The sequence below is a fragment of the Streptomyces sp. NPDC107528 genome (genome assembly GCF_055639295.1).
In genome coordinates this window covers 1-57,671 of sequence record NZ_JBVKAV010000022.1, presented here as the reverse complement: position 1 = coordinate 57,671, position 57,671 = coordinate 1, and the positions used below count along the sequence as shown (strand labels likewise).

At 67.9% G+C, this 57,671-nt stretch carries 20 protein-coding genes and 3 pseudogenes (1 of these 23 running past the window's edge); 20 read left to right on the top strand and 3 right to left on the bottom strand.

From position 1 onward, the window contains the following. Together ACZ7L5_RS43625 and icmF are read left to right on the top strand one after the other, a co-directional pair. Positions 1-181, top strand: partial view of a LysE family translocator gene (locus ACZ7L5_RS43625; protein ID WP_471524508.1) — the final stretch only. Its footprint begins 443 nt before the window's first position; 181 of the gene's 624 nt are visible here — the last part of the coding sequence; its start codon lies off the left edge, out of view; the stop codon is at positions 179-181. 119 nt (positions 182-300) lie between these two features. Continuing rightward, a complete protein-coding gene (gene icmF / locus ACZ7L5_RS43620; protein WP_471524505.1) occupies positions 301-3,531 on the top strand; it encodes a fused isobutyryl-CoA mutase/GTPase IcmF in 3,231 nt (1,076 codons plus the stop codon). 534 nt (positions 3,532-4,065) lie between these two features. Here icmF and ACZ7L5_RS43615 read toward each other — a convergent pair. Then, a pseudogene (locus tag ACZ7L5_RS43615) lies at positions 4,066-4,545 on the bottom strand (NF041680 family putative transposase); the annotation flags it as partial. Positions 4,546-4,665: 120 nt separating this feature from the next. Here ACZ7L5_RS43615 and ACZ7L5_RS43610 point away from each other — a divergent pair. Beyond that, positions 4,666-4,857 (top strand): annotated as a pseudogene (locus tag ACZ7L5_RS43610) (transposase); the annotation flags it as partial. Between the two features lie 26 nt (positions 4,858-4,883). On the opposite strand, the pseudogene ACZ7L5_RS43605 reads toward ACZ7L5_RS43610, so the two are convergent. Next, positions 4,884-4,985, bottom strand: a pseudogene (locus ACZ7L5_RS43605) (IS5 family transposase); the annotation flags it as partial. A gap of 690 nt (positions 4,986-5,675) precedes the next feature. Between ACZ7L5_RS43605 and ACZ7L5_RS43600 the strand changes: the two are divergent. The 13 genes from ACZ7L5_RS43600 (at position 5,676) to sbnA (ending at position 49,724) form a co-directional block, all read left to right on the top strand. Then, positions 5,676-7,565 carry an AfsR/SARP family transcriptional regulator gene (locus ACZ7L5_RS43600; RefSeq protein WP_471524504.1) on the top strand — a complete coding sequence of 630 codons (1,890 nt, stop codon included), beginning with the start codon at positions 5,676-5,678 and terminating at the stop codon, positions 7,563-7,565. Positions 7,566-7,779: 214 nt separating this feature from the next. Continuing rightward, a complete protein-coding gene (locus ACZ7L5_RS43595) occupies positions 7,780-8,550 on the top strand; it encodes a thioesterase II family protein (protein WP_471524502.1) in 771 nt (256 codons plus the stop codon). Then, entirely contained in the window at positions 8,547-10,259 is a 1,713-nt protein-coding gene (locus ACZ7L5_RS43590; RefSeq protein WP_471524500.1) for an amino acid adenylation domain-containing protein, read from the top strand. Before ACZ7L5_RS43595 ends, ACZ7L5_RS43590 begins: the two co-directional genes overlap by 4 nt. Further along, positions 10,256-11,500: a cytochrome P450 gene (locus tag ACZ7L5_RS43585; protein ID WP_471524498.1), complete on the top strand. Its 1,245-nt coding sequence runs from the start codon at positions 10,256-10,258 to the stop codon at positions 11,498-11,500. The genes ACZ7L5_RS43590 and ACZ7L5_RS43585 overlap by 4 nt, the downstream gene beginning before the upstream one ends. A gap of 77 nt (positions 11,501-11,577) precedes the next feature. Further along, positions 11,578-25,656, top strand: coding sequence for an amino acid adenylation domain-containing protein (locus tag ACZ7L5_RS43580; RefSeq protein WP_471524496.1), 14,079 nt, complete (start codon positions 11,578-11,580; stop codon positions 25,654-25,656). Next, positions 25,656-43,505 carry an amino acid adenylation domain-containing protein gene (locus ACZ7L5_RS43575; RefSeq protein ID WP_471524494.1) on the top strand — a complete coding sequence of 5,950 codons (17,850 nt, stop codon included), beginning with the start codon at positions 25,656-25,658 and terminating at the stop codon, positions 43,503-43,505. Before ACZ7L5_RS43580 ends, ACZ7L5_RS43575 begins: the two co-directional genes overlap by 1 nt. Continuing rightward, positions 43,502-44,260, top strand: a complete 759-nt coding sequence (locus ACZ7L5_RS43570) for a thioesterase II family protein (RefSeq protein WP_471524492.1) — start codon at positions 43,502-43,504, stop codon at positions 44,258-44,260. The genes ACZ7L5_RS43575 and ACZ7L5_RS43570 overlap by 4 nt, the downstream gene beginning before the upstream one ends. Continuing rightward, positions 44,257-45,522, top strand: coding sequence for a crotonyl-CoA carboxylase/reductase (ccrA, locus tag ACZ7L5_RS43565; RefSeq protein WP_471524490.1), 1,266 nt, complete (start codon positions 44,257-44,259; stop codon positions 45,520-45,522). The genes ACZ7L5_RS43570 and ccrA overlap by 4 nt, the downstream gene beginning before the upstream one ends. Before the next feature lie 38 nt (positions 45,523-45,560). Beyond that, positions 45,561-46,664 carry a CaiB/BaiF CoA transferase family protein gene (locus tag ACZ7L5_RS43560; RefSeq protein WP_471524488.1) on the top strand — a complete coding sequence of 368 codons (1,104 nt, stop codon included), beginning with the start codon at positions 45,561-45,563 and terminating at the stop codon, positions 46,662-46,664. Continuing rightward, positions 46,661-47,884, top strand: coding sequence for a cytochrome P450 (locus tag ACZ7L5_RS43555; RefSeq protein ID WP_471524486.1), 1,224 nt, complete (start codon positions 46,661-46,663; stop codon positions 47,882-47,884). Before ACZ7L5_RS43560 ends, ACZ7L5_RS43555 begins: the two co-directional genes overlap by 4 nt. A 79-nt stretch (positions 47,885-47,963) precedes the next feature. Further along, a complete protein-coding gene (locus ACZ7L5_RS43550; protein WP_471524484.1) occupies positions 47,964-48,173 on the top strand; it encodes an MbtH family protein in 210 nt (69 codons plus the stop codon). 137 nt (positions 48,174-48,310) lie between these two features. Further along, positions 48,311-48,718: an aspartate 1-decarboxylase gene (gene panD, locus ACZ7L5_RS43545; RefSeq protein ID WP_471524520.1), complete on the top strand. Its 408-nt coding sequence runs from the start codon at positions 48,311-48,313 to the stop codon at positions 48,716-48,718. Positions 48,719-48,758: 40 nt separating this feature from the next. Beyond that, positions 48,759-49,724, top strand: coding sequence for a 2,3-diaminopropionate biosynthesis protein SbnA (sbnA, locus tag ACZ7L5_RS43540; protein WP_471524482.1), 966 nt, complete (start codon positions 48,759-48,761; stop codon positions 49,722-49,724). Between the two features lie 1,395 nt (positions 49,725-51,119). Here the strand turns inward: sbnA and ACZ7L5_RS43535 are convergent. After that, positions 51,120-51,479 carry a MerR family transcriptional regulator gene (locus ACZ7L5_RS43535; RefSeq protein ID WP_471524480.1) on the bottom strand — a complete coding sequence of 120 codons (360 nt, stop codon included), beginning with the start codon at positions 51,477-51,479 and terminating at the stop codon, positions 51,120-51,122. 65 nt (positions 51,480-51,544) lie between these two features. Between ACZ7L5_RS43535 and ACZ7L5_RS43530 the strand changes: the two genes are divergently transcribed. From ACZ7L5_RS43530 to ACZ7L5_RS43515, 4 genes are all read left to right on the top strand, one after another. Then, the gene (locus ACZ7L5_RS43530) at positions 51,545-52,675 is read left to right on the top strand and encodes an alkene reductase (protein WP_471524478.1); all 1,131 of its coding nucleotides are present in this window, start codon (positions 51,545-51,547) and stop codon (positions 52,673-52,675) included. 326 nt (positions 52,676-53,001) lie between these two features. Further along, positions 53,002-54,477, top strand: a complete 1,476-nt coding sequence (locus ACZ7L5_RS43525; protein WP_471524476.1) for an amidase family protein — start codon at positions 53,002-53,004, stop codon at positions 54,475-54,477. A 1,094-nt stretch (positions 54,478-55,571) separates the two neighbouring features. Then, positions 55,572-56,129, top strand: coding sequence for a SigE family RNA polymerase sigma factor (locus ACZ7L5_RS43520; protein ID WP_471524474.1), 558 nt, complete (start codon positions 55,572-55,574; stop codon positions 56,127-56,129). Further along, the gene (locus ACZ7L5_RS43515; protein WP_471524472.1) at positions 56,126-57,388 is read left to right on the top strand and encodes a WD40 repeat domain-containing protein; all 1,263 of its coding nucleotides are present in this window, start codon (positions 56,126-56,128) and stop codon (positions 57,386-57,388) included. The genes ACZ7L5_RS43520 and ACZ7L5_RS43515 overlap by 4 nt, the downstream gene beginning before the upstream one ends. The last annotated feature ends 283 nt before the right edge of the window (positions 57,389-57,671 follow it).

The window sequence follows — 57,671 nt, the reverse complement described above, 5'->3', positions numbered from 1 at the left end:
CCAGTTGCTGATCTTGGGCATGACGTTTGCCGGGATTGGGTTTCTTGTCGATGCCGTCATTGGTGTGACGGCAGGGCAGTGTGGACGGCGGTTGCAGCAGTGGCCGGCAGTCGGCCGATGGCTCAACCGCTTCGGCGGTGCGGTTCTCCTGGGACTTGCTGCACGCGTGGCCCTCGCCTGAGGAACGCGCACGCCGCGTGTGCCGCTCCTCACATCATGGCTGCCCACCTCCAGCAAATTACTAGGACGTCCTAGTATTTCTGGAGTCAGCGTTACCCCTGCCTGGCCGGGAAGGCCCTCATGAGCGATCTGCACCGTCCTGTCCACCCAGTCCGCCTGGTCACCGCCTCTGCCTTGTTCGACGGACACGACGCGTCGATCAACATCATGCGGCGAATCTTCCAGTCGCAGGGTGCTGAGGTGATTCACCTCGGTCACAACCGGTCGGTGCGCGAGGTCGTGGATGCGGTGCTGGAAGAAGATGCTCACGGTGTGGCGGTGTCGTCGTACCAGGGCGGGCACGTGGAGTACTTCGAGTACTTGGTGGACTCACTTCATCGGCACGGGGCTGAACACGTCCGTGTGGTGGGCGGCGGGGGCGGCGTCATCGTGCCTCAAGAGATCACCCGGCTCCGGGACAGCGGGGTAACAATCTTCTCCCCGGAAGACGGCCAGCGGATGGGCCTGGCGGGGATGGTCAACTCAGTGGTGAAGAGCTGTGACTTTGACCTGTGGGGTACCAGGCCGGCCGATGCCGACGCTGTGCTCACCGGTGACCGGTTCGCGATCTCCCGCGCCATCACCGGTGCCGAACTGGGCAAGGTGTCGCCGGCATTCATGGAACGGATACGGGCCGCAGCCACGAGGCGTGCCGCCCCGGTCCTCGGCATCACTGGTACCGGTGGTTCGGGCAAGTCGTCACTGACGGATGAGCTGGTGCGTCGATTCCGCGTCGATCAGCAAGACAAACTACGGATCGCCGTGATCGCAGTGGATCCGACCCGTCGCCGCGGCGGTGGTGCACTCCTCGGTGACCGGATCCGGATGAACTCGCTTGATGGACACCGTGTCTTCTTTCGCAGCCTGGCCACCCGCGGCAGCCGAGAGTTGCCCGAGCATCTGTCCGATGTGATCGATGTAGTGAAGGCGGCCGGCTTCGACCTGGTGATCGTGGAGACCCCGGGTATAGGTCAGGGCGACGCTGCGATTGTGCCGTTCGTCGACACCTCGATGTATGTGATGACATCGGAGTTCGGCGCAGCCTCGCAGCTCGAGAAGATCGACATGCTCGACTTTGCCGATGTCGTTGCAATCAACAAGTTCGAACGGCGCGGTTCCAAGGACGCCTTGCGAGACGTGCGCCGCCAACTGATCCGCAGTCGTGAGGCGTTCGGGAAGCAGCCCGAGGACATGCCGGTGTGGGGCACGTCGGCGGCCACCTTCAACGACGACGGCGTCACAGCGCTCTACCAGCACCTGAAGAACACTCTGGTCACGCACGGGCTGCCGCTGGCCGAGAGCATGCTGCAGCCGGTCGACGTTCGCCACTCCTCGGGCATACGGCAGGTGGTTCCCACGGACCGGGTGGCCTATCTCGCCGAGATTGCCCACGCCATCCGCACCTACCACGTCGAGACAGGGCACATTGCCGAGGCCGCCCGGCGCGTGCAACACCTGGAGACCGTCCAAGGCGAGCTCATCAAGGCCGGCTCCGACGCCGGCAACGTGGAGTCGCTGCTCGTGTCTGCCCGCAAGCAACTCCCGCAGCAGGTCACGGAACAGATCGAGAACTGGCCTGCCATCGTCGCCTCTTACTCCGGCGACGAGCAGGTCGTAAAGATCCGGGACAGAGAGATCCGCACCAAGCTCACCCGCGAGTCCCTGTCGGGGAACAGAATCCCCCGCGTCGCCCTGCCCCAGTACACCGATCACGGGGAAATGGTGCGATTCTGGCGCCGGGAGAACCTGCCCGGCTACTTCCCCTTCACTGCCGGAGTGTTCCCCTTCAAGCGCGACAACGAGGACCCCGCGCGGATGTTCGCCGGCGAAGGCGACCCGTTCCGCACCAACCGGCGCTTCAAGCTGCTCTCCGAAGGACAGCCAGCCACCCGGCTGTCCACCGCCTTCGACTCGGTGACCCTCTACGGCCGTGACCCGGACGAACGCCCTGACATTTACGGCAAGGTCGGCACCTCTGGGGTCTCGGTGGCGACCTTGGACGACATGAAAGCGCTCTACGACGGCTTCGACCTCGTCGCGCCCACGACCTCGGTTTCGATGACGATCAACGGGCCCGCGCCGACCATCCTGGCGTTCTTCCTCAACACCGCAATCGACCAGCGAATCGAGAGGTTCCGCGCTGCTGAGGGGCGCGAACCCTCACCTGAGGAGGCCGCCGAGCTGCGAACGCAGGCGCTGGCCAACGTCCGAGGGACGGTGCAGGCCGACATCCTCAAGGAGGACCAGGGCCAGAACACCTGTCTGTTCTCCACGGAATTCTCCCTGCGGATGATGGCTGACATCCAGGAATGGTTCATCGCCCACAAGGTGCGCAACTTCTACTCGGTGTCGATCTCCGGCTACCACATCGCCGAAGCCGGGGCCAACCCCATCAGCCAACTCGCTTTCACCTTGGCCAACGGCTTCACCTACGTTGAGGCGTATCTGGCACGAGGCATGTCCATCGACGACTTCGCCCCCAACCTGTCGTACTTCTTCTCCAACGGCATGGACCCCGAGTACTCCGTCCTCGGCCGGGTCGCCCGCCGGATCTGGGCCGTCGCGATGAAGGAGAAATACGGCGCCAACGACCGCTCCCAGAAGCTGAAGTACCACGTCCAGACCTCCGGACGCTCCCTGCACGCCCAGGAAATGGACTTCAACGACATCCGCACCACCCTGCAGGCCCTCATAGCCATCTACGACAACTGCAACAGCCTGCACACCAACGCTTTCGACGAGGCAGTCACCACTCCCACCGAAGACTCCGTTCGCAGGGCCCTGGCCATTCAACTGATCATCAACCGGGAGTGGGGCCTGTCGATGAATGAGAACCCACTACAGGGCGCGTTCATCATCGATGAACTCACCGACATGGTCGAGGAAGCGGTCCTCCAGGAGTTTGAACGGATCAGCGAGCGTGGCGGTGTACTCGGCGCCATGGAGACCGGCTACCAGCGTGGTCGCATCCAGGACGAGTCCATGCTCTACGAGCAGCGCAAGCACGACGGCACCCTGCCCCTCATCGGAGTCAACACCTTCCGCAGCCCCCACACCGACACCGCCGAACAGGCCGTTATCGAGCTGGCGCGCGCCACCGAACAGGAGAAGCAGTCCCAGCTGGAACGCGTCCGTACCTACCAGGCAACCCACGAAGAATCGGCTCATGCTGCCCTGGCTGCTCTCAAGTACGCGGCCATGGAGGGCGGCAACGTCTTCGCCGTCCTCATGGACGCAGCCCGGGTCTGCACGCTCCAGCAGATCACGGATGCCTTCTTCGAGGTCGGTGGCCAGTACCGCCGCAATGTCTGAGGGTCACCGCTGGCCGGCGAGGGCTGCCTGCACGCAGCCAGCTCCTGGGTGTAGTTGACCGTGCCGCTATCGGCTGCGCAGTCTGTTGTAGGCGACCACGCCCGATCTCTGTTGGCTTCTGCGGCACACTTCTGGTTGCCGTAAGGACAAGCTTGATGAACGACACGGACTGGGCGGTGGAGGCAAAGCCGGTCACGCGCGCGTCCAACTGATCTGCCGCCGACGGCTGGTGGACCCAGCGACGATCTCCGCCCTGCTCAGGGCACTGACGTATCGCCGCTGCTATCGGATCGGCTCAGGCGTGTGCGATTCACTCATGCATGGTGAGCGCTACAAGCGTCTCGGGCAGTGTGAGAAGGCTCAGCAGCAGGCCGGTGGTGAGACAATAGGCAATCCGGACGGCCTCCATGAACTCCGGCACTTAGCTTGGCGTTTATACAGGTCTGGTGCCCGTGATGGTTGCTGGGAGGCTTGGTTTGTCCCGTTTCCCGACGGGGTGCTCGCGTGCACGGTGCCGGTTCACGGCGCCGATGCTCGGGCTGGGCCTGCAATGCTGGGTTTCGGTGCACTGGCCAGCTGAGGAGTTGTCCCGTGGAGGCGGCGAAATCCTCGACGGACACGCGCGGGTGTGAGGCGCCCTTGGCGTGCGGGCCGCTCCCAGGGCTTGCGAAGATCTTCTGCGAGGGGCCGGGCAAGCCGGAGTTGAGTGTGGGCGGCGATGAGGAGCCAGGTCCAGCGATCGGCGGCGGCACGCTCGCGGAGCTTGGCAGCGGTCCACCCCAACGTCTGCTTGACATCCTGAAGGGGTGCTCAAGATTGAATCTGCGCAGGAACGCCTGCCAGAGCCGATCCACATCCCCGGCAGTCGCGGGGTTGCTGACCATCACAGCCAGATGGGCTTGGGGTTGCGGTCTCCACGGAGGTGGTCGCCCTGAAGGCGGATGACGGTGCCGGCGAGCGCCGGACCAGCAGCGGGTGCAGGCGGTCCCAGGCAGGGGCGACGGCCTTCCCGTAGTGAAACGGTCTACGACTACTACGTGAAGTGGGAAACCGACGGGACCATCCGGCAGGTCCACAACCTGTTACGCGAAAGGGCCCGGCGGGCCCTACGGCCGCAATGCGGAGCCCACCGCGGTTGTGGTGGACGCGCAGTGCGTCAAGACCTCGACAAACGTCGCCGAGAGCAGCCAAGGAATCGATGCCGGTAAGAAGATCAAAGGAGGAAAGCGACACTTGATGACCGACAGGTTCGGTCTGATCCTGGCATTCCTTGTCACCGCCGCGAATGTGCACGACCCCACCGGCGGCAAGCTTCTGCTCGACGAGTTGGCTGCGGCACATCCGGGCGTCGCCAGCCAACCGAGGGTTCGCTCGATCACCCACCGCTTCGGAAGTGGCTGGAACCCCTTCGCACCTGGCCGCTGCACGACCTCGACATCGATGCCCAGCGGGGCGCCATGGTTGAAGGTGCTGTTCTGGTAACCGACGTCGACCCAGACTTTAGACTGGTGGTGCGTTCACCGCAGGGTATAGAGCCAGCGCTACTCGCGGCGACGTGACGTCATCGCACGATACAATAGCTGCGGGTTGAATAATCGGAGGCACAAGAAATACCCCTGATCCGGAGGAGTGCATGCTGGTCGGCGCTCACCTGTCAGCCTGGGGCGTGAGACCGTCCGGGCGTCAGCGCGAGAAGACTATGTAATAGACGCCAATAGGGTGCAATCAACCGCATTTACTCCCGGCATCAATTTTGCCGCAGTGTGCCAACTACAACACAACTGTGGTTCAAACTCCAGGTATCCAGCGGCTATTGGCGCATTTGCGCCTCCTGGCATCATGCCAACCTAAGCCGACCGCTGGCGGGGGTGCCTGCTCGCAATGGAACCTCCGCTTCGACCATCGCCTGCTGGATAGACCTCGCCTGCGAAGTAGCCAACGGGTGCTTACCAGAACGGACTTTCGTCCGTCGTTTTTGCTGTCGGCACCCGTGCCGTGCTTCAGTTGTTCAGAGGATTGCGGGCTGTGTGATCTGACTGTCGTGCAACGATCAAGTTATGAGGTTCTACGTACTCGGATCGTTGAGAGTGTCGAATGGGCAGGGAACAGAGACAATGCCCACCGGACGCAGAGACAGAGCGTTCTTGGCGGAACTGCTTGCCCACGCGGGACGCGTGGTGTCGATCGACCACCTCGCCGAGTCGGCATGGCCCGCCCGCATGCCGGTTAATCGGGTCAACGCGGTTCACGTGCGGGTCTCGCGTCTCAGGTCGCTCTTCCGGTCCATGTCTGACCCGGGCACCGTCGAGGCGGTGATTTCGACCGAACCTGGTGCATACCGTCTGGTGCCTGATGACATAGACGCCGATCGTTTCGAAGCTCTACTGGAGGCAGGCATACGGGAGCGCGCCAGAGGGCACCTCGACAAGGCGGCCGACCTGCTCGATGGCGCCCTGTCGCTTTGGGAAGGGGAGGCGTTCACAGACATCACAGGGGGCGACTGCGTGGCCGCCGAAGCCGACAGGCTGACCGAGCTGCGGTTGGTCGGTCTGGAACAGCAGACCGATGTAATGCTGGCTATGGGAGCGCACACGCAGGTGGTGAGCAGACTCAAGCCCCTCGTTGAGAGGTACCCGCTCCGTGAGACGTTCCACGGCTACCTGATGACCGCCCTCCACCGGTCCAACCGCTCGGCCGAGGCTCTTGCGGTCTACGCCAAGCTGCGTTCGAAACTTGCCGACGAGCTCGGTGCTGAGCCAACCCCCGACCTGCGGAACCTGCATCGGTCCCTATTGGACGACGCGCAGGGCAGCGGCCCGGCGAACGCGTGGTCGTCGATCACCGTGACGCGGTCTGGATGGGCGTCCCCGTCCCAGCTTCCCGCCGACACTCCTGATTTTGTACCGGGTGAGGCTTCCAAGGTCGTTGCTCACGCCTTCACAGCCAGTGATCAGGCCACCATGACCCTCGCGGTGATCACGGGCCAGGGTGGGGCAGGAAAGACGACAGTCGCTGTCCACCTCGCACATCAGCTGCGTTCCTCATTCCCGGACGGACAGCTCTACGTTGATCTGGGCGGCAGCGCCGAGTACCCCACGGAGCCCGAGGCGGCACTCGCCCAGATGCTGAGCGCGACGAACCCTTCTCCGTCGCAGTTGCCCACGGGCCTCGCGGCGAAGGCTGCCTGCTTCCGTGATGGCCTAAAGGGCCGGCGCGTTCTATTGGTGCTCGACGATGCCGCCGACGAGGCACAGTTGCAGCACCTCCTCCCGGGCAACCCGGAGAGCGGCGTAATCGTTACCAGCAGGGCACGGCTCACCGGTCTGTCTTGCACCTCCCGCATCGAGCTCGACGACATGAGCCAGCACCAGTCCTTGGTGCTGCTCCAGCGCGTCGTGGGTGCCGCGCGGGTGGACCAAGAAGTGGTTGCGGCTCGCGAAGTGGCTCGCCTCTGCTGTTACCTGCCGTTCGCGCTGCGCATCGCTGGGGCAAGGCTTGCCGCCAAGCCGCACTGGACCCTCGGTGATCTCGCCTCCCGCCTGTCCCACCGGCGCTGGCTTCTGGACGAACTCACCCGCGACTCACTCAGCGTCCGTTCTTGCTTCGCTCCTGCCTATCGTCGCCTGCCCGAGGATGAGAGACGCCTCTTCCGGATGATCGGACTGTCCGATGTCGAGGTCTTCTCCGCTGCGTCGATGACTGCGGTGCTTGACCGCCCGGTGCCTGACAGGGCTGACCCGCTGGAACGGCTGGTGGACAGCCGCTTGCTCAGGGTGGTCGACAGGGATCCGTTGACGTTTCGGATGCCCGGTCTGGTGGCTGCCTATTCCAGGGAAGTGGCGGAGGCGGAGGCATCGGACACCGAACGGGAAGCGGCGCAGCGCCTACGGCGCATTCAGGAGCATCGAGCGGCGCTCGTGGACGTCGGCATTGTGGGACCACGGGGAGCGGGGGGACATGAATTTACCGGTGCGCAGCCGTCTCCGAGGGAGCATGTGATCTGCATGGGAGGCGCTTTGCCCGGTCAGGGCTGACCGGACCCGGATCGCCACACGGCATGCCCTCATGGCACCGGCTTCGCGGTGACGAGCGCTGAGATCCCGGCCTTCCGGTCCGGCAGAGCGGAGGCAAGCCAACTGAAAGGGAAATGAAAGCGGAACGGAAGAGGTGGTTGGCATGATCCACACCGAGCCGGATGAGAGTGCCGCGGTGCAGGGTTGCCGACCCTGGCCGACGTCTTGAGGAGGAGTGACGGGGGCCGTGTCATCGTTGTATGCCAACCGTGTACGTGGGCAGTGGCTACTTCGCCGTCCCAGCGACGCCGCGACGTGCCGCATCTTCTGCTTTCCATACTCCGGGGTCGGAGCCTCCATGTACGCGCGCTGGCCGGAGTGGGCCGGGAGTGCGGAAGTGTGCCCGATTCAGTTGCCGGGCCGGGAAAACCGACTGGCGGAACCGCACTACGGCACCTTTGACGCCCTCGCCGAACAAGTGATTCCCGAGCTCGAGCCCTATTTGGACCGACCGTTCGCGTTCTTCGGGCACTGCAGTTCCGCACTCGCTGGTTTCGCGGTGGCCACCCGGCTCTTCGGTGCCGGCCTGCCCGTGCCGCGACGGCTCTTCGTGTCCTCGCAGGTGGCGCCGCACGAGCCGCCGTACGGCCGGTTCCTTGCCATGGGCGAAGATGAACTGACCGCCGAGCTCGCCAGGTTGACCCGGTCCATGGGCGGGGAACCGGTTCCGGACCTACTCGATCTAGGGCTTTCGGTCATGCGGGCTGACATCGCCGCGCACAAGGCGTACCGGATCCCTGAACCGCTGCGGCTGCCGGGCGGTGTCACCGTGATCGGATGGGACCGGGACGAGGAAGTGCGGCCGCAGCTAATGGGCGGCTGGCGCCAGTATTCTTCCGACACCCGGTTCATCACCCTGCGCGGCTCTCACCACACGTTCCTCGAGGCGCCCCTGGCGCTGATGACGGAGCTGGCCCAGGACATGCAGCGGGACGTGGCCCGATGAACACAGTGCACGAGGTGCTGGCCGAGCGGGTCGCTGCGACTCCCGACAAGGTGGCCGTGCGCGGGGACGGCTGTGTCCTCACGTACGCGGAGCTGGACGCGCGGGCGAACCGTGTCGTGGACCGGTTGCGGGCACTCGGCACGGGCCGGGAGTCCAAGGTGGGCGTTGTGGCCCGGCGCTCGGTCGAGCTTGTGGTGACACTGCTGGGTGTCCTGAAGTCCGGTGCCGCCTACGTCCCCGTAGACCCGCGGCAGCCGGACGGCTGGCGCACCACGGCGCTGCGGTCCGTCGGTGTGCATCGTCTCGTGGACGAGAGCGGCACCGTGCTGCACGGGTATGAGGCCGCCGAACTGGATCCGCATGCCGGACAGGACGCGGGGATGGCGGGCGGCAATCTCGCTTATGTCGCGTTCACTTCGGGGTCCACCGGTACCCCCCGCGGGGTATCGGTGCCCCACGAGGCGGTGCTGCGGCTGGCACTCGACCCGGCCTGCGCCCCGCTCGACCCTCACGACCGCTATCTTCAGTTCGCTCCCGTGGCATTCGATGCGTCCACATTCGAGATCTGGCCCGCCTTGCTCGGTGGCGCCGAACTCGTGGTGCATCCTCCGGGTGAGCCGTCACCGGCTGAACTCGGACGATTTATCGGAGAACAGAAGATCACGACACTGTGGATGCCCTCCGGGCTCTTTCAGTTGATGGTCGATGCGCACGTCGATCAGTTGGTGGGGGTGCGGCGGCTGGTCGTCGGTGGCGACGTGGTCTCCCCCCAGCACGCCGCGGAGGTCCTGGCGCGGGTCCAGGACCTACGGCTAGTCAACGGGTATGGCCCGACGGAGAACACCACCTTCACCTGCTGCCACGAGGTGGTCCCGGGGGAGCCGGGGCCGCTGCCCATCGGACGGCCGATCACAGGCACCGACATACGGGTGCTGGACGAACAGCTCAGGCCGGCCGCGGAGGGCGAGCTCTACGCGGTGGGGTCGGGTCTGGCCCGCGGTTATGCAGGCGCGCCGGGGCTGACTGCGGCCCGGTTCGTCTGCGATCCATGGAGCTCGCCGCCCGGCGGAAGGATGTACCGGACCGGTGATCGTGTGCGCGTCCGCCAGGATGGTGTGCACGAGTTCCTGGGGCGGATCGACCGGCAGGTCAAGATCAACGGATTCCGGGTGGAGCCGGGTGAGGTGGAAAGCGCCCTCGCGGCTCAGCCGGGTGTGCGCGCCGCGACGGTGGTTGTCCAGCCGACCCCGCAGGGGACGCAACGGCTGATCGCGTTCGTCACACCGCACAGGGGTCAGGTGGTCTCCGTACTGGGACTGCGCAAGCAGGCCACTGCAGTGTTGCCGGACTACGCGCGGCCTACGTCCTATCGGGTTGTCGACGACCTTCCGCTGACGATCAACGGCAAGGTCGATCGCGCCGAGCTGGCCGGGCTCGTCTGCCGTGAGCGCCCGGATCTATTCACCGACTACATTCCTCCGAGCTCTTCCCTGGAGGAGCAGATCGTTGCGATGTGGTCCGACCTGCTGGGGATCGACCGGATCGGGATCGACGACGACTTCATCGTCCTGGGCGGCTATTCCCTGCTCAGTATGCGGATGACCGCCGACATTGCCGCCGAGTTCGGGGTGATGCTCACGCCGCGGGACTTCTACATGAGACCGACCGTGGCGGGCCTTGCGGCACTGATCGAGGAGCGGACTCTATGAGGATGTCGCCGGACGATCCGGGCCAGCCGGTGGACCTGGACCGTGTCGACCTGTGGGATGCGCGACTCTACAGCGACGGGCATCCGCACGCGGTCTGGCGCTTGTTGCGGGCTAAGGCGCCCGTTCATCGGCAGGAAATGCAGGACGGCCGACGCTTCTGGTCGGTCGTGCGGCACGCGGATGTCTGCCGAGTCCTGCGCGACCACGCGTTGTTCACGTCCGAGAGGGGAACGCTGCTCACCGCGCTCGGCGCCGATGACCCTGCGGGCGGCAAGATGATGGCTGCGACCGACCCGCCGCGCCACACAGCGCTGCGGGAGTCGCTGGGTCGTGTGCTGTCGGTCCGGGCGTTGGAGGCCCGGCGCGAGGTACTGCTTAAGCCCATCGACCGGCTCCTGGACCCCTTGCTGACCGGGGAGATCACGGACCTCGCCACGGCAGCGATGGACTTCCCGATGGACTTCATCGGCACCTTCATGGGCCTGCCGGAGGAGGACTGGCCGCGGCTGGCGAAGCTGACAACGATGGCGATCGCACCGCACGACGCGGACTTCCAGGAGGGATCCGCTCCGCTCACGCTGCTCACCGTGCACCACGAACTGTTCGAGTACTTCTCACGTCACGTGTTCGCTCGCTGCGGTACGCCCACGGACGATCTGATCGGTCAGTTGATGAGCATGCGGATCAACGGTAGCCCACTCGACCACGAGACAATCGTCTATAACTGTTACAGCCTGATCCTGGGCGCCAACGTGACCACACCACACACCATCACCGGTCTGGTGCAGGCGCTGATGGACCACCCGGCCGCCTACCGCAAAGCCGCCGCGGACTCTTCCCTTGTGCCAGGGTGCGTCGAAGAAGGGCTGCGTTGGTCCTCGCCCGCCAGCCACTTCATGCGCTACGCCACCCAGGATGTCGAACTCTGCGGGCACACGATCCGCGAGGGCTCGGCACTGGTCGCGTGGCTGGGATCCGCCAACCGGGACGAAGACGTCTTCGCCGACCCCTACGTGTTCGACATCGAGCGCAAGCCCAACCGGCACATAGCCTTCGGCTTCGGGCCGCACTACTGCGTCGGGGGCGCACTGGCGCGAATCTCGCTGCGCATGCTCTTCGAGCGGATCTTCGCGCGCATCGAACGATTCGAGCCAGTCGGCGAAGTCCTGCACCTGGCATCCAACTTCGTGGCGGGGGTCAAGTCGATGCCGGTGCGAGCTGTACCCCGCATCGGGGCCTAGCAGTTCGCTGTCGTGACTTACGTGGTTGTGGAGGCGTCCCCTGGACCGGGCCGCCGGAATGAATGGTCGGTGAAATCTTGAAGTCCTCGCACACGGGTGACGCGTTGTCGGCGCCGCTGTCGCCGACGCAGCACGACATCTGGGTCGCCTGCCGAGCCGACCCCGACGCTCCCGTCTACCGAGCGGCCGAATGCGTCCAGGTGGAAGGGCCGCTCGACCGAGCCCTGTTCGAGCAGGCGTTGCAGCGCACGGTGTACGACGTCGATGCCCTGCGGGCCAGATTCGTCGAGACGGCGGACGGACCACGCCAGCTGATCGGCGTACTCCCGCCGTGGGAATTGGCATGGCTCGATTTCCGGTCACAGTCCGATCCCCGGGCCGCCGCCGACGAGTGGGTACGTAAGGACCTCGCCCGCCCGATCAACCTAGCCGTCGACCGGTTGTTCACCTTCGCCGTCTTCCGGATCACCGACCGCACATACCTCTGGTACCAGGGCTTTCACCACATCGTCATCGACGGGGTCAGCTTCGGTCTGCTCAACCAGCGGTTCGCCGAGGTGTACAACGCCCTGACGGACGGCTTGGCCGTTCCCCCTGCCTCCATCGGCTCGGTGCGATCACTCGTCGAGGCCTACGAGGAGTACGCCTGCTCCAGCCAGTTCGCCGAAGACCGCGCCTACTGGTGGAACCTCTTCGCCGACCTTCCGGAGCCGGGTCGGCTGGCCGGGGAGCCGCCAGCGGGGTGGACGGTGCCGGTTCGACGGCGCGCGGTACTGCCGGAGGGATCCCTGGAGGCGCTGCGAAACGCGAGGCAGCGGCACGGCATTCGGACGTCCCGCCTGATGTTCGCGGCTGCTGCCGTGCTGGTGCACCGGCACTCCGGATCTGGCGACGTCGTGCTTGGACTGCCGGTCACCGCACGGGTGACCGAGACGACGAAGAGGGCGGCCGGACCGCTGGTGAACGTGCTGCCACTCAGGCTGTCGGTACGGCCGCAGACCCTGGTGCGCGAACTGGTCGAACAGGTCGGGGCTGAGATCAAAGCGGCCCTGGCCCATCAACGCTATCCCGGCGAGCAACTACGCCAGGAGCTGATGATGCGCGGCATGAGACGCTCCGTGCTGGGGCCGGCGGTGAACGTCATCCCGTTCCACTACGGTGGCCGCCTGGGTGACGCCCACCTGGTGACGTCACGTAACGTGTCGGTCCGTCACATCCACGATATGAGCTTCAGCGCCTACCGGCGTGCCGACGGCGGGATGGACCTCGACCTGGAGGCCGATCCACGGCTCTACACGGACGGCGAAGTCGCAGGCCACCACGAGGCGTTCGGTCAACTCGTCGAGGAGATCACCGAGGCGCTCAACCACCCCGAACGTACGGTCGCCGACCTGTCCACGGTGGGGGACGAACGCTGCGAGACGCTGCACGGTTGGGGACACCCGGCCGGACCGCCCGTTCCTGCACGCACCTTTTCCGACCTCTTCCGGGAGGTCGCGGCACGGCACGGGGACGCGCCGGCCGTGGAGCTGATGGGTGAGCCCAGCGTCCGCTACACGGACCTGGACGAACGGGTCAACACGCTGGGCAGGCTGCTGCTCGCCAGGGGCGTCGGGCCGGAATCGGTCGTCGCGGTCGCGCTGCCACGCTCCGTCGACCTAGTGGTGGCCGTATTGGCCGTGATGCAGGCCGGCGGGGCCTACCTGCCCGTCGATCCGGCGTACCCACGAGACCGCATTGCCCACATGCTCTCCGACGCCCGCCCGCAGTGCCTGCTCACCGTAAAAGAACTGGCCGAGGCTGTTAGGACGGGGGACACACCCGTCGTCCTCCTGGACGATCCAGCCACCCAGGAGGAGATGTCCGGGACGGCTCGCGCCTCCGGTGCCGAACTCGCCGGGGCGCCCGACGTCCGGAACACTGCCTACGTCATCTACACCTCCGGTTCCACCGGACGCCCCAAGGGCGTCGCGGTGACCCACCAGGGGGTGGCGGCCCTCGCGCAGGCCCAGCAAGGGACCTTCTCCGTCGGCCCGGGGTCACGAGTGCTGCAGTTCGCCTCGATCAGCTTCGACGCCGCGTTCTGGGAGTTGACCATGGCACTGCTCTCCGGCGGCACCCTCGTCCTCGCGCCACACCCGGAAGAACTGTCGCCGCCCGAGCTGGGGCGCTTCCTCGACGAGCAACAGATCACCCACGCCACTCTGCCGCCTGCGGTACTCGCGGCGCTCCCCGACGGCGCGATACCCGAGGGAATCACCCTTGCCGTGGCCGGCGAGGCGTGTGCGCCCGAGCTTGTGGACACATGGTCGCCCGGCCGCACGATGATCAACGCCTACGGTCCGACCGAAACCACGGTGTGCTGCACCGCGAGCGACCCGTTGAGCGGCACCGGCTCGCCTGTCCCGATCGGCAGGCCCTTCGCGCTCTCGGGCATTCACGTGCTGGACCACGCCCTGCAACCGGTCCAGCCCGGTGTCGCCGGTGAGGTCTACGTGACGGGGCCGGGCCTTGCACGCGGCTACCTCGGCCGGGCCGGTCTGACCGCCGAGCGCTTCGTGGCGAACCCGTTCACCGGTGACGGTGACCGGATGTACCGCACGGGCGACCTGGCACGGTGGCGGGAAGACGGCCGACTGGTGTTCATCGGGCGCTCGGACCAGCAGGTGAAGGTCCGCGGTTTCCGCGTTGAGCTTGGCGAGATCGAGTCCGTACTGCTGGCGTCGGACGGAGTCCGTCAGGCGGTCGCCGTGCTGCGCACCGATGGCGCACGGGAACCGCAGATCGTTGCCTACGTCGTCCCCGAGGCCACCGGTGCCCTGGATGTCGACGCGGCTCGCAAACGGCTGGCCGAAACGCTTCCCGCACACATGCGCCCGCACGCGATCCTCGAGCTCGACGCCCTGCCCGTCACTCCTCAAGGCAAGGTGGACCGCGCCGCCCTGCCGGCCCCCTCCCGAACGGGCCGGACGGCGGCTGCTGGCCACGGGTCCGTCAGCTCGCCGCGGACGCCGCGGGAGCGGCAGCTGTGTGCGCTTTTCGCCGAGATCCTCGACGTCGATGCCGAAACGGTCGGGATCGACCGGAGCTTTTTCGAACTGGGCGGCCACTCCCTGCTGGCGGGGCAACTTGTGATGCGGATCCGCGCGGAACTCGGCGCCCACTGCGGCATGGAAACGGTCTTTCTTGCGCCGACCGTACGGGAACTCGCCGAACGCCTGGGTGAGAGTCATGCCGGCTCCGACGACGACCCCGTACGCCGAGGCCCCGTTCCGGCACCCCGCGACAGCGACCTGCAGTTGTCGTTCGCCCAGCGAAGGCTGTGGTTCCTGCAGCAACTCGAAGGGCCCAGCGCCGCGTACAACATCCCGCTCGTCCTCAGCCTTGACGGCGAACTCGACCACAGCGCCCTGGCCGCGGCACTGGGCGACGTCGTCGACCGCCATGAGACGCTGCGCACCCTCTACCAGGACCGCGCGGGACAACCGGTCCTCCGCATTCTCGCCGAGGGCGGGCCAGCCCACCCTGGGCTCGCAGTCGTGGCCACCGACGACTCGCGACTGCGCGAAGCGCTGACTGTGGCCGCAGCAGGCACCTTCGACCTGTCGGTCGAAACCCCGCTGCGGGCCTCGCTGTTCGCCCTCGGCCCGAAGCGCCACGTACTCCTCCTGCTGCTGCACCACGTTGCGGCCGACGGCGAGTCGCTCGGCCCGCTGTTGCGCGACCTCCTGGCCGCCTACGAAGCCCGGCGCGCGGGACAGACTCCGGCCCTGAGACCCCTGCCCCTGAAGTATGCCGACTACACCGCCTGGCAACGTCGTATGTTGGGCGAGGAGGACGACCCGGACAGCGTCGCTGCACGGCACATAGCCTTCTGGCGGAAGGCGCTGACCGGTCTCCCCGACCACCTCGACCTGCCCGTCGACCGGCCGCATCCAGCGGGCGTCAGCTCCGCACCCTCAGGGCTGACCGAAATCCACCTCGACCCAGCTCTCCACAGCCGTGTCGCCGACCTCGCGCGGTCCGCCGACGCCAGCACCTTCATGGTGCTCCAGGCAGCTCTGGCGGCGCTGTTGACCAGGCTCGGTGCCGGCAACGACATCGCCGTCGGCGCGGCCGTGGCTGGGCGCTCTCATGCCTCTTTCGCCGACCTGGTCGGTCTGTTCGTCAACACAGTGGTGCTGCGCACCGACACTTCAGGCAACCCCGGTTTCGACGAACTGCTCGGCCGGGTGCGCCGTGCGAACACCGAGGCCTATGCCCACCAGGACCTGCCGTTCGAACGGTTGGTGGAGGCGCTCAAGCCTCCGCGGTCGATGTCCAGGCATCCGCTCTTCCAGATCATGCTCTCGATGGACAGCTCACGGCGGGTGCTGCCGTCTGTGGCCGGCCTGGAACTGGAGCTGACGGGCATGCCCACCGGTACGGCCAAGTTCGACTTGTCCTTCAACCTCCGTGAAGCCCTCACGGCTGAAGGCGATGCGGCCGGGATCATGGTGACCCTGGAATACCGCGCCGACGTCTTCCTGCCAGACACCGCTCAGGCCATGCTGGAGCGTTACGTCCGCCTGATCGAGGCGGTCACGCAGGACCCGGGTTCGCGGATCGGCGATGCCCTGATCCTCGCCGACGACGAATACCGTCGGATACTGCACGACTGGAACCGGACCGAAGCACCGCACACGTTGGACGATGTGGTGGCACGGGTCAGGGCCATGGCGGACCGGCGAGGGGATGCCGTGGCGGTCACCGACCATGACGGTGACGTGACCTACCGGGAACTCGTGGCGGGGATGGAGCTGGTCTCAAGCCGGCTACAGGCTCATGGCGTGGGGCCGGACGCGGTAATCGGCGTGCTGGCCGACCGGAGCCGCTGGGCGGTGACCGCGTTCCTCGGCGTGCTCGCGTCCGGAGCCGCGTACCTCCCCCTGGATTCGGGCGCACCCGTGAGCCGGTCCGCAGCCCTGGTGTCCGACGCGGGCACGAGGTGGCTGCTGGCCGGTCCCCAGCACGGCGACCTCGCGGCCTCGGTGGCGAAGCAGGCGGCCAGCACGGTGGGCGTATTGGAGCTCACGGAGGACGCCGAGGAACCCGTCGGCTGTATGCGCGTGGCACCGGCGCCCGACCAGCTGGCGTATGTCATCTTCACGTCCGGTTCCACCGGCCGCCCCAAGGGCGCGATGGTGCACCACCGGGGCATGAACAACCATCTGTTGGCCAAGGTGGAGAGTCTCGCCCTAACCGCCGAGGACACACTCGTCCTCAATGCCCCGCTCACCTTCGACATCTCACTGTGGCAGATGGTTGCAGCCCTGCTCGTTGGTGGCCGGACGCTCGCGGTCGGACAGGACCTGGCTGCCGATCCGCCCGGGCTGTTCAAGTCTGTGGCCCTTGAAGGGGCCACCGTGCTGGAAGTGGTTCCCTCACTGCTGCGGGCCGCCCTGGAGGCGTGGGACGACGGGGCACAGGTGCCGGAGTTGCCGAAGCTGCGGTGGCTGGTGGTCACCGGCGAGGAGCTGCCCGCCGAACTGAGCCGGCGTTGGCTCGCTCGCTTCCCGGCCATCCCCGTCGTCAACGCCTACGGTCCGACCGAGTGTTCGGACGACGTCACCCACGCTGTTGTCGCGCAGCCGCCCAACCGGACCACGGCACCCATCGGCCGCGCGATCCGTAACACCCGGCTGTACGTGCTGAGCGACGAGCTCCAGCCCGTACCCGTCGGAGTCGTCGGCGACCTGTACGTCGCCGGTACCGGAGTCGGTCGGGGATACCTGGGCGATTCGGCCAAGACCGCGGGCACGTTCCTGGCCGATCCCTTCGCCGCCGATGGCGGTCGTCTCTACCGCACCGGCGACCGGGTGCGGTTCCTGCCGGACGGGCAGCTCGAGTTCCTGGGCCGCCGCGACTCGCAGGTCAAGATCCGGGGACGACGGATCGAACTGGGCGAGGTGGAGGCGCAGTTGCGCGCTCAGCCTGGTGTGACGGACGCGGTTGCATCCGTGGTAACGGGCCCAAGCGGGCACCCCAGTCTCGTCGGGTACATCGCTGGTGGGCAGGACACCCGGGCGGTGCAGGAGGCGCTGGCCGCGCAGCTGCCCGACCATCTGGTGCCGTCCGTGGTGATAGCGCTGGACGCGATCCCGTTGACGCCGAACGGCAAGACCGACCGCAAGGCGTTGCCCGTGCCGGAGCTGACCGGCGCGCAGAGCCGGGCGCCGGGCACGCCGCAGGAGGAGATCCTCTGCGGGCTGTTCGCCGACGCGCTCGGCATGGACCGGGTCGGCACCGATGACAGCTTCTTCGACCTCGGCGGCCATTCCCTGCTGGCCACCCGGCTGGTGTCGCGGATCCGCGCGAGGCTCGGCGTGGAGGTCACTCTCACAACCCTGTTCCAGGCACCGACCCCTGCCGGTCTCGCCCGGCGGCTGCCGGGCGCCGGGCCGGCACGTCCGGGACTGGTGCAGCAGACCCGTCCCGGCGTGCTGCCGCTGTCCCCGGGGCAGCACCGCCTCTGGTTCCTGCACCACCTCCGACCGGATTCCACCGAGTATCACGTGCCGGTCGTGCTCGACATCGACGGACCGCTCGACTCCGAGGCCCTGGCAGCGGCGTTGGAGGACGTCGTCCAGCGGCACGAGGTCCTCCGCACGCTGTATCCCGCCGACGGCCCCGAACCCCGCCAGCGTGTGCTCCCGTCAGCGGAGCTCCGACTCGAACTGCAGGAAACCCCGGCCGAGAAGCTGCCTGAGCTGGTGCAGGCCCACCTCGACCGGCCTTTCGTCCTGGCGACCGAATCGCCTGTCCGGGCGGCGCTACTGGCCACCCCGGGCGGCGAGGTCCGCGTCCTAGTCCTCGTCCTGCACCACATCGCCTTCGACGGCTGGTCGCTCGACGTCCTCCTCCGCGACCTGGACAAGGCCTACCGATCACGCTCAGCCGGTCATGCGCCCGGTTGGGAACCGCTTCCGCTTCAGTACGCGGACTACGCGCTGACGCAGCGGCAACTGCTGTCAGACGCATCCGACACCGGTGGTGTGCTCGGCGGCCAACTGGGGTTCTGGCGTGCGGCGCTGACGGACCTGCCCGAAGAGGTGACGCTGCCGACGGACCGGCCGCGCCCCGCCGCGCCGGCCTTCACGGGTGATGTAGTGCCACTCCGACTCGACCCAGAGGTGTGGGACGGGGTACGCAAGCTCGCCCGCACCAGCGGGGCGAGCGTCTTCATGGTCCTGCATGCCGCGTTGACTGCCCTGCTGTCACGACTGGGCGCCGGAGACGACGTGCCGGTTGGCACCGTAGTCGCCGGACGGGGCGACGAACTGCTCGACGACCTGGTCGGCTTCTTCGGCAACACGGTGACGCTGAGGATGTCGACCGCGGGCAATCCCTCGTTCGCCGACCTGCTGGATCGTGCGCGTACCGCGGACCTCGCTGCCTTCGCGCACCAGGATGTGCCGTTCGAACAAGTCGTGGAAGAGCTCAATCCGACGCGGTCGCTGTCGCAACATCCTCTGTTCCAGGTGATGCTGGCGCTGCAGGATACCCCTCAGGCACAACCTGCTCTGGGCGGTCTGACCGTACGCCGCCGGTTCGCGGGGCTCGGGCGGGCGAAGTTCGACCTGTCCTTCCTGCTGCGCTCGGCGGACGACGTACTCACCGGCGGCGTGGAGTACGCCACGGAGCTGTATGACCGGTCCACGGTGGAGCGTCTGGTGACGATGTTGCGCCGCGTGCTGATGGAGGTCGTCGCCGACCCCGGCGTCCGGCTCGGCGACATCGACCTGCTGGGCGCGCACGAGCAGACCGAACTTGTGCGGCACCGCAACGACACCCGTCACCAAGTGCCGTATGAGACCGTCGTCGAAGCCTTCCGGGCCCGGGTCGCCATGGCTCCCGACGCCATCGCCGTTAGCGCGCCCGACGGCGTGCTGACCTACCGTGATCTCGACGCCCGGACCGATCGCCTCGCCGGAGCGCTCGCCCACCGGGGGGCGGGGCCCGAGCGGTTCGTCGCGATCCTCCTGCCGCGCAGTGCGGAGCAGATCGTGGCGATACTTGCGGTCCTGAAATCTGGCGCCGGCTATGTGCCCCTCGACGTGGACCATCCCGCGGGGCGGCTCGAGGCCGTCGTAGGTAATGCCAGGCCGGTCGTTGCGATGACCACCGCCGGACTCGCACACCGGCTTCCGCTGCCGACGCTGCTGGTGGACCAGGACCTGCCCGGAACGGCAGCGCCCGCTCCCGCGCCGCCCCGCGCCGAACACCCGGCGTACGTGATCCACACATCCGGCTCGACGGGCACACCCAAGGGCGTCGTGATCGAGCACCGTGCGCTCGCTCACTATGTTGCCTGGGCGGCGGCGTCCTATCCCGGCGCGGGCGACCGGACTCTGCTCCACTCGCCGATCACCTTCGACATGCCCGTGACCACGGTGTTCGCGCCGCTGGTGGCTGGGGGGCGGATCGACATCGGCGACCTGGAGCCCGGTGGCACACCCGACCGGAGATACAGCTTGCTGAAGATGACCCCAACCCACCTGGCCATGCTCGGCGAGCCTCATCCATTCTTCGCGGCCGGGTGCGATCTGGTGGTCGGCGGGGAGCAGCTGCCCGTGGAGCTGGCCGAGGCGTGGTTGTCCCGTGTACCGGGGATGACGATCCACAACGAATACGGTCCCACCGAGGCGACCGTCGGATGTGTGCTCTTCTCAGCAACCTCCTCTACTCGCCTTCCCGCGGGCGGCGTGCCGATCGGGCGCCCGGTGTGGAACACGGCCGTCTACGTGCTGGACGCCTGGTTCAACCCGGTTCCGGTCGGGGTCACGGGCGAGCTCTACGTGTCTGGCGTGGGGTTGGCGCGCGGCTATCTGGGCGCCGCGGGCGCAACCGCCGAGAGGTTCGTGGCCGACCCCTGGGCACCGGGACGCCGCATGTACCGCACCGGGGACCGCGTTCGGTGGACGGCCGACGGCCTGCTCACCTTCCAAGGTCGCGCCGACGATCAGGTCAAGATCCGCGGCTTCCGGGTCGAGCCCGGTGAGGTCGAGGCGGTCATGGGCCGCCATCCTGCGGTGTCCCGGGCGGTCGTGGTTGCGCGGGAGCAGGACCTCGTGGCCTATGTGGCCTCGGCATCGGCGGTGGCCCCGGGCGAGCTGCGCGCGTGGGCCGTTCAGATGCTGCCCGCACACTTGGTGCCTGCGGTATTCGTCGTGCTGGCAGACCTGCCCACCACCGCCAGCGGCAAGGTGGACCGACGCGCCCTGCCGGAGGCGTCGGCGCGGGGCAGTGGTGGCGCACTGGGCGACCCGGTCGTGGAAGTCCTGGCCGGTGTTTTCGGCGAGGTACTGGGAGCCGAGCAGGTCGGGGCCGACGACGACTTCTTCGATCTGGGCGGACACTCGCTGTCGCTGCTCCGGCTGGTGAACCGGATACGCACGGTGTTCGGCCGGGAGGTGCCCGCACGGTCGGTGTTCGAGCACCCGACGGTGCGCTCGCTCGCCGGCCTGCTCGCCGGAGCCCGCGCGGCAGGCCCGGTGCTGGGCCGACGCCCCCGCCCGCAGCGGGTGCCATTGTCGTCGGCGCAGCGTCGCCTGTGGTTCCTCAACCGGATGAACCCCGGGGACTGGAGCTACAACGTACCGCTGCTGCTGGACCTGGAAGGGCTCCTGGCTCCGACGGCGCTAGAGGCTGCTCTGGAGGATGTGGTCCAGCGGCACGAGCCGCTGCGCACTGTGCTCCCCGGCGACGACGGGGAGCCGTGGCAGGAGATCCTGTCCGGCCCCGAGGCCCTGCCCAGGATGGTGACGCTGGAGGTCAGCCCGGAGGAGCTGGCCCGGAGGACTGAGGACGCCCAGCGGTACGCGTTCGATCTGGCGACCGAACCACCGCTGCGGGTATGGCTGCTGAGCACCGCGCCCGACCGCCACCGCCTGCTGCTGCTCTTCCACCACGTCGCCGTGGACGGCATGTCCGTCGCTCCACTGCTGCGCGACCTGGACGAGGCCTACCGGGCCCGGTGCGCCGGGCGGGCACCGCAGTGGCAGCCGCTTGCGGTGGACTACGCGGACTATGCGATGTGGCAGCGGGACCAGCTCGACAACCCGGACACGGACAGCGCACGGAGCCGGGGTGTCACGTTCTGGAAGTCCGCGCTCGCCGAGCTTCCTGACGACCTGCCCCTGCCGGTGGACCGCCCGCGCGCCGCCGAACCGTGCCTCACCGGCGGGGTGGCGCCCTTCACAGTGGATGCCGCTCTCTGGGGGGAGGTCCGGTCGCTTGCGCGCAGCTGCGGTGCAAGCGTCTTCATGGTGCTGCACGCGGCGGTCACCGCCCTGCTGTCGAGGATCGGCGTCGGGGATGACGTGCCGGTCGGCACACCCGTCGCGGGTCGTGCTGACGAGGCCCTGGACAACCTGGTTGGGTTCTTCGTCAACACCGTGGTGCTGCGTGTGTCCACTGCCGGAAACCCGTCGTTCGCTGAGTTGGTGGAGCGCACGCGCGAGTGGGATCTTGCCGCGTTCGCCCATCAGGACGTGCCGTTTGAACAGATCGTGGACGAGGTCAACCCGGCACGGTCGCTGTCGCGCCACCCGCTGTTCCAGGTGATGGTCACGCTGCAGAACGCACCGGAAGCGATGGCCGGGCTCGGAGACCTCATCGTCAGCCGGACCGTTCCCGAGACCACCGCCGCCAAGGTGGACCTGTCATTCGGGTTCGCCGACGACGCCGGCGAGGGATGCCGGGGTGCCGTGCAGTACTCCGCGGACCTGTTCGACCACTCGACCGCCGAGCGACTGGCGGCCATGCTGGACCGGTTGCTGCGCGCGGTGGTCGCCGAGCCGGGCCGGGGCATCGCGGAGCACGACCTGCTCGGTCCGCAGGACCGGGATCTGCTGTCCCGGCACGGCAGCGGCGCCCGGCACGATGTGGCCGGAGCGAGCATCACGGATGCCTTTGCCGCGCAGGTGGCCCGCACCCCGGATGCAGTCGCTGTGACCGACGGCCCCGAGGTCTTGACCTATCGGCAACTGGACGAGCGAGCGGAGCTGTTGGCCGACCGACTCGCCGAACTCGGCGTCACGGCTGAGACATGCGTCGCCGTTCTGCTGGAACGCTCACGGGATCTGGTCGTCTCGGTCCTTGCGGTCCTCAAGGCCGGCGGCACGTACGTTCCGTTCGACCCGGAGGACGCGCCGGTCCGGCTGGGTGCCCTGGCCCGGCAGGCCGACGCCGTCCTGCTCCTGACGCACACCCGGCTCCGTGAACACAACGCTGTCCGGGACTCCCGAGTACCGGTAGTGTTCGCCGACGATCACGTCCGTTCGGACACACCGAGGCGACGCAGGGCCCGCTTCCCCGCGCAGCTGGCGTACGTCATGCATACGTCGGGATCTACGGGCACCCCGAAGGGCGTCGGGATCAGCGACGCGTCCGTGGTCGCCCTGGCCGCCGACCGGTGCTGGTCGCACGGTGCCGCAGCGCGCGTGCTGATGCACACCTCCGTATCCTTCGACCCCGCCACTTTTGAGCTGTGGGTACCGCTGCTCACCGGCGGATGCTCGGTCGTCGCACCCTGGCGGCGGCACCCCGAACCGCATCTGCTGGCGCGCGCTGTGGCCGAGCACGGCATCACCGGAGTTGCCTTGTCCGCCGCGGTGTTCGAGGCACTCGCTGCCGCGGACCCTGGCTGCCTGCGAGGTCTGGAGGAGGTGTGGACCGGCGGAGAGAGCATGTCGCCGCAGGCGACCGCGCGGGTGCGCGAGGCAGCCCCCGGCACACGGCTGACCAACAGCTACGGACCGACCGAGACGACCTTCGCGGTAGTCCAGCACACCGTGGACGCGGCCGGCTCAGCCGGCCGCGTGCCGATCGGTCGGCCGATGGACAACGTCCGCTGCCATGTACTGGACGACCGGCTCCTGCCGGTCCCCCTAGGCGTGCCCGGCGAGCTCTATATCGCCGGCCCCGGACTCTCTCGCGGGTACCTGGCCCAGCCCGGCGGATCGGCGGAGCGGTTCATGGCCAACCCCTTCGGCGCGCCGGGGGAGCGGATGTACCGCACCGGGGACCGGGTCCGGTACCGGGTGGACGGCGAGCTGGAGTTCCTCGCGCGGACCGACCAGCAGGTGAAGATCCGTGGCCACCGGGTCGAACCCGGCGAGATCGAGGCGGCGCTGGCCGAGTGCCAGGGCGTGCTACGCGCGGCGGCCGTGGTCCGGCAGGACCGGCCAGGCGTCCCGGTCCTGGTCGGCTACGTTGTCCCGGAGCCGGGCGGACCGGCGCCGACGGCCGAGGCGCTTCGTACCCGGCTGGCGGCGCTCCTGCCCGCGCCCATGGTGCCCGCTGCCTTCGTGGAGCTCGCCGAGCTGCCCCTGACCCGCAATGGAAAGGTCGACCGGGCCGCCCTCCCGGCACCCTCCCACGACACGGCCTCAGCTGCTGCCCGCCCGCCCCGCGACCGGAACGAGGCGCTGTTGTGCGAGGCGGTCGCCGAACTCCTCCGGCTGGAACAGGTGGGCATCGACGACAACCTGTTCGACCTTGGCGGGGACAGCATCCTGTTCATCCAGCTCGTCAGCCGGATGCGGACGGCAGGACTGCTGTTCGGCGTCCGGGACGTGTTCACCCACCAGACGGTCGCCGACCTGGCCCGCGTGGCCCGGCCGGTCGCGGACCACCGAGACGTACCCGAAGAGCCGGCGAGCGGTGTCCTGCCGTCAACGCCGATCATGCACTGGCTGCGTGAACTCGGCGGCCCTATCGAGGCGTTCAACCAGTCCATGACCGTGCGGGTTCCCGCGTCGGTGAGCCACGCCCGGCTGGAGGAGGCCCTTCAGACGCTGCTCGACACGCACGACATGCTCCGCGCGAGGCTGCGACCGGACTGGACCCTGGAGGTCCCTGAGCCCGGTGCCTGCCGTGCCGCGCCGCTTTTGCGGCGGGCGGACGGGACCACCGCGGACGCCTCCGCATGGGCCGTCGAGGGCGCGGCGGCCGCCGCGCGCCTCGATCCCTGGAACGGCGTGATGCTGCAGGCCGTCTGGTTCGACTCCGGCCCGGCCCGCCCTGGCCGGCTGCTGGTGGTCATCCACCACCTCGTCGTCGACGGGGTCTCATGGAGGATCCTGCTGCCGGACCTGGCGGCCGCCCATCGGGCCGCCGAGGCGGGCCGTGCGGCGGCACTCGCGCCGGTGACGGCCTCGTTCCGCGGATGGGCCAGGCGACTGACCGCCGCAGCCGAGGATCCGCGACGGCGGGAGGAACTGCCGTGGTGGCATCGCACGCTCGATGCAGGACCCGGGCTGTTCGGCGAGGACGGTCCGGTGCCCGAGCGGGACATCTTCGCCGACCTCGGCCGACTGCGTAGCACCGTCTCCACGGAACTGACGTCGGCAATCCTCGGCGAGGTGAGCGCCGCCCTGAACCTCCGGGTGGACGAGATCCTGCTGTCCGCCCTGGCGCTCGCGGCTGGCGAGTGGCGCCGCCGACGGCGGATCCCCGGCCAGGGCGTGCTCGTCGACGTCGAGGCCCATGGCCGGGACATGACCGGAGATGCGGAGGGAACGGACCTTTCCCGCACGGTCGGTTGGTTCACCCGGATGCATCCTGTTCGGCTCGACCCCGGCACGGTGCCGCCAGGAGACCTGCGTACCGGCGGCCCGGCCGTGGAGCGCGCCGCGCGCCGGGTGAAGGAACAGCTGCGCGGGTCTCCCGACGGCGGAGCCGGATACGGCCTGTTGCGCTACCTGACGCCGGACGGAACCGGAGAAGCCCTGGCCCGTCACCGGGCCGAGATCGGCTTCAACTACCTCGGTCGGTTCGAGGTCTCAGACGAAGCGGACTGGCTTCCGACCGCCGACCCCGTGCCCGTGCCGGCCGCCGATCCGCGGATGCCGGTGCCGCACGCCCTCGAACTGACGGTCGTTTGCACAGACCTGCCCCGGGGCCCGGAGTTTTCGGTCACCTGGAATTGGGCGCGCGCCCTCCTTGGCGACCAGCAGGCGGCTGACTTCGCCGACCTGTGGAACGAGACGCTCGCGGCGCTCTGCGCCCGCGCCCGTGCGGGAGGCAAGGCCGGCCGTACTCCTTCCGACGTACCCCTGGTCTCGCTCAACCAGGAGGAACTGGACCTGCTTGAAGAGAATTGGAGTTTCTGATGGACCGTTCCGGGGTCGTCGACGTATTGCCTCTGTCGCCCCTGCAGGAGGGCATGCTCTTCCACGCCCAGCTGGGCGACGGGCAGGCCGATCCTTATGTGGTGCAGCTCGTCCTGGCCCTCGACGGGCCGATCCGTGCCGACGGGCTGCGGCATGCCGCCGACCGGATCCTGACACGGCACCAGAATCTGCGGGCCGCCTTCCTCAGCCAGCGCGAAGGCACGCCGATCCAGGTCGTGCCGCGCCGCGTGGATGTGGCCTGGCAGCAGCACGATCTGAGCGCACTGCCGCTGCCGGAGCGGGAGGCAGAGCTGGCCCGGCTGCTGCGGGAGGACCGGGACACCGGATTCGACCTGGCCCGGCCCCCGCTGATCCGGTTCGCCCTGGTCCAGCTGGCACCCGACGTCTACCGCTTCGTGGTGACCAACCATCACATCCTGCTCGACGGCTGGTCCGGCCCGCTGATGCTGCGGGAGCTGTTCTCCGTGTACGCCGCCGACGGCGACGACGGCCACCTGCCCGCGGTCACGCCGTACCGCGAGTACCTGCGGTGGCTGTCCGAACGCGACCGTGACGCCGCCCGGCAGGTGTGGGGCGACGTGCTGTCCGGGCTGGACGGGGGAACTCTCGTCGCGGCGCAGGGCATCGGTCGGGCCGCCGCACGGCCGTCGAGCCACGAGCACCTCACGGTGCAGCTGTCCTCCCAGGTCACCGAAGCGCTGCGGGAGACCGCGAAGGACTTGCGCATCACAGTCAGCACCGCGGTGCACACGGCCTGGGCCTTGCTGCTGTCCCGACTGACCGGCCGGGTCGACCTCGTCTTCGGCAGCGTGGTCTCCGGCCGGCCCCCAGTACTGCCCGGGATCGAGACCATGGTCGGCCTGCTGATCAACACCGTGCCGGTGCGCGTCAGGCTGAATCCGGACGAATCGCTGGGAGAACTTGCCGCGCGGTTCCAACGCGAACAGTCGGCGCTCACCGACTACCAGTACCTGGGCCTAGCCGAGCTGCCCCGGTCGGGAGATGCCGCCGAACTGTTCGACACGGCCGTGGTATTCGAAAACTACCCGGTCGACCGGGATGGTGTGCAGGCAGTGCTCGACGGCGTACGGGTGTCGGTCGAGAGCGCCGAAGACGCCATGCACTACCCGCTGAGCCTCGGCGCCTCCCTGCGTGGCAGCACACTGAGTCTGAGGGTGATGCACCGAACCGATGTCTTCGACACCGAGCGGGCGCAGGCGATCGCCGACGGACTCGTCGACGTGCTGGGCCAACTGGCCACCCGGCCGGGAGCGGGCGTCGCCCGCACCGACGCGCCATTCCAAGCGGAGACAGCGCGGGCACTGGCCCATGCCCGCGGCTCGGACGCGGACCTCTCGGCGACCGACCTGCCTAGCTTGATCGAGGCTCAGGCCGCCCGCACTCCGGGCGCCGTCGCGGTCGTAGCCATGGAAACCACCCTCACCTACGCCGAACTCGACGCCTGGGCCGACCGGCTCGCCGAACACCTCGTGCGACAGGGGGCCGGACCGGAGCGCACGGTGGCCGTGGCCCTGCCTCGCTCGGCCGAACTAGTGGTGGCTCTGTACGCGGTGCACAAGACAGGGGCCGCCTATCTGCCGATCGATCCCGGCTACCCGGCGGAGCGCATCGCGTTCATGCTGTCCGACGCGGAGCCCTCGGTTGTCCTCGATGACCCTTCCGAGGTCCGTGCATCCCGGGCGAAAAACGGTTCCGCCCCGCCGAGGACTCTGTGGCCGGACAGCCCGGCTTACGTCATCCACACCTCGGGCTCCACCGGCCTGCCCAAGGGCGTTGTGGTCAGCCATGCCGCGATTCTCAACCGGCTGCGGTGGATGCAGGACACTTATGGGCTAAGCCCCGACGACCGGGTGCTGCAGAAGACACCGTCGAGCTTCGATGTGTCCGTCTGGGAGTTCTTCTGGCCGCTGATCACCGGAGCCACGCTGGTTCTCGCGCGGCCGGAGGGCCACAAGGACCCGCGCTATCTCGCGGAACTCATCCAGGAGCAGCGGATCACCACGGCGCACTTCGTCCCTTCGATGCTGCAGATGTTCCTGGAGGAACCGGCCGCGTCCGGATGCTCCTCGCTGCGGCTGGTCGTGTGCAGTGGCGAGGAATTGCCCGTGGAACTGGCCGCGTCGTTCCTGCGTACCCTCGGCTCCGAGCTGGCCAACTTCTACGGCCCCACCGAAGCGGCCGTTGACGTGACGGCCTGGGACGTGTGCGACGACACGGTCCCGATCGGCCGACCCGGATGGAACACCCAGGCCCACGTCCTCGACCCGTACCTGCGCACCACTCTGCCTGGAGCGCCCGGTGAGCTCTACCTGGCGGGCGCGCAGCTCGCCCGTGGCTACCTCGGCCGGCCCGGGCTGACCGCAGAACGGTTCGTCGCCAACCCGTGGGCACCTGGCGAGCGGATGTACCGCACCGGTGACCGCGTCCGCCGCCGGGCCGACGGCGTCCTTGAGTTTCTCGGCCGGACCGACGACCAGGTCAAGATCAGAGGCTTCAGGGTCGAACTGCGCGAAGCCGAGTCGGTGCTGGCTCGGCACCCCGGCGTCCGCCGGGCCGTGGTGGTGGCGCACGGCCAGGAACTGGCCGCTTACCTGCTCGTCCAGCCCGACACCGAACTCTCGGCGGTTCGTGAACTCGCCGCCTCGGTGCTGCCGGAGTACATGGTGCCCTCGTCGTTCACGGTCCTGGACGAGATACCGGTCGGGCCGAGCGGCAAGGCCGACCGTCGGGCCCTGCCCGCTCCGCACCGCCCGCACAGCGCCGGACGACGTCCTCGTAACCCGAGTGAGTCGATCTTGTGCGATCTGTTCGCCGAGGTGCTCGGACTCGCCGAGACCGGGATCGACGACGATTTCTTCGCCCACGGCGGTCATTCGCTGCTCGCCACCCGGCTGGTCAACCGGATTCGCGCCACGCTCGGTGTCGAGGTCGCCCTCCGGCAGCTGTTCGAGACACCGACCGTGGCCGGCCTCGCTGCCGCTCTCGACCCAGCTGCCGCCACGCGGCCGTCCCTGCGCCCCACGGCGCGTCCCGAGCGCATCCCGCTGTCGTTCGCGCAGCGGCGGCTGTGGTTCATCAACCAGGTCGAGGGGCAGAGCCCGACTTACAACATCCCCATCGTGCTCAACCTCAGGGGCCGGCTGAACACGGACGCCCTGCGCGCCGCCCTGGCCGACGTGATGCTGCGGCACGAAAGCCTGCGCACGGTCTTCCCGTCCCACGACGGCCTCCCGCACCAGGTGGTGCTGGACCCGGATGTCGCCGAGCCGCAGCTCGCTGTGGCCGCCGTCGACCCCGACTCCCTCGACGACGCGGTGCGCGCGGCGGTGGGTCACGCCTTCGACCTGACCGCGGAACCACCGTTGCGCGCCTGGGCGTTCACCTCCCGGGCGTCCCAAGAGGACCACGTCCTGGTCCTGCTGCTCCATCACATCGCCGGCGACGGCTCATCCCTCAGCCCACTACTCGGCGACCTCGGCACGGCCTACGCCGCGCGGCGCCACGGTGCGCGGCCCGACTGGTCGCCCCTGCCCGTGCAGTACGCCGACTACGCGCTGTGGCAGCACCGGATGTTCGGCGACGGCCAGGACACGCACAGCCTGATCGGCCGCCAGGCGGCGTTCTGGACCAACGCTCTGGACGGCGTCCCGGCGGAACTCGACCTGCCGACCGAGCGGCCGCGGCCCGCCGTGGCCAGCCACCGCGGCGCCACCGTCGACTTCACACTCGATGCCGATTTGCACGTTGAACTCGCCGACATCGCCCGCACCGGCCGGGCCACGCTGTTCATGGTGCTGCAGGCTGCCTTCGCGGCACTGCTGACCAGACTGGGCGCCGGCACCGACATCCCGCTGGGTACACCCGTCGCCGGCCGGACCGACAACGCGCTCGACCGGCTCGTCGGCTTCTTCGTCAACACCCTGGTGCTGCGCTGCGACACCTCGGGCAACCCTGCGTTCCGTCAGCTCCTCGCCCGGGTCCGCGCCACCGACCTCGATGCCTACGCCCACCAGGACCTGCCCTTCGAGTACCTGGTGGAGACGATGAACCCGACGCGTTCTCTGTCGGGTAACGCCCTGTTCCAGGTGATGTTCGCCCTGCAGAACGTCGAGGACGTCACGGTCGACCTGCCCGGCCTGACCGCCCACCCCCGACCGGTGCACGCCCGCAACGCCAAGTTCGACCTGTTCGTCAGCATGGCCGAGCGCCGTACGGCCGCGGGCGGACCCGACGGGCTGTACGGGACGGTCGAGTACGCCACCGACCTCTTCGACCGGGAGACCGTGGAACAACTCGTCGCCTGGTACGGCGAGTTCCTGCGGGCCGTGGTGCACGACCCCGCGACGCCCATCGAGCAGGTGGAGTTTCTGTCCCCGGCCGAGCGGCAGGACCTGCTGGTGACGCGCAACCGGACGGACCAGCCCCTTCCGTCGCACCTCTTGCATGAACGCTTCCAGCAACAGGCCGCGGCTACACCGGACGCCCCCGCGGTGCGCTGCGGCCGCGACGAGCTGACGTACGCCCGGCTCAACGCGCGCAGCAACCGCCTGGCCCGTGAACTGATCGCGCACGGCGTCGGACCCGAACACGTCGTCGCCCTGGCAGTCCCCCGCTCGGTCGACATGGTCGTGGCGCTGCTCGCCGTCCAGAAGGCCGGGGGCGTGTACCTGCCCATGGACCCCACGCATCCGGCCGAGCGCTTGGAGTTCCTGCTTCGCGACGCCCGACCGACCCTCCTGATTACGACCCCGGACATCGCGCCCCGCCTGCCCGCGGGGGACATCCCGATGATCGTGCTCGGCGACCCTTCGACCGAGCGCGCCCTGTCCGGGCGGGACGCCTCGGACCCGGTCGACGAGGACCGCGTCGCGCCGATCCTGCCCGGCAACGCCGCCTACATCATTTACACCTCTGGCTCCACCGGTCGGCCCAAGGGCGTGGTGATCTCCTACCGGAACATCATCAACAACCTGACGGGGTTCGCCGACCGGTTTCCGATGAGCAGTGACGACTGCACGCTCGCCGTCGCGACCGTCGCGTTCGACATCGTCGCGGTCGACGTCTACCTGCCCCTGCTGCACGGCGGCCGCGTGGTCGTCGCCGAGTCGGAGGCGGTCCGCCACCCCGCCGCGCTCGCCGAACTCGCCGTGCGTCAGGGCGTCACCGTGGTGCAGGCCACACCGTCGCTGTACCGCACGTTGCTCGCCCACGCGCCCGAAGGACTGCGCGGGATGCGGCTGCTGGTCGGCGGCGAGGCGCTGGGCGCCGGTCTCGCCGAGCATATGCGGGCGGTGGGCCGCGAAGTCGTCAATCTCTACGGCCCCACCGAGACCACCGTGTGGAGCACCCTGGCCGAAGTCGAAGCCTCCCGGACGGTCGCCGACGGCCCACCCCCGGTGGGCAGCCAGACCCGGAACGTCCGCATGTACGTACTCGACTCCAACCTGCGACCGGTGCCTGCCGGCGTCACCGGCGAGCTCTACATCGCTGGGACGGGCCTCGGCCGGGGATACCTCGACCGTCGGTCGTTGACCGCGCAACGGTATGTGGCCGACCCCTTCGGCAAGCCGGGCAGCCGGATGTACCGAACCGGCGACCTGGTGCGGTGGCGCCGGGCCGGCGGACTGAACTTCGTGGGCCGGGCGGACGACCAGGTCAAGGTGCGCGGGTTCCGCATCGAACTCGGCGAGGTCGAGGCAGCACTGTCCCGCCAGGACGGCGTTGTGGAGGCCACCGTCCTGGTCGACGACACCGGCGACGGCGAGCGCACGCTCGTCGGTTACGTCGTCCCCGGCACGGCGTGGTCCGCGGGCCGCGACGAGCAGGAGGAGAACGACCAGGTCAGCTCATGGCGCGATCTCTACGACTCGCTCTACGCCGACCAGGTCGCCGACGGAGGTTTCTGGGAGGACTTCACGGTCTGGCAGAGCAGCTACGACGGTCGCCACCTCCCGCTCGCCGAGATGACACAGTGGCGCTCAGCGGCCGTCGACCAGGTGCTGCGGCTGAAGCCCCGGCGCGTCCTGGAGATCGGCGTCGGCAACGGGCTGCTGCTGTCCCGGCTGGCCCCGCGGTGCGAGGCGTACTGGGGAACCGACTTCTCCCCGTCGGTGATCGCGGAGCTGGGGGAGCGGCTGCGGGCGCGCGGCGAGTACCAGCCGGGCATCGAACTGCGGGTCCAGGGCGCCCACGACGTCAGCGGATTGCCCCGAGGCTCCTTCGACACCATCGTGCTCAACTCGGTGGTCCAGTACTTCCCGCACGCGGGCTACCTCACGGACGTACTGCACAAGTGCCTGGATCTGCTGGTGCCTGGCGGTCGCGTCGTCCTCGGCGACATCCGCAACCTGCGCCTGCTGCGCTGTTTGCAGACGGCGATCGCCCTCGGACAGCTCACCGACGAGGCGGACTCGTCCTCGGTCCGTGCCCTGGTGGAGCAGAAGGTGGCCGCCGAAGAGGAGCTGCTGCTGGCACCCGACTTCTTCGTCGCGCTCGCCCGGACGTCCCCCGACATCGCGGGAGTGGACATCAGGCTCAAGCGGGGCCGGTTCGATAACGAGCTGTCGCGCTACCGCTACGAGGTGGTGATCACCAAGGCGCCTGCCGCTCCGGCCCCGGTCGACCGCCTGCCTCGGATGGTCTGGGCGGATCTGGGCTCGACCGGCGCAGTGGCCGAGGCGCTCCTGGATGTGCCCGGCGGCCTCCGCGTCACCGATGTGCCCAACGGCCGACTGCTCGCCGAGCACGACGCTCTGCGTGAACTGCGGCGTGGCAGCCGAACCGCTCGGGTGCTGGCCGCCCTGCGGGCCGAGGGCAGGGGGGTGGACCCCGAGGACCTGCACGACGTGGGTGCCGCGCACGGCTTCCAGGTGGTGACCACCTGGTCCGGGCAGGGCCGCGACGACTGCTTCGACGTGGTCTTCCTGCCCCCGCATGTCGACGCCGCCACGGTGCAGGCCTACACGGGGGACTCAGCTGGGGACAGGCTGCAAGAGCACGCCAACAGCCCCGCACGCACCCGCCGCCTGCGCGGATTCAGCGACCGGCTGCGGACCGGACTGCGACGGTGGCTGCCGGACTACATGATCCCGGCCGCCTTCGTCGTCCTCGACGAACTCCCCCTGAACGCCAACGGAAAGCTCGACAGAAGCGCCTTGCCGAAGCCGGACTTCGCCGTCCTGTCGTCCGGACGCCCGCCGCGCACGCCCCGGGAGCGGGTGCTGTGCGAGCTGTTCGCCGACGTGCTCGGGGTGCCCGAGGTGACCATCGACGACAACTTCTTCGAACTCGGCGGGCACTCCCTGCTGGCCACCAGGCTCGTCAGCAGGATCAGGTCGGTCACTGGTATCGAGATTCCGATCCGGCGCGTCTTCGAGGGGCCCACCGTTGCTGCCCTGTGCGAACGGCTGGAAGCCGGCACACCTGTGGTACGTCCGCTGCTCGTCCCGATGCCGAGGCCGGAGCGCGTCCCCCTGTCGTTCGCGCAGTTGCGCCTGTGGTTCCTCAACCGTTTCGAGACATCCTCACCGGGCTACAACCTGCCCACCGTGCTGCGCCTGAGCGGAAACCTGGACCGGGACGCGCTCCACCAGTCGCTGTGCGACCTGGTGGCCCGGCACGAAACGCTGCGCACGGTCTTCCCCGAGCAGGACGGCGAGCCGTCCCAGATAGTCCTGTCCGCCGAACGGGCGCGGCCCGAACTCCCTGTGGTCGCCACCGATCCCGACGCGCTGCCCGGCGCCCTGGCCGCGGCCGGCCGGATGCCCTTCGACGTGACGACCGACCTGCCGATGCGCGCCACCCTGTTCGCGCTCGACGACCACGAGCATGTGCTGCTGCTGGTCCTGCACCACATCGCGGCCGACGGCTGGTCGGTCGGACCACTGGCCCGGGACCTGGCCACGGCCTACCGGGCCCGGGTAGGGGACGCGGCCCCCGACTGGTCCGACCTGCCGGTGCAGTACGCTGACTACGCGCTGTGGCAGCGCACGGTGCTGGGCAGCCCCGACGACCCCGACAGCGCGATGTCCCGCCAGTTGGTCCACTGGCGCCGGACCCTGGCCGCCGCCCCGGCGGAGACCCCGTTGCCCAGCGACCGGCCGAGAGCACAGAACGCCGAACCGGCGGGCGAGCGGCTGTTGTTCGAGTGGGGGGCCGAATTGCACGCCCGGCTTCTCGACCTCGCTAGTGCGCACCGGGCCAGCCTGTTCATGGTGCTGCAGAGTGCCGTCGCCACCCTCCTCACCCGCGTCGGCGCCGGCACCGACGTCCTGCTCGGCAGCGCGATCGCCGGACGGACCGACACGGCCACGGAGGACCTGGTCGGGTTCTTCGTCAACACCCAAGTACTGCGCGTGGACACCTCCGGCGATCCGGAATTCGGTGAGCTGATCGGCCGGGTCCGGCAGGCAGGACTGGCCGCCTACGACAACCAAGACCTTCCGTTCGAGCACCTGGTGGAGGCTCTCAATCCGGAGCGTTCGCTGGCCCGCCATCCCCTGTTCCAGGTCATGATGGTGCTCCAGAACGCCCCCCGGACCGAGCTGTCCCTGCCGGACGTGCGGATCACCGGCGAACCGCTGGACGTGGGCGCGGTCAACTTCGACCTGGGATTCAACCTCGCCGAACGCGACTCGGCCGCGGGCCGTCCCGCAGGCGTGGCCGGCATGGTGGAGTACCGCTCGGACCTCTTCGACCGTGTCACGGTCGAACGGCTCGTCGACCGGCTGCGGCGGCTGCTGGAGACGGCGGCGGCCGACCCGTCGGTGCGGATCGGAGCCGTGGACCTCACATCGGGAGACGCACTCGACCGGCATCTGGCCGCGGTGCCGGCTGTCCGGGAGATCAACCTCGCCCGGATCGAAGGGGTCCTGTCCGAGCATGACGACGTCCAGCAGGTCGCCGCCGTACTCCATCACGACACGGAAGCGGGGAAGCAGACCGTCGCGGTGCACGTCCTCGCTGAGAATGACCATGCGCTCGACGTCGACCGGCTGCGCGCGTTCGCCGCTCGATGGCTGCCGGACCACCTCGTGCCGGCCGAGTACACCGTCGCCTCCGCGCAGGCCGTACGCCCGCCCACCCCTCGGCTCGCCATGGACGCGACGCCCCCGGCGACGCCGCGTCAGGAGACCCTGTGCGCCCTGTTCGCCGAGGTGCTCGAACGCCCGTCCGTGGGCGTCGACGAGGACTTCTTCGCGCTCGGCGGACACTCCTTGCTGGCGGTTCGGCTGATCGGGAGGGTACGCGATGCACTGGAGGTGGAGCTGCCCATCCGACGCCTCTTCGAGGCCACGACGGTGCGCGCCCTCGACGCGGTGCTCGACGACCGCGAGGCCGCCCGCCCCCGCATCGCCCCGGTGACCAGGCCGACCCGTGTCCCACTGTCGTACGCCCAGCAACGGCTGTGGGTGCTCGACCGTCTGGAAGGGCCGTCGGCGACCTACAACATCCCGTTCGCGCTGCGCCTGAAGGGGCCCCTGGACGAGGCGGCCCTGCATGCCGCCCTGAGGGACTTGCTGGACCGGCACGAAGTGCTGCGCACGGTCATCGAGAGCGACCGCGGTGTGCCCTACCAGCGGATCCTCCCGGTCGACGACATCTGGCCGGGGCTCACCGTTGCCCACGTCGTACCTGACGCAATCGCCGCGGAACTCACCACGGCATCGGCGCACGCCTTCGACCTGGCCGAGGAACCGCCGCTGCGGACACGGCTGTTCAGGCTCGCTCCCGAGGACCACGTCCTGTCGGTGGTGCTGCACCACATCGCCGGCGACGGAGCGTCCCTCGAACCGTTCGCTACGGACCTGTCCATCGCTTATGCCGCTCGTAAGCGCTCTGTCGCCCCCGACTGGCATCCGCTGCCCGTTCAGTACGCGGATTACACGATGTGGCAGCGCGAGCTCCTCGGGGACGAGAACGATCCCGACAGCCTGATCTCCCGGCACATCCGGTACTGGAGCGACATGCTGTCCGAACTGCCCGAGGAGCTCCCGCTGCCCACCGACCGCCCACGCCCGGCAGCCGCTGGGCACCAGGGTGAACTGGTCGAGTACACCGTCTGCGCGGACACCCACCGGCTGCTCGCCGAACTCGCTGAACGCCAAGGCGTGACGCTGTTCATGGTGATGCACGCGGCGCTCGCCGCGGTGCTCACCCGGCACGGCGCCGGCACCGACGTACCGATCGGGACACCGGTGGCAGGCCGCGACGACAGCGCGCTGGATCCGATGATCGGGTTCTTCGCCAACACGTTGGTCCTGCGCACCGATACCAGCGGTGATCCGGCGTTCACCACCCTGCTGGACCGTGTCCGGCAGACCGACCTGGCCGCGTATTCCCACCAGGACGTGCCCTTCGAACGGCTCGTCGACGTGCTCGGTGTCGAGCGGTCCATGGCCCGCAACCCCTTGGTACAGGTCATGCTGGCGTTCGACCAGTACCGTGCTTCCCCGCTGGATCTCGACGGGATACGGGTGAGCGCGCATCCCACGGGTCATGTGGCGGCGAAGTACGACCTTGCCGTCAACGTCGCCGAACGCCGTGGTGCCGACGGGGAGCACGAGGGCCTCGCCGGAGCCTTGGAACTCGCCACTGACCTGTTCGACCGGCGCACCGGGGAGGAACTAGCCGCGCGGCTGGTGCTCTTCCTCGACCAGGTCGCGGGCGATCCCACGCTGCGGATCGGGGCGGTGCGCCTGGAGCCGGCCGCCGACCGGCTCCCCTGGAACGACACGGACCGCCCGGTGCCCGACGAGCACGCGCTGGCCGCCTTCGAACGGCAGGTTCCCAACCACCGGGACGACGACGCCGTTGTGTGCGGCGCAGACCGCATCAGCTATCAGGAGCTCAACGAGCGCGCCAACCGGCTCGCCCACCGGCTCATCACGAGGGGGATCGGCGCCGAGCAGATCGTCGCCCTCCACCTTCCTCAGTCTGTCGACCTGATCGTCGCCATGCTGGCCGTGCTAAAATCCGGTGCGGCCTACATGCCGGTGGATCCCGACTATCCAGCCGAGCGGATACGTCTGCTGTTCGACCGGGCCGCTCCCGCACTGGTCCTGGCCAAGGGCGACGCGGGGCCGACGGATGCGCCCGTCCTGGACCCGGCGGAACATCTGCCGGACCTCCCCGCGCACGACCCCATCGACGCGGACCGGCTGCATCCCTGGTCGCCCGACCATCCGGCCTACCTGATCCACACCTCGGGTTCGAGCGGCACTCCACGGGGCGTGCTGGTCACCCACCGCGGGCTGCCGGGCTTGGCCTCCAGCCTTGCCGATGCCTACCGGGTCGTGGCGGGAAGCCGTGTCCTGGAGTTCGCCTCACCGGGCTTCGACGTGGCCACCGGCGACATCCTCTTCACCCTGTCATCGGGCGCGGCCGTGGTGCTGCCCGATACCGACCGGGTCACCGCTGCGGCCAACCTGGCTGACCTGGTGATGCGTTATGGCGTCACCCACACGACACTGACCCCGACCGTCGCCGCACGCATCCGCCCCGGAGCGCTGCCGGACGGCTTTGTGCTCGCCCTGGGCAGCGAGACGGTACCGGGCTCGCTCGTGGACCGATGGGCCTCGTCGTCCCGGGTCCTGAACGTCTACGGCCCGACTGAATGCACGGTGGCGTCGACGATCACCGGGGCACTGGCCGGTGACAGTGTGCCACCCCTGGGCCGGCCACTCGCCAACACCAAGGCGTACGTGCTCGATCCCGCTCTGCGCGCGGTCCTGCCCGGAATGGTCGGGGAGCTCTACCTGTCGGGGCCGGGCCTGGCCCGGGGCTATCGCGGCGAACCTGCCGTGACCGCCGGCCGGTTCGTCGCCGATCCATACGGCGCACCGGGTGCGCGCATGTACCGCACTGGTGACCTGGTCCGGCGGCGGCGGAACGGCGAACTCGAGTTCATCGGCCGAGCCGATGGACAGGTGAAGATCCGTGGCCACCGCGTGGAACTGGCCGAGCTCGAGCATGCGCTCCTCGGTCATCCCGCCGTGCGCGCCGCTGCGGCGGCCACCTTCTCCACTCCGGCCGGGACGCGGCTGGCCGGATACGTTGTCGCGGAGCCCGGCGGCGTGGGTGTCGCCGAGCTGCGCGGGTGGCTCGCCGAGCGCGTCCCCGACCACCTCGTGCCTGCCGCGCTCGTCCCCGTGGATGCCCTGCCCTTCACCGCCCACGGCAAGGTGGACCGCGCGAAGCTGCCCGCCCCCGCCACCGGTGCGGCCCCGAGTGCCAACCGAGCCTCGGGCCGTATCCCGGTCACCGAGTACGAGCGCGTTCTGTGCCGTCTGATCGGAGACCTGCTGGGTCAGTGCGACTTGCCGGCCGACGGCCACTTCTTCGAGCTCGGCGGCGACAGCATCCTCGCCATCCAACTAGTGAGCCGGGCGGACCGGGAGGGACTCTCACTGACCCCGCGCGACGTCTTCGCGCACCCGGTGATCGCGGAACTCGCCGCCGTAGCTGCATCCGGCCGCCCCTCCCCGGCACCCGTGTCCGATCCGGGGGTGGGTTCGGTCCCGCTCACCCCGGCCATCCACTGGCTGCGCGAACTCGGTGAGGACATCGCCGGTTTCGAGCAGTCCGTGACCGTTCCGGTGCCGGCCGGACTCGACCGAGGGCATGTCACCGCCGCGCTTCAGGCCGTCCTCGACCACCACGACGCCTTGCGGATGCACCTGTCCCGTGACGGCGACACAGGGCTATGGGCACTGGACATCCCGGAGCCGGGTACCGTCTACGCGCAGGACCTGCTCGTCGTCGCCGACACGATCGTGCTGTCCGGCGATGCACTGTCCGAGTCGGCGGCCCGGTGGCTGAGCGCTGCCCGGGACCGCCTCGACCCCGACAGCGGTGCCATGCTTGCCGCGGTGCTGCTGCCGGGAGAACCCGGCGCGCCGGGTCTGCTCTGCCTCACCGCCCATCATCTCGTCGTGGACGCGGTGTCGTGGCGGATCCTGAGCGGCGATCTCGACCAGGCCCTGACCGCCCTGACGGAGGACCGGCCGATCGAACTTGCCCCGGTCGGTACCTCCTTCAAGCGCTGGGCCGAATGGCTGGTCACCGCCGCCGCGGACCGTTCCCGGCTGACCGAGGTCCGGCACTGGACGGACGTGCTGCGCACCCCCGACCCCGTGCTAGGCGATCGACCGCTCGATCCCTTCGAGGACACCGTCGCCACGACCCGGTCGATCTTGCGGACGGCCCAGGCAGGGACGACGGCTCCGCTGCTCACCGAGGCACCTGCGGCGTTCCATGGCCGGATCCCCGACGTGTTGATGACCGCGCTCGCTCTGGCCGTCGGAGAGTGGCGAAAGCGGCGCGGCATCCCCGCGACGAGCGCGGTCCTGCTCGACGTGGAGGGGCACGGCCGGGTCGAGCAGGACGGACTCGACCTCACCCGTACCGTCGGATGGTTCACCACGCTGCACCCAGTGGCCCTGGATCCCGGGACACTGGAGTGGGCGGACGTCCGACACGGAGCCCCGGACGTGGGCTCGGCTGTGAAGCGGGTGAAGGAACGGCTGCGGTCCGTGCCCGACTCCGGGCTCGGCTTCGGTCTGCTGCGCTACCTAAATCCGCAGAGCATGCCGCTGCTGACTCGGGCGGGCACGCCGCAGATCTGCGTCAACTACCTGGGGCGGATGGCCGGTCCGGCCGTTCCCGCCCCCGCGACGACACCGCCGCGGGAAACCGCCGCACGGGCCGTGGCCCACACCGTCGCGCTCGACGCCATGGTTCGGGACACGCCCGAGGGACCACGACTGGTCGCGAACTGGACCTGGCCGACAGGGGTGCTGGCCGAGCGGGACGTGGAAGAGCTGGCCGCTCTCTGGTTCGAGGCACTGGAGGGCATCGTCGTCTATGCGCGTGGCGCGACGGCCACCCGCACCCCCTCGGACTTCCCGCTTGTCGACCTCACCCAGCAGCAGGTGGACTGGATCGAGCGGACCTGGCCGGCACCCTCGGACGTACTGCCGGTCACCCCCTTGCAGGAAGGCCTGCTTTTCCACGCGCAGTTCGAGGGCGCCGACCGCGAACACGACGACCCGTACGTAGTGCAGAGCGTCCTCGCCCTGCCCGCAGAGCTGGACCCCGAGGCGCTGTGCCAAGCGGTCCAGTCGCTCGTCGAACGCCATGACGCGCTGCGTGCCATCTTCGTCCAGACACCGGACGGTCCCCCTGTGCAGGTGATCGCCGGACAAGTGGCCATCCCCTGGAGGGAGGCCGTGGCCGCCGATGCGGCCGAGCTGGCAGCGCTGGCGGCCGCGGAACGCCGCGCAGGCTTCGACCTGGCCGCGCCGCCCCTGATCCGCTTCCTTCTGGTGCGTTTGGCGGGAGAAGAGTTCCGGCTGATCGTTACCAACCATCACATCCTGTTGGATGGCTGGTCCCTGCCGTTGCTGCTGCGCGAGCTCTTCGCCGCCTACCGGATCGCCGGGGACGAAGCCCCGCTTCCGACGGTGACACCCCACCGCGCCTTCGCGTCATGGCTGGCGGGACAGGACCGGCAGGCAGCACGGGAGGCCTGGCGGGCCACCCTGTCGGGTGTGGACAGCTGCCTAGTGACGGCCGACGTCGGAACGGCCGCAGGCCCGCAGCAGGAAGTGCGTCGGCGACTGCCCGCGCGAGTGGCGACCCTTGTACGGAACAGGGCTCGCACACTGGGTGTCACGACCAGCGCCATGGTGCACGTCGCGTGGGGGCTCGTGCTCGGTCTGCTCACCGGACGGCGGGACGTCGTCTTCGGCAGTGTGGTGTCAGGGAGACCACCAGCCGTTCCCGGCATCGAGTCGATGATCGGCTGCTTCATCAACACCGTGCCGGTCCGGCTCACTCCACGCCCCGCCGAGGCCGTGGCGGACTTGCTGCACCGCTTCCAGGATGAGCAGGCGGACCTCGGGGAGGCGCATCACCTTGGACTGGCCGAAGTACACAAGCTGATCGGCGTCAGTGAACTGTTCGACACCGCGCTGGCGTTCGAGAACTATCCGACCGGCGGGGATGCCGTCCGGGTGGGCCCGGCCGAAACGGCCGTCCGGCTGGAGCAGGCCATGGACGGGATGCACTATCCGGTCGGGCTGGTGGCCGCTGCCGCAGGCGACGAGATGGGGATACGGCTGGTTCACCGCGTGGACATGGTCGCCCCGGCCCGGGCAGAGCAGATCATGACCTGGGTCTGCGACGCGCTGGAGTCGATGGCAGCCGATCCGGACCAGCCTGTCGAGCGGGTCATCGGGAGACGGGACCACGGCCAGACCCTGGCTGCCGCTCCGAATGCGGTTGTCCCCGATCGTGACCCGATCGCTGTTTTCGCCGACTGTGTAGCCGGGACCCCGGGCGCCCCAGCTGTGACCGGCCAGGGCCAGACCATCTCCTACGCCGAACTAGATGCGTGGTCGGACCGGCTGGCACAGACACTCGTGGCGGCGGGGGCCGGTGCGGAGACGACGGTGGCCGTTCTGGTCGACCGCACGCCCCAGATGATTGCCGCTTTGCTCGGTGTGCTGAAGGCGGGTGCGGCCTACGTGCCGCTCGATCGCCGGTTCCCAACTGCGCGGATGCGGACCGTAATCGCCGAGTCCGGAGCTGCACTGCTACTGGCCGACGATGACGGCACAGCTGACGTCGGGATTCCGATCATCAACCCGGGCGCGGCCGCGCCGCCCAACGACGCCGTCGACATCCCAACCGTCCCTCTGCGAGCTGCCGCATACCTCATGTCCACATCCGGCTCAACCGGGCGTTCCAAGGGCGTGACAGTGTCGCGACGGGAGATCACCTGGCTGGCCGGTACGGAGGCGTTCCGCGCACCACGACGGGTGCTCGTACACAGCCCGCTCGCCTTCGATGCGTCCACTGCAGAGATCTGGGGCACTTTGCTTAACGGCGGCACCTTGGTGCTCGCGCCACCCGGCGACCTGGACACGGCCACCCTCGGTCGCATCATCCGCGACGAGCAGGTCACATGGGCCTGGCTCACCGCCGGCCTGTTCCGGATACTCGCCGAGGACGAGCCAGAGTGCTTCGCCGGTGTGCATGAGATCTGGACCGGGGGCGACGTCGTTTCGTCGGCGACAGCGCGAGACGTCCTGCGTCGCAATCCTCACCTCTCCCTGGTGAACGGCTACGGCCCGACCGAGACCACGGTGTTTGCGACGGCCCACCGAATGCGCGCAGCCGACGCCGTCGGCACAAGCGTCCCACTCGGACTGCCCCTGCCCGGCACCCGAATCCACCTGCTCGACCATGCCCTGCGGCCAGTACCCGAAGGAACAGTCGGCGAGGTCTACATCGCGGGTGATGGGCTCGGTCGGTGTTATGTAGGCCAGCCGGGTCTCACGGCAACCCGGTACATTGCCGAGCCGAACGGCTCCGGCGAGCGTGCCTACCGAACCGGCGACCTGGCGCGGCTCGGCTCGCGAGGGGTGCTCGAGTTCGTCGGCCGAGCCGACGAGCAAGTCAAGATCCGAGGATTCAGAGTCGAGCCGGGCGAGGCGGAGTCGGTCTTGGCGACCATGCCCGACGTCGCACACTGCGTCGTAGTGGCTTCCGGTTCGCGGCCGGACGGCCAGCGTCTGGTGGCGCATGTCGTCCCGTCCGCTGGGCGCCACCCCGACCCTGCCGAGGTGCTTCGATTCGCCGAAAGCTTGCTGCCTGCCTACTTGGTGCCAGCGGTCGTCGTCGTCCGGGACTCTCTGCCGGTGACAGCCAACGGCAAGGTCGACCGCGCCGCTCTCGACACCGTGATCCCCGCCCAACGTTCCCGTGTCGCCCCAGCCAACCGCGTCGAAGAAGTCCTTTGCGAGCTGTACCGCGACGTGCTGGGAGTGCATGAGGTCGGTACTCACGACGACTTCTTCGACCTGGGCGGCGACTCGTTGCTTGCGATGCGGCTGATCGGTCGCATCCGGCGGCGGCTGGGCGGACAGCCGACCATCAGGGACCTGTTCGTCGCCCCCACGGTCGCCGGCTTCGCCGCCCGTCACATCCTGGGGGGCGGGATCGCGCAGGACACGGCGTTCGACGTCATGTTGCCTCTACGCCCCGATGGGACGGGGACGCCGCTGTTCTGTTTCCCCCCGGCGAGTGGCCTGGGCTGGCGGTATGCGGGCCTGATCCGGGAGCTGCCTCCGACCGTGCCGATCCATGCATTCCAAGCTCACGGCTACGGAGACGAGGGCAAGCTGCCGGGCTCGGTCAATGAGATGGCCGCGGACTACGTAGCCAGGATCAGGAGGGTGGCGCCCGGACCATACCGGCTGCTGGGCTGGTCCTTCGGCGGACTCATCGCTCACGCGGTCGCGACCATGTTGCGTGAGGCAGGTGAGGACGTGGCGGTGTTGGCCGTGCTCGACACGGCACCGGCGGCAGGGCTGATGGCCGAACTGCCTGACCGTGCAACGATCCTGTGCTCGCTGCTCGAGACGGTTGGCGACCTCCCCGACCGGCCGTCAGAAGGGCTGACTGCGGATCAGGCCGAGGTCCTGCTGCGTGAGCACGACAACCCGATGGTTGCTCTGTTGGGTGAGCGGTCGCAGCACCTCGTACAGATAGCCCGGCATTTCACCAGACTGGCTGCCACACACACCCCGGGCACCTTCGACGGTGAGATGCTGTTCCTTTCCGCCACGCGGGGTCCCGCTGCGGTCCGTTTGACCCCGGACCGCTGGCGGCCCCACGTCACCGGCACGATCAGCACGCATCCAATTGACTGCGAGCACCAGCAGATGCTGGACGGCGCGCCACTGCGCGAGATCGGCCGAGTGCTGCGGGCGGTTCTCGATGACGACGGAGCACCCACATGACGGAGGTTTTGACGCCTGGCCACTTGGCGCTGGGCCCGGCGAACGCTTCCCACCGCATCGTGCTCCTGCACTACGCGGGCGGATCGGCCGCTTCTCTGCTGCCGCTGGCTCGCACGATGCCGGACACTTGCGCTGTCGCGCTCCTCGAACTCAACGATCGCGCAGATCCGGCAAACACCTTCAGCGAGGCGGTTGCTCGGCTCAGGCCGGATTTCGAGGTGCTGCTCGACCGTCCAACGCTTGTCCTCGGCCACAGCATGGGTGCTCTGATGGCGCACGCGCTCGTCGAGGCACTGCCATGTGACCGGCGACGGCACGTGACCAACGTTGTGCTGTCCGGGTCCCGCTCACCCACGACGACGGGCAAGCTCGCGACTTTTCCGCCGGCAGCATTTACCCTCCGATCTCGGGCGGAGATGATTCAGGACATCCGCCGCTACGGCGGCTGCCCCCCGGAACTGTTCGCCGATCCTGAACTGCTGCAACTGGCCGTGAGGGCGCTCGGCCACGATATGCACCTGATCGACACCTACCGCGCGCCGGCCCGCGGGGACGACGCGCACACCGGCACGGAGTACCACGTCTGGTACGGCCAGGACGACACTGAGGCGTCCGCGCTCGAAGCCCGGTTGTGGGTCGACGACGTGCCACGTCGGCCGCATCTACGGGGTTTTCCCGGAGGCCACTTCTACCTGCTGAACCATGCGGAAGGCGGCCGGGCGCTGCGCCGCCTCGCCGTCCTAGGGAATGGATGAACATGTCACGAGACCTATATGAGCTGGGAGAGATACCTCCACTGGGCGAGGTGCCGCGCAATATGTATGCCGCGCTCATTCGCCCAGAGCGCTACGGTCTGCCGCAGGATGCGATCAAGCTCGAGGTCGTGGAGGTGCCGCCGGTAGGTCCCGGCCAGGTGCTGGTGATGGTCATGGCGGCCGGCATCAACTACAACGGCGTCTGGGCCAGCCTGGGCGAACCTGTGGACGTGATCGCCGCCCGCCAGAAGAAGGGCGACCCGCACGGCTTCCACATCGCTGGCTCCGAGGGGGCGGGTGTGATCTGGGCGACCGGCGAGGGAGCCACGCGGTTCGGCGTGGGCGAGCACGTCGTGTTCGGCGGTTTGAAGTGGGATGAGACTGCCGACGACATCAGGCTCGGCACCGACCCGGCGATCTCGACGTCCCAGCGAGCCTGGGGATATGAACTTAACTTCGGCACCTTCGCCCAGTTCACTGTCGTCGACGAGTACCAGCTGCATCCCAAGCCCGAACGCCTCACGTGGGAGCAAGCAAGTTGCTTCCTTGCCTGCGGTGCGACCGCCTACCGCCAACTGTGTGGGTGGGCCCCGCACACGGTCCGCCCAGGCGACCCGGTCCTGGTGTGGGGTGGGTCCGGCAGCCTGGGCTCGATGGCCATCCAGATCGTCGACCTGCTCGGCGGCGTGCCCATCGCGGTGGTGTCGGCCGAGGAGAAGGCAGAGCACTGCCTTCGGCTGGGCGCCCGAGGGGTGATCAACCGAACCGAGTTCGATCACTGGGGCAGGCTGCCGGATCACACCGACACCGCCGCGTACCACGACTGGCTCAGCGGCGTCCGTTCCTTCGGCCGCAGGGTCTGGGACGTACTCGGCGAGCGTCGGTCGCCCCGCATCGTTCTAGAGCATCCAGGCCAGGACACTCTGCCCACGTCGCTGTACGTCTGCGACAACGGAGGGATGGTGGTCACATGCGCCGGGACCAGCGGCTACAACGGCGACGTGGACCTGCGTTTCCTGTGGATGTTCCAAAAGCGCCTGCAGGGTTCGCACTGCGCCAACGCCCGAGAGTCCCGCGAGGTCACCAACCTCGTCGCGTCGGGAAGACTCGATCCCTGCCTGAGCCTCACGGCACGGTTTGACGACATTGCCGAGTTGCACCGGCTTATGTATGAGAACGCCCATCCACCGGGCAACATGTCCGTGCTTGTGAACGCTCCAGAGCAAGGCATGATCGCCCTGCCTGGTGGGGTGGCGGTATGACGAGCTCGGAGGACGCGTCGTGGCTGCCGCTGCGGCAGTTGCGCATCCTGGACCTGACACGGCTGCTGCCGGGCGGGTTCGCTGGTTCGCTGCTCGCGGACCTGGGGGCGGACGTGGTCAAGGTCGAGCCACCCGGCGGAGATCCGCTGCGGCAGGTCATGCCCGAGACGTTTGCTGCAATCCACCGGAACAAGCGGTCGATAGTGCTCGACCTGGCCGAGCCTGATGGGAAAAGGGCGTTCCTGGCCCTGGTGCCCCGGTTCGACGTAGTGATCGAGAGCCACCGGCCCGGTGTGCTGGACAGACTCGGCCTCGGCTTCGCCGCTCTACGGTGCGCTAACCCCCGTGTGGTGCTCTGCTCTCTGTCGGGCTTCGGCCAGACCGGCCCCTACTCCCGACGCCCCGGTCACGACGTGAACTTCCTGGCGCTGTCAGGGTTCTTTGCCCTACCGCAACGGCCAGCAGGAAGTGTGGACCGCCCCGGAGTGCGGGTGGCGGATCTCACTGGAGCGATGTACGCCGCCTTGTCCATCACCGTTGCGGCGCAGCATGCCGCGACGACTGGCACTGGTCAACATATCGATGTGTCGTTGCACGAGGCGGCCGCGGCCTGGGCCGGGCCGCTGACACTGCCCGGCCTCAATGTCGCCGCGCCTGACAGCCCGGTGGTCACCGGTGACAACGACGTGTTCACTACGAGCGACGGCCGGCGCCTGTCCCTCGCTCTCTTCGAGGACAAGTTCTGGCGTGCCTTCCGTGACCGGCTCGCCGGTGAATTCCCTGCCCTGGCCACTGACGCCTACGACCGCCGGGACGACCGAACCCGTAACAAGGAAGCCGTGTCCGTACTCCTCGCTTCGGTCTTCGCCGACCGGGATCTGAAGTGGTGGATCCAGGTACTCGCAGAAATGGACGTGCCCTGGGCACCGGTCTACGAGACGGCAGAGGAAGTCTTCGACGACGAGCACGTCCGGGCCAGAGAACTGATCGCCGAGGTGCCTGGGGGACCGGAGGATCAACAGTGGCACCAGGTCCGCTTCCCGGTGGTGTTCGGCGCGGGGCTCGACTCCCTCCGCACACCCGCACCGGATCTCGGCGAGCACACCACCGAGGTCCTTGAGGGCCGTGGACCACGCTCATGACCGGAAAGGCTGTCATGTCCACTTTTGTGCCCGAGGAAGTACGGCTGGACAGAGTTCTCTCGTCCGCTGATCGGGACACCTGGTACGACACCCTGTCGGCGGGACCACCCGTGATCCGCGGGCGCCACTTCGGTGGCGTCGAACTCTGGCTGGTCACCGGATACGATGAGGTCGTCACGGTCCTCACTGATCATCGCTTCAGCAACGACCTAAGTCGGCAGGTCAGTCTCCCCTTGCCCGGTGCGAACCTGCCTGAAGACCTGCGTACGGCTCTGACCTCGACCCTCGCCGCGTATGATCCGCCCGACCACACCCGGCTGCGCAAACTGGTGTCCCACGCCTTTACCAGCCGTCGGATACAGCGACTCGCGCCGCGTGTTGAGCAGATCGTGGACGACCTGCTCACGAGCCTCGCCGATCACGCCGAAGCCGACGGCACCTTGGATCTGATGGAGCACTTCGCCCACCAGCTCCCCATCGTGGTCATCGGTGAATTGCTGGGAGTGCCGTCCGCCAACCAGCAGCAGTGGCGCTCGTCGGCCGAAGGGCTCACCAGCGGCGATCCGGCGAGGGTCACGGCGGATGCCCGGGAACTGATCGCCTACATGAAGGAGGCGATCGCCGCACGACGCAGCGGGCGGTGGGACAGGGACGACCTGCTCACCGCGCTCGTCCGGGCCAGAGACGACGGTGACCGACTCACCGAGGGAGAACTCGTCTCCATGGCGCTGAGTATTCTGATCGCCGGGCACCGCACCACCGCTCATCTGGTCAGGACCATGGCGGTACTGGTCCTGACAGGAGCCGTGAGTTGCTCCGATCCGGTCGGGGTCCCTGCGCTCGTCGAGGAGATTTTGCGCCGTCACGGTCCTGCGGAGGTAGGTACCTTGCGCATCGCACGCGAGCCGGTCGAACTGGGGGGCGTGACCATTGCGCCGGGTGACCTCGTCCAAGTGGTCTTGGCGACCGGAAACCGCGATCACCGCCAGTTCGCCGAACCAGGCGTCATCGACCCCGCCCGGCAGGACAATGTGCACCTGGCGTTCGGCCACGGGATGCACTACTGCCTGGGAGCTGCGCTCGCCAGGAGCATGGCTCACGCGGCGTTGGCCGGACTGCTGCGGTTCGCGCCGGCCATGACGCCGTCTCGGAGTCCGGCCCTCGTGATCACAGATCCGTCCTCCGCTGTGCTGTCCGTACGGCTGGGCTCGCCTGCATGACCGAGGTTCGAACACCCACCCACCAATGACACGCGAAGAAGCCCGGGAAATCCCCCAACAGGAAGACCAAGGAGCAACCATGACCAATCCGTTCGACGACGAGGCCGGCTCGTTCTACGTCCTGGTCAACGACGAGGGACAGCACTCCCTCTGGCCCAGTTTCGCGGACGTTCCGGAGGGCTGGACCGTCACGTACGGCGAGACGGACCGGCAATCCTGCCTCGCCTACGTCGAGGAGAACTGGACCGACATGCGTCCCAAGAGCTTGATCCGCGCCATGGGGGAGTGAGTTCCTCACCGTCCTGGCCGCGCACGCCGTTGCGTCGCCCGCCGCCCAGGCGCAACGGCATACCCGGCGGCATCCACACGAGTGTGGATGCCGCCGGGTATGCCGACACCTCCAGCCGATCCGAGACCGAGGCATCTATGCAGCGCACCTTGATGAATGGCAAGATCCACCGTGCCACCGTAACCCGGGCCGACCTGCACTACGTCGGCTCGCTGACGATCGACTCCGACCTAATGAAGGCGGCGGACATCGTGGAAAACGAGAAGGTCCAGGTCGTTGACATCACCAACGGCGCCCGGCTGGAGACCTACGCGATCGCGGGCGAACCCGGCTCCGGTGTAATCGGTGTCAACGGTGCGGCTGCGCACCTGGTGCTTCCCGGGGATCTGGTCATCATCATCACCTACGCCCAAGTCCACGAGTCCGAACTGCACCGCCACGAGCCGAAGGTGGTGCACGTGGACGGTGTGAACAGACAGGTCCATCAGGGGCACGACCCGGCCGAGCCGGTGCCTGGAGCGCTTGCACAACTGCCGGGCCGGTAGTGCTCTGGGAGTTGGGGCCCGCGGCCCGAGGTGAAAATCCATGACTATCATCACGTCACCACAGGAGCTGACCGGCTCCGATTTGTATGTCGATCTGCGCCCGGTGCTGGGACGCGAGCTCTATGTGAAGTGCGAGGGGTTGAACTTTGGCGGGTCGATCAAGATGAAGGCGGCCGCCTCCATGGTCGCCGCGGCCGAACGTGTCGCCGTGATCACCGAAGACACCGTGCTCATCGAATCCTCTTCCGGGAACCTCGGTGTAGCCCTCAGCATCATCGCGGCGAGCAAGGGACTCGACTTCACCTGTGTCACGGACCGCCAGTGCAATGAGCTCACCACCGCCACCATGCGGGCCCTCGGCACCAACGTTCTCGTTGTCGACGAGCCGCACCCTGAGGGCGGCTTCCTCAGAGCGCGACTGGACCTTGTGCGCCGCCTGTGCACCAAGGACAGCCGCTACGTCTGGCTTGACCAGTACTCCAACGCGGAGCACTGGAGAGCGCACTACGAGACGACCGCGCCGGAGATACTCAAGCGCTTCCCGGACGTGGACGTCGTGTTCGTAGGCGTGGGCACCTCCGGTACCGCGATGGGGTGCGTGCGCTACTTCCGAGACATGGGGAGCAGCGCCCGCATCGTCGCGGTCGACGCCGTGGGGTCGGTGAGCTTCGGCGCCCCGGCGGCGCACCGGCACATTCCGGGCCTCGGGGCGGGAGTGCGGCCGCCCATGCTCGATTCCAGTCTGTTCGACGACGTAGTCCACGTGCCAGAGAGCGACGCCGTCCGCATGTGCCGCACGCTATCCGCACGCGGAATGCTATTCGGCGGTTCGACCGGAACTGTCGTCAGCGGGGCACGCACCTGGCTCGACCGGCACGATGCCGGGTCCTTGATGCAAGCGGTGTGCATCTCACCCGATATGGGCGAGCGCTACCTGGAGACGGTTTACAACGACAGCTGGGTGGCCGACCATTTCGGCCGGCAGGCCCTCCAGCCGATCCTCTGACTCCGGGAATGTCCACCGCGTACAAGCCAGATGGGTCGGTGACAACGGATCACGGAGTGCTGCGGCCGTCATGAGGTCCGTGTACCAGCGTGGCTGCTGACGTGACTGCGGGGCTTCTGTTGAACGGGGGCCTCGCGTCTGGCGGACCTCACCACGCTGGAGGTGAGGCCTGCTTGCCGTGGCAGGGCCGAGGTGGCCCCGAATGCACTCCAATCACTCGGGGCCACTCCCGTGGCACGGCTCTCCCCAGAAACACCGTGCCCTTGCGGAGAAGATGCGCACCTCCGCTCACCCAAGCGGAATCTTCTCAACGGTCATGACACCAGATCCTGAACGTCGGCTGCACAGTCCGGTGTGGCGTATTTGCGCCGGATCATTGGAGCGCTACGTAGCCGTTCGCGATGGAGACGGCCGACCGTGCTTTGGTTCTGGGTTGGATGACAAGAAGGACCGCTACCGCGGTCGACTGGCTCACAGATGTATTACGGGACAAGCCTCGCAAGGACGTGGCGGAATTGCGTCAGAGTGATCACTATTCGTGCACCGCGCACGGCTGCTGTGATCTAGTTAACTCAGCGGGATGAGAGAGCTGCAGGGCAGGGTTTAGGCGTTCAGTCCTGGCTGCCGCAAGGCCCTTTGCGACCGCGGCCCTCATCCTCTCCGGGCGGTTCCGTCCTGCCCCCGTCGGATGGACCGCACCGATCCGGCTCCGCCCCTACCCCTCCGGTGGTGGGCGGAGCCGACCTAGCGTCGACCTCATCGTGGCACCGCCCAGCCTCATGGCATTGCCACTGTCACCGCGCCCCTGGAAGGGTAGGGGGTAGCGCTCGTAGAGAGGCCAAAGGCATCGGTAGCCGGAGAGCCAGGACATCGTCCGCTCGATGACCTAGCGGCGGCCCTAATGGTCGCTGGATTCGACACCTTTGCCCTGGTCGACCTGATCGAAGACCAGTTCCGCAGCAAACATCGGACCGGCATCCGACTCGCCGTCCTGGACGCCAATCCCTCTGCTCTGACCTTCTGGAGTTCTCTGAGCTGGCAGGCGATCGACCATCGTGCTGACATACGGCACGGGCGCGCCGGCACTGTTATGCACAAGTCACTGACCTGGGAGCTTTGGAATAGTAGGTCTTGCTCTGGTGCTTGGCATCAGTCCCCCGGCCATGGTGGACGAGGGGCTGGGAGAGGCACCCGGCAAGCTCCGCAAGGATCGCCGTACTCCTTCCTGCACGATCCCACGCGACGGCGGGCGCCTGCCCATACAATCGGGTGCCGGCGGCACCATCCGCCGGAACAACCGCACTGGCCAACCGGCAGCAAGCGGGTTTCCAACTCGCAGAGCCTTGTGCACAACTCACTTGGTAGCTCCGACGCAAGGATTTACCTGAACCGTGATCACATCCCCGACGCGGCCTCGATCACGTTGTCCAGGGCCCTGCGGGACCTGAGTAGATCGTTGATCATGCCGTCGATGCGGTTCCGTTCCGCTGTGAGTTCAGCGACGAGTGTCGGAGTGGCGGTCTTGGAGGGCCCACCGTCCGCATCACGCATGCAAGGAAGAAGTTGCTCGATCTTGATACTGGACAAGCCCGCCGAAAAGAGTTCCTGGATGCGGATGACGCGATCGACTGCACTCTCGGCGTAGTCTCGGTGGCCACCCGGGGTCCGTTGTGCGGATAGTAGGCCCTGTTCCTCGTAGTAGCGCAAGGACCGCTCGCTCACTCCTGTGCGACGCGCCAGTTCTCCGATCCGCATGTGTCTCACCTATCACGCACTCGCCACTTGAATCTGACATTAGTGTCAAGTTCTACCCTGCTCGCATGACAAACACACTGCTCCTCACACCGCACACGCTGGGCACCCTCAGCCTGCCCAATCGCATGGTAATGGCTCCGATGACACGCTTTCGTGCCGCTGAGGACGGAACGCCGTTGCCGGTGGTCGCCGACTACTATGCGCAGCGCGCCAGTGCTGGCCTCATCATCACCGAGGGAATCTGGCCCAGCCGCACAGGCCAGGCGGGATGGCGCATGCCAGGACTCGAAACGACGAAGCACGTCGAAGGATGGCGGGCCGTGACCGAGGCCGTACACGCGGCAGGCGGCCGGATCTTCGCACAACTGATGCACGGCGGCCGACAAGGGCACCCCCTCTCACGGCTCACAGAAGACATCCCTGCCGGCCCATCCCCAGTGCCGGTGCCGGGCCCTGTCCATGTGCGTGATGGCGGCAAAGCAGACCCCGTCACGCCGCGCGTCATGACGCGGGACGATATCAATCAAGCGGTGCAGGATCATGTTTCCGCCGCCCGCAACGCCATCAGTGCCGGCTTTGACGGAGTTGAACTCCACGGTGCGAACAGTTACCTCATCCATCAGTTCCTGGCCGACAACACCAACCTCCGAGACGACGAGTACGGACGCAACACCATCGAGGACCGCATCCGCTTCCCCCTCGAAGTCGTCACAGCGGTTGCCAACGCCGTGGGGCCGGAACGCACGGGTCTACGCCTTTCGCCGGGCAACCCGCAGTTCGGCATGGAGGAAGCAAACCCTGGACCCGTCTATCGCGCGCTCGTCGCGGCACTCGACGGCCTCGGTCTGGTGTATCTGCATCTCACCGACAACGATCACTATCCCGCGCTGACCGACCTTCGCGCCCATTGGCATGGACCTATCATTGCAAACGTCGGCGAGAACCGGGAGGCCACCACCAGGGCAGACGGCGAGGCTGTCTTGATGACGGAGCGCGCCGATCTCGTCTCATTCGGCAGGGCGTTCATCGCCAACCCCGATCTGCCGGAACGGTTCGAGCGCCAAGGCCCGCTCAACCCCATCGACCCGGTGGATCTCTACACGCACGGCGGCGCCGGGTACACCGACTATCCCTTCCTCAACGCCCTGCCGGCAGCGCAAGTACGTGTGACGCCGACGTGCACAGATGCAGTCTGAGGTCAGACAACCAGTACCCGAGCGCAGTGAGATTCAGCGCCTGTGCGGATCACGGGAGGAACCTCCCGGTACCGCGGAGTTGCGTGACTTCGGGATGTGAGTAGGACACAGTGGCCCCATTCGCATCGACCCGAAGTAGCGTGGCTGCGCACGGAGTACTGGCAAAAGCATCGTGTCTGTGCCTTCTGTAGCTGGCACAGCGCCACGGCTGCATTCTCCGACGGAGGCCGTTACTTATGACATTGCCCCGCATGAGGTGGACCCCGCCGACTCGGAGCGAATTGCAGACCCGATCACACGACCTTCATTTGGGTCTAGCTCCGGACATGATCGATGTCGCGACGCGGATGGCGCCGGGACTTCAAGCACCCTACGATCGTGTGGGGCAGTGGTGGGAGGAGACGCACACGGCTGCGCCGCCAGTGGTGACCTGGACGCCAGGGAATGACGAGTGGAATGCGACGCAGTACCTGGTGGACCTCCCTGGCAAAGGGGTGGGACCGCTTGCCGGCGTCACCTTGGCGGTGAAGGACTCCATCCGGATTGCGGGTGTTCCCCTGGCGTATGGCTCACGCCTTGTCGCGGGCCATACGGCGGATTCCTCAGCGACCGTGGTACACCGAGCCCTGACCGCCGGGGCGGTCATCACGCACACTGGCCGAGCTGACAACCTCGGGCTCGCGATTACCGGGGACCAAAGCTATGCCGGCCCCGTACTTAATCCGTGGAACCCCGGTCACACCACATGGGGGTCAAGCGCAGGCGCAGCGGCTCTCGTTGCGGCAGATGTCGCACAGGCGGCAATCCTGGTGGATCAGGCCGGCTCCGGTCGTGCGCCGGCCGCCGGATGTGGACTGGCCGCGCTCATGCCTACCCGCGGACTTCTGCCGATGACTGGGATCCTCGGTCTCACCACGGTGCAGGACCGGGTCGTGGTCGCGTCTCTCAGGACCGCCACAGTCGCTCAGCTGGCGTCCGTGATCTCCGGCAGTGACGGCTATGACCTGAAGTGCGGGCCGGAAGCCCCGCCGCAGGACTGGACTTCCGTCAGTGGTGACGTGAGTGGACTGCGCATCGGCTTGGTGACGGAGTCGCTGGACCACCGCATGTGTGACCCGGTGGTTGCGGATCGGGTCCGCGACCGGGCCGAGAAGCTCGAGGCGCTCGGCGCCACCGTTCGGGAAGTGAGCGTCCCCCACTACGCGGACGCCGCCGCACTTGCGCTGGTACTCACTGTGCAACGAGGCATCCCGGACCTGCTTGCTGGTGGACTTGGCGGCGATACAAGCGTTCTGACCGGGGATCCCGCACTCGCGCACCGCTTCAGCCATCTTCGCCGTCCCGACCGGACATCCGAATCCAGCGATCGATGCGCGGAATGGCTAGCCCCTACAGTGCAGCTCTGCGCGGCAGCCGCCAGCCATGACGGAGGCCAGGCGCCAGGTGTCTGGATTGCCGCCTCCATGAGCCTCATCCCGCGTCTCACGGAAGCCTTCACCGGGCACTTCTCCGGGGTCGCGGCGGTCGATGTGCTCATGACCCCCACCGTTCCGAGCCCTCCTCCTGTCATCCCGGACGACGACATGTCCACGTTCGACCTGCTCAGCCGCGCCATGGGCCCTGGCATCCTCCACACCTGCGCGCACAATCTGACCGGTCTGCCCGCGGGTAACTGCCCGGCCGGGCTCGTCGACGGATTGCCTGTGGGCATTCAGGTGGTTGCGCCGGCGCTACGAGAAGACCAAGTACTGCGCGTCCTGTCGGCTCTGGAGCCCGAAGGCGGTTTCCCTGCCGCACGATGACAGAGCGGTCGCAGGCCTGGGAGGCAAGTGCGCGGTAGGGCTCGTCCTTGAGCCACTCGAAACCGATCGTGAGTGGGAAATCTAGCCGTGGAGCGCGCTAGATTATTGCTTCGGCGGGAAGTTGCAGAGGTTACGTAGTCCGGCGAAAGCGTCCGCCATTGAGCTATGGTTCGGCATCAGTAGCCACCGGATCTGACTGGCCCACTGGGAGGGCTCCGATCGCCCCCGCTCGCGCGGACACCATGCCCTTGCTGGCAGGTGAAGCCAGTCCAGTCCGGCTTGACCCACGGTGACGTTGTGGTCTCAGCATGCCAAGCACGCATGTGGGGTCGTCGAATGCAAACTGCTGGGAGCCTGCTGTTCGGCTCGCTCTCGGAAGACCCACCGAGCCACCAGCAACTGGCGCTGACTGATCGGAAACACACTGAACTGGGCGGGGCATGAATACCACTCCACATACCTCCATGGCACCTGGCTGCCTTCTCAGTAGTGTCGGTGCGGCCGTCGGGGCGATCGTTTGGGCACCGCGGGCAGCTTTCAGCATCGACGGCGGCTTCGAGAACCATGCTCGTGATCTGAGCGTGGTCGTGGTCGACCTGCCGCTCATCCTGCTGGGCGGTGCCCTCGTCCCTCTCCTGACCTGGGCGTTCACCAGTCGTTGGGTGGCCCGACCCGGAGTAGCGGTACTTGCGGCAATGGCCGCGCTCGCACTCGGAGTATGGGGGCTTTTGGAATGGTGGACTCCTCGTCAGCACCCAGATCCCGGTTACGGGCCCGGGATTTAGGCCCCACACAGTACTGCGGCCTGCTTCCGAGGAATCGACATGTCGTACACCGTCGTCAGCGCACAGGCACAACACATCACCGAGTCGGCGTAAACACGCCAACGGCACAGGCAGCAGAGTGTGACCTCCTGATCCGGCGGCAGCTCTCGGTCTCTGGCAACGGCTGGCGACGCGTAACGCGACCACGGCTGCCATTTTGGTGGCGTGATGCCGCCAGCTTGTAAACAACGACATAGCGGCGGGCCTCCGCACGTGTCATCAGGGACGTAAGGGGTCTGCACGGGTCAGCCCGAGGAAGTGAAGGTGCGCATGGACGCCAAGACGCAGGACGACTTTCGAGACTTCGTGGCGCACCGCTCGTCAGCACTGCTGAAGACCGCGGTCCTGCTGGCCGGTGGTGACCGCCATGCGGGCGAAGATTTGCTGCAGAACGCATTGATTAAGGCGGCGGGCCGTTGGCACCGGATCGACGAACCCGAGGCATACGTCCGGCGGATCATGTACCGCCAGCAGATCAACCGTTGGCAACTGAAATGGCGGCAGCGTGAACTGCTCGTCGGCGAGCTGCCCGATCTCGGTGCGCAGGGGGAGGCCACGTCGGCAGCCGAGTTGCGTCTGCTCGTGCGCAATGCGCTGGCCCGCTTGTCCGCGCGCCAACGCGCGATGCTGGTGCTTCGCTACTTCGAGGACCTGCCTGAGGCTGAGGTGGCCCGCATCCTGGGCTGCTCCGTCGGCACCGTACGGTCCACCACTCATCGCTCTCTGGCCCGGCTGCGCACCGTCGCGCCCGAACTTGCAGCGCTGAGCCCGACCGGCACCGAACACCGGATGTCCAATGACTACTCTCCCGTGGAGGTGGGATTGTGAACGTCGATGAACTCCTGCGCGATGTGTTGCGCGAAGAGGCCTCCAGTCAGGCCGCAGCCGCTCCAGATTTCGCTGATCGTGCCCTCGCAGCCAGACGGCGTAGTCGCAATCGGAAGCTCGTGACCGCCATGGCCGCCGCTGTGGCTGTGGTCGCAGTCGGAGTCGCCGTGCCACAGCTGAACTCCGAGACGCACGCCCCGCCGGCCGCGAGTGATTCCGTGCCCGTCGAGGCTATCTCCGCTCACCCAGACCAGTGGCCTCCGCGTGACATGATTGCAGCCGGCAGGACAGCGATGGTCGCGTACTACGCCCAGAACATCGATGAACAGTCGGACGGCTCGGGGGTCCTTGCCCGTACCTACTGGCTGCTCGACCCGAAGACCAGGAAGTATGAAAAGGACGAACGATGGTCGTTCGTTGCTGTGTCTCGCGGACGTACCACCGCCGCCGTCCTGGAACGGAATCTGCCTGCGCGGCGGATTGGGCTGCTCGACCTCGCCTCGGGCAAGGTTGAGCGATGGATCCCCGTTAACCGCGGCGTCGGCGGTCTCGCCTTCTCTCCCGACGGCTCCAAGCTTGTTGCGACGACGTACGACGAACAACCTGATGCACGTCATGAGGTGGAGACTCGTACCCCCGAGGGCAAGCGAGTCTCGGGGTGGAGTTCGGCGTTCGGTGATTCCAGCCGCAGCGGCTTTTACGTCTTCGACACGGCTTCCGGAGTGGGTTCCTGGAGTCGGGTCGAGCCCGACCGCAACATCAACACGCGGCAGGATTTCTCCTTCTCGCGCGATGGCAGGATGGTCTATTCACAAGTCGTTGGAGGTACGGACGGGCTGCAGCAGTTCTATGACCTGCAAGGCAAAAACGTTGTAGGACCGAAGAACGAGAGGTATCTGCGGTCAGACATCGACGCGCGCCTGTCGCCGGACGGCACCCTTGCTGCGCTGGGCTTGGACGCGGAGACCAAGGACAAGTCCTGGTCCGAAATCCGTGACCCACACGACAACAAGAAGATCGCCCGCGTGCGTGGGTCGGAGCTGCTTGCCTGGGTCGACGACCGGCGGCTCATCGCGTGGGAGAAGGAGCCCGGGCGAGGCCCAGGTCAGAGGCTGGTTGTTGTGACCATTGGCAGTGATAAGGTCCTGCCTCTCAGCGGTGTGTGGGACAGAGCAGGCGACCGAAGCGGCGTCAACTACCGCGTCGACAGTAGTGTGGAGACCTCTCCGTTGTGGTGGCGTCCAGTGTTCGCCGAATAGGGCAGGGCGTAAGATCCCACGGACATCACTCCACACTGAACGGGTTGGAGAGTGTGACGCGATCCGGTGCAATCGACCCGTGTCGCGCAATGTTGGTACTAGGGCCCGAGCGGCACCGATCAGTGGCGCCGCGCGTGGCACCGCGGGGGACCCAAATACCTTGGGTGCGCATGAAACTAATCGAATACCAAGGGGGAAACGTGACCGTCACGCAGCCTGATGTGACTGTGATCATCGGGGCGTACGAAGCGATGCCGTACCTGGTCGAGTGCCTGGCTTCGGT

Coding starts and splice junctions, on each gene's coding strand:
- ACZ7L5_RS43535 (WP_471524480.1), bottom strand. CDS start 51,479: ATGCGGATCGGAGAACTGGCGCGTCGCACAGGAGTGAGCGAGCGGTCC.
- ACZ7L5_RS43590 (WP_471524500.1), top strand. CDS start 8,547: ATGAACACAGTGCACGAGGTGCTGGCCGAGCGGGTCGCTGCGACTCCC.
- icmF (WP_471524505.1), top strand. CDS start 301: ATGAGCGATCTGCACCGTCCTGTCCACCCAGTCCGCCTGGTCACCGCC.
- ACZ7L5_RS43525 (WP_471524476.1), top strand. CDS start 53,002: ATGATCGATGTCGCGACGCGGATGGCGCCGGGACTTCAAGCACCCTAC.
- ACZ7L5_RS43520 (WP_471524474.1), top strand. CDS start 55,572: ATGGACGCCAAGACGCAGGACGACTTTCGAGACTTCGTGGCGCACCGC.
- ACZ7L5_RS43585 (WP_471524498.1), top strand. CDS start 10,256: ATGAGGATGTCGCCGGACGATCCGGGCCAGCCGGTGGACCTGGACCGT.
- ACZ7L5_RS43530 (WP_471524478.1), top strand. CDS start 51,545: ATGACAAACACACTGCTCCTCACACCGCACACGCTGGGCACCCTCAGC.
- ccrA (WP_471524490.1), top strand. CDS start 44,257: ATGAACATGTCACGAGACCTATATGAGCTGGGAGAGATACCTCCACTG.
- ACZ7L5_RS43575 (WP_471524494.1), top strand. CDS start 25,656: ATGGACCGTTCCGGGGTCGTCGACGTATTGCCTCTGTCGCCCCTGCAG.
- ACZ7L5_RS43550 (WP_471524484.1), top strand. CDS start 47,964: ATGACCAATCCGTTCGACGACGAGGCCGGCTCGTTCTACGTCCTGGTC.
- sbnA (WP_471524482.1), top strand. CDS start 48,759: ATGACTATCATCACGTCACCACAGGAGCTGACCGGCTCCGATTTGTAT.
- ACZ7L5_RS43570 (WP_471524492.1), top strand. CDS start 43,502: ATGACGGAGGTTTTGACGCCTGGCCACTTGGCGCTGGGCCCGGCGAAC.
- panD (WP_471524520.1), top strand. CDS start 48,311: ATGCAGCGCACCTTGATGAATGGCAAGATCCACCGTGCCACCGTAACC.
- ACZ7L5_RS43555 (WP_471524486.1), top strand. CDS start 46,661: ATGACCGGAAAGGCTGTCATGTCCACTTTTGTGCCCGAGGAAGTACGG.